Genomic DNA, 56738 nt, shown 5'->3' with positions numbered 1-56738 from the left:
ATGAGACTAAGCGCCACCGCGACCAGGACCATGACGAGATCCTGGACCATGATGATGGCGCGCCGCATCCTCGGTCGGAGTTCCGATACGGCTTCTACGTATGCGGTCATTGGGCAGTACTGACTCCAGGCGCGGTGATACTATCAGAACGGCCGCGGACAAAACACATCGCCCACCGCCACTTCAGATTGCAATCCCCAACCCCGTCACCCGTTACCGCCTTAGCGCGGAGAGGGCGGGAGGGCTAGAGGTTTTTTGGGCGATATTCGATTGTGCGGATGATTTGACTTGAAGCCGCAATAACTCAGGCTGGACTGCCAGTCGTTCAGAGAAACTGTCAGATACCCAACAGGGAAGGCTAATAAATGTCACGATGTGACGATCCGGCTTCACTAAGCCACAGCACACTGCCATAAGCTTGTCGCAATGGCCATGAAAGAGGTGCACGGCGGACGTGAGGGGCGAGAGACAAATCACCAGAACAATAGCGGTGGCACCACAACGATGATTTCGGCACTGAACGGCGCCTTCGACGACATATTCAGAGCCATGAAGCTGCGAAGGGTATGGATCGCCCTGGCCCATGAAGATATCGGAGACCAGCATCGGCGCACCACGCTCGGGCCGCTCTGGTTGCTGGTGAACTATCTCGCTTTCGCGGGAACATTCGTTTTCGTGTTCCAGCCGGCTGGCAAAGATGCGGCAGGTTACGCTGCTTACGTTGCCATCGGCCTTATGGTATGGTTTTACCTCATGGAGGTCATCTCCCTGAGCGTGCCGCTTTTTAAGCGCGAAGAGAGCTTCATCGAAGGCACGACGCTGCCATTGTTCGTCTATGTGATGCGGCTGACGATACAGTCGGCGATACGGGCCGGCTATGCAGTTGTCGGATGTGTCATCATCCTGCTGATTAGCGGGCCGTCGCTGACGCCTGCGTGGCTGTGGTCGCTTGCGGGACTGCTGTTGATCCTGTTGACTACACCAGCCCTCATCACGGTCTTTGCGTTTACCGGCGCATTCTTCCCGGACAGCGAATTCATCGTCGGCAATCTGATGCGCGTTGGAATGTTCTTTACACCTGTCTTCTGGGTTTATAACAGGCAAGACGCCATACAGACATATGCATATCTCTGGAATCCTTTCACTTACTTCCTGGACGTTGCGCGTACTCCGATCCTCATTGGCGAGTTTCCGAGCAACGCCTTCGCCGTCACCGGCATCACCGCCTTGGTCATGTGGGCGATCGCGTTGCTGCTGCTTGGCAAATATCGCCGCCAAGTCGTCTTTTTGATTTGAGTTTGTGATGGTTTCCATAAAGTTGGACAATGTCAGCCTGGTCTACAAGCTGCACGAAAAACTAACGCTTTCGGCGCCGGATCGGCGTTTGGGCCCGACAGGCGGCAGAATTGAAGGTTCTGGCCGAAAGCAGTTCGTTCAGGCGCTCGATGGCGTCGGTTTCGAACTGAAGGCAGGCGACCGGCTCGGCCTTGTCGGACCGAACGGAGCAGGGAAGACAACACTGCTGAAGGTCCTCTACGGCATCTACGAGCCTTCCGGAGGAAACATCACGATCGAAGGTAAGGTCGATGCCCTTTTCAACATCAACATCGGATTTCGCCGCGAAGCGACGGGCCGCCGGAATATCGTATTGCGAGGCTTGATCAACGGATGGTCGGAAGCGGAGATCGAAGAAAAGATGGAAGACATCATTGCCTTCAGCGAGCTCGGCGATTTCATCGACCTTCCATTCAAGGCTTACAGCCAGGGTATGGCGGCGCGGCTCGCTTTTTCGGTGGCGACAGCGCTTGAACCGGAAATCCTGCTGATGGACGAATGGATCGGGGCAGGTGATGCTTCTTTTCAGGAAAAGGCCAAGAGGCGCATGGACGAACTAGCCGAAAAGGCAGGCATCATCGTTCTGGCGAGCCACAGCGAAGGTCTTATTCAAAGCGTGTGTACGAAGCGGCTGACCCTCAAAGGCGGTCGAGTGGAGTCGCTGACGGCGATCCCGATCAGGTCTGCCGAAGCGGCATTGGCCAGCCCCTAGGCCCACAGCGTTCCCCAAAATGACGCCAGCCTGTTGCGACCGAGCCGGAATCTGAATAGTTGTGCATGCGGTTCTGGCTTCCGCTGTTTCCGCGATGCAAGTATTCTCGGTTGCTTTATATTAGAATCATCTGAATTTTCGAATGCTTTGCAGGCGAACACGCCGGAACGAAGAAGACACGCTGTCGAGTTGTCGATGATGAAGCCGAATGCCGTTCCGATGAATGATCTCAAGCGTCTGTACCAGCGCTATGAGGTTGAAATCGCGCGCGAAGTAGCAAGCACGCTGCGGTCCGGATGGTGGCTCAATGGCGCGGCAGGGAAGCGATTCGCAGCGAACTTTGCGACGTTTGCAGGAGCCTCGGATTGCATCCTCGTCGCAAACGGAACGGACGCCCTTGAACTCGCTTTACGCTCTATCGTCGGGCTTGGCGATGCGCATGGACGCGAGGTGATCGTGGCGGCGAATGCCGGGGGATACGCCAGTTGCGCGTGCTGGCACAACGACCTCATTCCACACTACGTCGATATCGAACCAGCTAGCCAACTTGCAAGCGTCCAGTCGGTGCTGGAAGCGGTGAGTACCGACACGGCTGCCATTGTCGTTACCCATCTTTACGGCGGCGTGGTCGATGTACCAGCTATCCGGGCAGGACTTGTCAATGCTGGCATGTCGCACATACCGCTCATCGAGGATTGCGCCCAGGCACATGGTGCTCGCATCAGGGGTGAAACGGCTGGATCACTTGGAGACATCGCCACTTTCAGCTTCTATCCGACCAAAAATCTCGGCGCGATGGGTGACGGCGGCGCAGTCCTCACCTCCAACCCAAAACTGGCGGAGCGCGTTCGTCAGCTTCATCAATATGGCTGGAGTTCCAAATATCATGTGGCCCTGCCGGGAGGGCGCAACTCTCGCATGGACGAGGTTCAGGCCGCGATTTTGGATGTGCTCCTTCCGGACTTGAACAGCCGCAACGAACAACGCCGCAGCATCGTCAGCCGATTTAGGGCCGTCACCGGACGCCGGCTCAAATTCCTCGACGGCGGCAACGGCGCCGTCGCACACCTCGCGGTCCTGCTGTGTGACGACCGGGACGCGTTCCGCGCCTTCATGAAGGAGCGCGGCGTCGATACCGATGTCCACTATCCGGTGCTCGATTGCGATCAGGTTGGTTGGGCTGCCCTGCCCATGAAAGGGACCGAAAATCTCGCAATCTCCAGGGCAAGCATCAGTCGTCTCTGTTCCGTCCCGTGCTACCCGGACATGACGAATGACGAGGTCGAGCAAGTGTGCGAGGCCCTGAGCGAATGGGAGGCAATGTGACTGCGCGCTCTCTTGTTTTTCCCATTTACCGCAATGAGCCGAACATCCCTTCCCTGTTGCAGGCCGTCGCCAATTTCGACGCTATGTATGAGGGCGACATCGAGTTTGTCTTCGTCATCGATGGATCGCCCGACCAGTCGGGCGGCCTGCTGGTCACGGCTTTGAAGGACGCCAGCTACAAGTACAAGATCATCTTCCACAGCCGGAATTTTGGCTCCTTCACGGCCATTCGGACGGGGCTCGAGCACGCGTCCGGAAAACATGTGGCCGCGATGGCTGCCGACCTGCAGGAGCCGCCCGAACTCATTGTCGAATTCTTTTCGATGCTTGAAAAGGACACGGCCGACGTCGTGTTTGGCCGCAGGACCGGCCGCGACGATCCCCTTCTGACACGTTTCCTGTCCCGAGCCTTCTGGAGCGTTTACCGCAGGCTGATCTTGCCAAGCATGCCGAGCGGCGGGGTCGATATATTTGCCTGCAACCGCCAGGCGCTCAATGCGATCCTGTCAATCGAGGAGCCAAACAGCTCGCTTGTGGTTCAGCTGTTCTGGGTCGGATTCAGACGGGAGTTCGTGCCTTACCGGCGGCGCGAGCGGGAGCATGGGAAGAGTGCCTGGGGCATTGGGCGCCGGCTCAGATATATGATGGACTCGATCTTCTCGTTTTCCGACTTTCCGATCGTTTTCATACTCTGGGTAGGCATTGCGGGCTGCGTGCTCAGTCTTGTGTTTGCGGCAATCACCGTCGTCGCCCGCTTGCTTGGCAAAATCGACCCGGCCGGATACACGACGCTGGTGCTGCTGATCGCGGGGTTTGGATCAGCGATCCTCGCGGTGCAAGGCATCCTTGGCTGTTATCTTTGGCGGGCGGTTGAAAATACCAAATCGCGCCCATTGCGGATAATAAGCCGCATTGTTGACGGGACGTCCGCATGAACGACAAACCATTTTTTGTCCATGACCGCGGGATCTGCGAAAGCACGCGCGTCGGCAATGGCACACGCATATGGGCGTTTGCCCATGTGCTCCCTGGGGCCGTGATCGGCGCGAACTGCAACATCTGCGATCATGTCTTCATCGAAAACGACGTGACCGTCGGCGATGACGTCACGATTAAAAGCGGCGTTCAGCTATGGGACGGCGTCCGGCTGGGCAATCGCGTGTTCGTTGGTCCGAATGCGACCTTCACCAACGACCGCTTCCCGCGTTCGAAACATTATCCGGCATCGTTTCTCCAGACGATCGTCGAGGACGGCGCGTCGATCGGCGCCAACGCAACGATCCTGCCGGGCATAACGATCGGCCGCCAGGCGATGATCGGCGCCGGCGCCGTAGTGACCAAAAACGTCCCGGCAAACGCCGTGGTGGTTGGAAATCCGGCCGTCATCGTCGGCTATCAGACCGGTCCGCAGGTCGAGCCTGTGATGACGCAAGCGACCCCCGGTGCTGCAGGCGACAGGATGGCGCTCGGCGTCGGCGGATGTGAGCTCTGGCGGTTGCCACACTTTAGTGATCTGCGCGGCGAACTGGCCCCGCTCGAGTTCGGACAGAACCTGCCCTTCAAGCCCATGCGGTCGTTTTTGGTCTACGGTGTACCTTCGGACAAGGTCAGGGGTGAGCATGCGCACCGCCAGTGCCACCAATTCCTGATTGCCACCCATGGCCGCCTGTCGGTGGTCGTCGATGACGGTCACGACAGAAAGGAAGTGTCGCTGGCAGATCCCTCGATCGGTCTTTACCTACCTCCTGGGGTATGGGGTATCCAGTACAAGTTCCAGCCCGATACCGCCCTGCTGGTCATGGCCTCGCATCCGTATGATGCAAGCGATTATATCAGGGACTATTCGGATTTCCTCGCTACGGTCAGGCCGGATGACCACTGACCGGATAGGCTCGGATGCGCTTCGTTTTCTTGCTGCGGGAGGACTGAACACCGCGCTGACGAGTGCCGTCTACTTTGCTGGCTTGACGATCCTGTCGTCGGGCATTTCCTACACCATTGCCTGGCTGATAGGCCTCGCATTCGTGATGGTGTTCTACCCGGACCGCGTCTTTCCTGGCGGGCGCACCGGCTTGACGGACCGGCTGGCAGTCGGCGGCTCGGTCGCCGCGGTGTTTGTGGCAGGCTTAGTAACCCTTCATCTTCTCGAACGAGCGCTGCAAAGCCGAGCGGCGGCGTTCTTTGCAACACTTGTCGTCACCACGATGCTCAATTTCCTGGTTTCTCGATGGATACTCCGCAGACGATACTGATACGCCCCTCTTCGATCCGGGCGGCTATCAATCTCTTTGCGATCTTTGTCGCAATGTACTTTTCCGAGCTGGCCTCCTTTTCGCTGTCCATTGACGAAGAGGTGGCCGCCTTCAGAACCGATTCTTCGATCTGGATTGCCCAGGGGCGTTGGGGGGCCTACCTGATCGAGAGGTTCCTTATCCCAAATCCTGTAATGCCATTGCTGGCTCCGGCGATCTTTGGCGCCGGTTGCGTTGCTGCTTACCTGCTCGTCATGGATACCATCGACAAGCATAGGCTTTCCATCGCCGAATATGCTTGTTTCACGACCTTCTGTGCTTTCCCGACATGGTTCTTCATCGTAGAGTTCTACTCCAACATCGCAGCGGTCGGGATCGGCCTTGCTGCTAGTGCCTTTGCAATTTGGTTGATCAGCAAGAACGGTAGCCCGGCAGATGGTCGCCGCTTCCTCGTTGCGGTCGTTGCCGGCGGTTTTGCGATCTCAATCTATCAGAGTTTCGCACCGGCAATCCTGGTTTTGGGCATTGCCGTCTGCGTTCTGCAGGCACGGGCCGGCATTGAAAGATCGCAGCCGAAAGACCTGATCCGCGTCGGTGGCCTGGTAGTGGGCTCCGCGATTTTCTACGCCGTCGGCAATGCAATTTTCAAATCGTTCATTTCCAAAAGAAGTGAGTATTTCGAGTCGCTTTTCCAGCCGGGTTTTTTCTTTCAACATCCAGTGGTGGTGACCGGCCGGGTACTGGAAGCGGTAGGAGAGGCGCTTGGTCTGGACCGTGGCGCTTATGGTGTCATTTTATGGGCAGTTCCGCTGCTGTTAATCCTCGGCGTCTGGACGCTTTTCAAGGAGTTGTCACGCACAAGATTGCTGCTGCTCGCAGCCGCTTTGGTCTGCTTGTTCATTCCTTTCGGCGTCCACGTTCTGGCGGCCGGCATCATGCCCCTTAGAAGTCTCGTAGGTCTGCCGATAGCGGTCTGGCTCTTCGTCTACCTTGCCGTGACAAGCAGCAATGCCAAGATAAGCATCGTGTCGGCGATCCTGCTTGGAGTGGTAATCTTCCAGATCCAGGTGATCCAAAATTATCGGCAGGCGTCCAGCTATCTTGTCGACAAGCACGACACACTCCTAGCCGCAGCTATCTACGAGAGGCTGACGGCGATGCCCGGCTTTGACGCCAGGCGCGCGTATGCTCTGTGCGTGTTCGGCGGGCTGCCGTTTGCCACCAACTATCCCAGGCCCCCCAGCTCAACCGTCGGATACTCATTCTTCGAGTGGGACGGCGGCAATGCTTGGCGCATCACCTACTATATGAAACTGCTCGGCTATTCTAACCTAAACGGCCCGACGGACCAGCAAGTCGATCAAACAATTGTCCGGCTTTCGACGATGCCTGTATGGCCCGCACTTGGCAGCCTGGAAATACAAGGCGACATTGTATTGATCCGGCTTGGCGAAGGCCCGAGTTACGCAAATCAACAGGCACTCACAAGGGTCGCCAACCGCTGAAGGACGCGGCAAGGCTCATGTGAAACTCCTTCGATGCTGTGCGAGTTGATTGCGCCGCTGAGATTGTTTTGATTCATAGGGCCGATGTCCTGCGCCGGGTTCTCCAATTGGGGAACGTGGCCCCATGACCGAGGTCTATATTCTGAGGAAGCCGAGATCGGACCTCCTCGGGAAATCTCATAGCGCTGCTTCGGGTAAGAACCGCGAGCGATCGAAATCAGCGGCAGCCGGGCCGAGATGCTGTGGTCGAACCCAGCGCGACTCGCGAGTTAACCATCAAGCCCAGTGTTAGGCACTGGATTCGTTGGAATATCACAATCTTCTAATGACATTGCGGTTTCGATGATCAATGCTGCGGACCTTCTGCTGAGGTCGATTCCATGACGATTATCCTTCATATCGGCGTCCACAAAACCGGCACGAGCGCGCTTCAGGCTTTTTTAGCTCGAAACGCCTCTTTGCTTTTGGAGCACGGCGTCTTTTACAAGCCGACAATCCCCGACTGGCCAAACCACAACCCTTTGGTAGCGGCATTCATGCCAGGATCGATCGACCATGGCCCGTCGCGGTTGGCAACGATGCTCGCAGAGGCGGCAGGCAAAACGCTGCTCATCAGCTCGGAAATGCTTTGCCAGCCGGAAGTAGATCTCGATCAGTTTCTATCAGGGCTCAAGGGTCACGACGTTCGCGTCATCGCCTATCTACGCCACCCAGGCGACATCGTAATCTCAGCTTTCAACGAGGTGGTCCGGCATTATGACACGCATTGGACCCGCCCGCTAAACGAGCAGCCCTTCGCCTATGACCCGTCGCAGTTGGACGTTCTCAAGCGCTGGTTGAAAATCCCACAGCTGGTGCTGGCTCCATATGATCGAGCGCAGTGGGTTGAGGGTTCGTTGTTTAGGGACTTTCTCACCATGATCGGCGTTCCCGGCGATGGGTTCGACTACAGCCAGGTTGGCGGGAACGAATCGCTGCCCTACACCCTGATCGAAGCCTTGAGGCATGTGAATGTTGCGCGCCCTTCCGCTGACCAGCACCGCCTGCTTGTCGAACTTTTCCGGACCATGCAAAGCGAGCCGGGAGAGTATCCGCTGACAGCGAAAAATGTGAGGTATTGCGTCGACCGGATGCGTCGCGCATTGCCTTTCTACCGGCCGCACTTTCGCCCCGGCTTTCAGGAAGATTTCCTTTTTGAACAACGGCATGAGCCAAAAGGCGGATGGTTCAGTTTGCAAAAATCGGCAATTGCGAGAGCGACGGGATTTCTTGCGAAAGCAGCCGCATTCCTTTTGCCGACACTTGATGCAGGTCTATTGTGAGCCCTAGATCGTGATGGCGTTTCGTTGAATCGCCCTCACGATCTAACTCTTTGTTGGAGCATGATCTTTCTCCGAAAACCGGTTCCCACTTTTCGGGATCATGCTCTAGACCTGCGGCTTTTCAGGCATTGCCAAGCCAAATTGCTCATAGAGGCGCTGCACATAGGCAGTTGCCGCACTTTGTGCCGACGCCCCAAGATGGAAACGCGCGATCGTCTCGGCTTGCACCTTGGCGATTTCCTGCAAGTGTCTGACGTCGAAACGGGTGACGCTTGATTGATGCCTGCGATGCGAATTGAGCGACTGCGGATGGAACGCGATCCCACCCTTCTCCAGCAGCCGCAGATATGCGACCCAGTCGCCGGCATCCCTATAGGAAGCGATCTCTTCGAGCCCCGCGCCGAGAGCCTCGAGCAATGTTTCTCGACGAAAGAGAACCGCGCTGACATTCGGAATGGTGTTTTTGAGGTATAGCGCCTCGCCTATCTCCTGGCGTCCGTCCACGACGTAGGGTTTAGCCCAGCGGGACCGGTCGATATCGGAGACATAATCGAGGTAATGTTCGCTCAAGATGCGCCCATCGCCATCCATCTGCCGCGACTGGCAGTAGCTCATGACTACATCGCGTCGTTCGAAGGCGGGCAGAAGTTTTTCCAGAAGGTCGGGATCGGCGAGATCATCCGCTTCGGCGATCCAAACGAAATCGCCGCGCGCAGCTTCAACGCCGCGCATCCATTGACGGAATACCGAGCCTGAATTCCGCTCGTTCCTGATCAATCTGGCTGGAATATCGCAGGTGGCCAAAAACTGCTCGATGGTTTTGACGCTGTCATCCGTCGAGGCATCGTCAAGCACAATCAACTCATAAGGTCTTACCGTCTGCCTCACGATCGAATCGAGGCGCCTGGTGAGATATCGATCGTAGTTGTAGTTCGGCACCACGACGGATATCCGCGGCAAAGGCCTTCCGGCATAGGCCAGCAGGTCATGGAGATAGTGGCTGAAGCCAAACTCCTGCCGGACAATTTCACGGCCGATCTTAGCCAGACGTCCAGCTTTTTCCGGATCGTCGAGAAGGCTGAAAACGGCACTGGCCATCGCATCAGTGTCGAACTTGGGAACAAGGATACCACAATCGCGCTTTAGCAGATCCTGGAAGCCGCCGGCACCTTCGAAAGCAACTACCGCAATTGCCGCATCGAACGCTTCAAGCACTACTGAAGGAAATGGATCTTCACGCGACGTCAAGGCATATATATCAGCCGAGAAATAGTACTCTCTGGGATCCTCCACCAAGCCGACAAAGACAAAACGATTCTCAAGCCCAGCATTCTTTATTCGCTGCATTTGAAATGCGTGCAGAGCATGATCGACATGACCTACCCAGACAGCAATCGCATCCGGATTAGCCCTTGTTACCTTGAGTCCGGCGTCAACGAAAAGATCCAGCCCTTTACGGTGATCCCCGTATCCGACCGTGAGAACTATGCGGGCGTCCTCACGCAGGCCGAGTCTCTTGCGCACCCGATCCCGCACCGCAACGCGATCCTCTTCCCGAAATGGCGTGCGAAAATAGGAGCCTTGCGGACGGGTCACCGCCCGCCCGGTTGACCTGCCTACGAAATTCTCAAATCCGGATCGAACAATTTCCGCGGGAAAGACCAAAACGTCGGCGTGTTTCGCGATCGCGGCAGCATGCCGCTTAAGCCCGACGGATTTCAAAACGCCCGGCATTTCGTGAACAAGCGAGACGGCGCAAAAGCCTGCTGCCTTCAGCAACGGAACGAGAAGCCCGGAGACCGTTGTATTGACCACCGCTATCTCGGCCCCGCCGCGTCGGATAGCCTTAAGGCGCTCCAACACCTTTGCCTTGGGTTCCGCCGCAAGGTCGATCAGATGTACATTGGCCACTTCCGCGAAGCGACGTAGCAGATTGCCGTGGCCCAGGACGATCAACTCGGACTTGAAGCCAAGCTCACCGAAACCTCGTGCCATGTTCATGGCAAGCATTTGCGCGCCGTGTGGATGTGCGTCGTGTGAGACTACAACGATGCTTTTCCCTTCATGACGTACTGCCTCCAATGCATCGCGGGTCGCCTGGAGGTACGCATAGCCAGTCTGCGCATCCGGTTCCAGATGCGCCCCTTCTGCCCATTCGTTCCAGGCATTGACGAAGACTAGTCTTTCACTTGGCTCGTCGATGTAATTGATGGTGTCCTTGGCGGCGTTTTCGAGCCACCGCCTGTAGAGATCCGGCGTATTGTTGATGAAAGCCGTTCCATTGTTCTTGCGACGAGCGGTATTGTCCCAACCTGGGCAGACGGAGCGAAACAGCTTATACTCGCGGAGAGGATATTGTTCGCTGCGCTTCGGAAAAATAGACCAGTCATAAACAGTCGTTCCGAAGTCGTCTGCCAGGGGCATGACTTGATCGGTCACGTTCGGAGGCGCGGAGTTGTTCGGCGGAAATTCGACAGCGGCATCGAAGCCGTATAGTCTCGGATCGTTCTTTTCGAACGATTGAGTGTAAGCGAGATAGATCTCGCCGAGGCCGTTCTCACGACACCATTGGCGCCAGCGCGAAGCCGTTTCACTGGCGTCCGGGAGCAAACTCGGTCGGTAAACCAAAAGCACCGGCTTACCGTCAATTCGGATATATCGGGGATCGCGCAGATAGGGCGCGACCTCTTTGATAAATGCAAGATCGTCCGCTGGCGAATGGTTCTGCGCTATGAGGATTTCGCTGTCGAGCCCGTCCCACCGACGGGACCAGTTCTCGTTGGCCCAGCATAAACAGAATGGAAGATCCAAATCCCTGTCATTGAGCCAGTTCTCCAACGGCTTTTCGAGTAGCCTTTTTCCTGCAAACCAATAGAAATAGAAGCAGAAGCCCTCAATTCCGTATAGCTTCGCCAATTCGATCTGGCGGCGTTGTACCGCTTTGTCTCTGAGATCGTAGTAACCAAGCTCGCCAGGCACATGGGGCTGACTATGCCCCAAAAACTGTGGCTGCGCGGGTTTGACATTGACCCATTCCGTAAAACCCGTACCCCACCACTCGTCGTTTTCCGGGATTGGATGGAACTGCGGAAGATAAAAAGCAATTACGCGCACCGGCTTATTCGCCAATGGCTCGGAATCCAGCAGCGGAACGTGTACGGGCTTCGGCACGCCTGAGCCGACAGCTGCGGTGCCGGCAATTGCCGGTAACCCACCAACATAAGAGTTGGAACTCCGCCAAGCCTTATAGGCAGTGGTATTTTTGAAAAAAAACGACAAGAAACGGAAAACAACGCCTTTGAACTTCTGCTTCGTGCCCGTCGGCACAGGAAGCTGATGCCAAGAGGCGTAGGCAACCCGGCTCAACCGCTTACGACACGACGCAGGAATACGCGCAACCGCGGCGATACCGTATCCGATAGCACGAACTGGCTGCGTCGTTCGCCAAGATGTGCTGCTATACACCGCGTCAAGGACGTCATGCAGCCGCTTTTCCTCGGCACGGGCGTGGTCGCGTTCCATCTCCAGCCCGGTTGCGTAGGCGCGAAGAGCGGCGTTCTCGCGCTCAAGCTCCTCGTATCTGCCTGTGCCCTCGTGAGCCTGCCGACGCAGTCCGTCGTACTCGGCCTGCAGTTGGTCGATCTGGACCGCGCGTTGATCAGCCAAGGATTTCAGATCCGCCAATTCCTTGGCAAAGGTTGTCTGATATTCCTGCAACCCGGTTTGCGCCCCGAGCCTTTCAATCTCGGCCATGCTTTGCTCGGCCTCTCGCACGAGCCGCGTGACCTCGACGTCACGCTCGCCGATTAAGCGATGAAGTTCAGCCTTCTCTCTAGCGAACTCTGCCTCGCGTTCACCCCAGTCGGCGTGTCTTTGCCGCTCCAGAGCGGTCAAAGTCTCAATTTCGGCAGCACGTTGCCGGGCCAGTTCAGCGCTGTCGTTTGCGACCGTTCGCAGGTCGGCCTGCGCTCGTGCCGAGATCCGCTGTCGTGCCTCGAGCTCGGGAAAGAACGCGTCACCGAAGATCGGCGATACAGCGTCGAATTCAGCCTTCACCCTATCGAGCGTGGCAAGCGCCTCAGCATCCTGCCCGTCGTTACGAAGCGCGGTCAAGGCGGCATGGGCGTCCTTGACCCAGTCGGCGATGCGTTCATCGGCCAGTAGTTGCGCACCGCCTGCGGTATGATGCTGATATTCTCGCGAGAGGTGAGCATCCACATGGGCCGCGATGTCGTCCACAGTCCGTGGTTGGCCGATGGCCAGCACCGCCGCTATGTTCTGGATTTCATGACGCCAGTCTAGCATAAGCGCTTCGTAGGAGAGGAAGACACGCGGCCTGCCGCGTGTGGCGGACTCAGCCTCCAACTCGTGGCGCAACCATAGAAGTGCCGCAAACCCCGGCGTAAAGCCGTCTCGCTTGGCGAGCGACGCAAGGACCGAAAGTGGGTTACGCCCAGTCAAGACATAGCGAACATCGATCTTCATCGACTTTAGGATGTCAGCGTAGAACGGCACAAAACGAGATATGCGCGGTTCCTTCAGCACGAAGAGCGGAGCTTCGCCGTATTCTTCCTCAAGGATGCGAGCGATCTCCGCGCGGTAGAATTGGGCACGAGGCTTGCCGAGGTTGGCCGCGTCGAAGACGCGCCAATCGTCCCAGCGACTACCGGCTTCCGCAAGCATCTGATCATTGAGAGCGTTCAATGCTGCCGGTTCCCAGTAACCAGTCGCATTGTTGCTGTCTTTTAAAATTAAGTTCTTCGGTAGCTCGGCGCCAAGCAGGCTGATCACCCTCGTCAGCGCGCTCGTGCCTGAGCGATGCATGCCCAGCACCATGATGCATGTGCGCTTCGCCGGCTTGGCCTTCGCGGACTTGGCCCTAGCGCGCGTCTTCGTCGCCGCTTGATCGGCCGACTGCGCGCTCGCATCGCGCAGTTGCTCCGGTGATGGATTTTCGTTCATGCACTCAATGCCTGTCTCGTCTCGCGCCCCCCCAGCTGCCGAACCACCCTCTCCGTGGCTTCCCGCCATTGCTGCGCCTGCCACCCAAACGCCTCTGCAAACTTGGCACTCGACAGCCGCGAATTTTGCGGGCGCCTGGCCTTGGTCGGATAATCCGCCGTCGCGATATCGCGCACTTTCGCGTGCGGGCCACCAAATGCTCGGCTTGTGTCGAGGATGTGACGGGCAAAGCCGCTCCAGTTGGTGTCGCCCTCGCCCGCCAGGTGATAGACGCCGAAGGCGGCGAAATTGCTGCCGTCGCCCAGCTTCGGCGCCGCATGCAGGATCGCGTCGGCGATGTCGAGCGCCGAGGTCGGATTGCCCCACTGGTCGGCGACGACCGATATCTCGTCGCGGTCGGCGGCCAGCCTCAGCATGGTCTTGACGAAGTTCCTTCCGAAGGGGCTGTAGACCCAGGCCGTGCGCAGGATGAGGTGGCGCGGGTTGGCCGTGGCGACCGCCTCTTCGCCGGCGAGCTTGGAGGCGCCGTAGACGCCGAGCGGCGCGGTCGGGTCGGTCTCGACATAGGCGCCGTCCTTGGCGCCGTCGAAGACATAGTCGGTCGACAGATGGATGACGGGAACGCCGAGCCTTGCCGCCGCTTCGGCCACCTTGCCGGCGCCGGTTGCGTTCACGGCGAAGGCCAGGTCCCTCTCGTCCTCGGCCTGGTCGACGGCGGTGTAGGCGGCGGCGGACACGACGATGTCGGGCCTTGCCGCTTCAAGGGCTGCAAATACCGTTTCGGGCCGCGCAAGGTCGAACGCCGGCCGGCCGACGGCGACGACCTCGACATCGTCGCGGCCCCGCGCCGCCTCGACCAGGCTTGCGGCGACCTGGCCTTCGCGTCCGGTGACGGCAAGCCTCACGTGGTCACCCTGCCCTCGGCCGCGTTCCCGGCCAGGCCATTTTCGGTCTTTGCGCTGCCGACCGGGGCGTTCTCGACCGGGCGCGCCGTAGCCCGGCCCAGCCGCGCGCCGTCGTAGCGCTGCTCGCGGATCGGCCCCCACCACCATTTGTTGTCGAGGTACCAGTCGACGGTCCGGGCCAGGCCGCTGTCGAAATCCTCCCGCGGCGCCCAGCCGAGGTCGCGCGCGATCTTGGAGGCGTCGATCGCATAGCGCCGGTCATGGCCGGGGCGGTCGGTGACGAAGGTGATCAGCTCGCGATGGCGCTTGCCGCCGGCGCGCGGGCGCCTGAGGTCGAGCAGGTCGCAGATCGCCTCGACGACGCCGAGATTGGTGCGCTCGGAATTGCCGCCGACATTGTAGCTCTCGCCCGGCCGCCCCTTGGTCGCTACCAGCTCCAGGGCGCGCGCGTGATCCTCGACGAAGAGCCAGTCGCGCACATTGGCGCCGGCGCCGTAGACGGGCAGCGGCTTCTCATCGAGCGCGTTGAGGATGACCAGCGGGATCAGCTTTTCCGGGAAATGGTAGGGGCCGTAATTGTTCGAGCAGTTGGAAAGCACCACCGGCAGGCCGTAGGTCTCGTGCCAGGCCCGCACCAGATGGTCGGAGGCTGCCTTGGAGGCCGAATAGGGCGAGGACGGCGCATAGGGCGTTTCCTCCACGAACATGCCGCCGTCGAAAGGCAGGTCGCCGAACACCTCGTCGGTCGAGACATGATGGAAGCGGAAGCCCGCCTTGCGCTCGTCGGACAGGCCGCGCCAATATTCCAGCGCCGCATTCAGGATGCGGTAGGTGCCGACGATGTTGGTCTCGATGAAGGCGCCTGGACCGTCGATCGAGCGGTCGACATGGCTCTCGGCGGCGAGGTTCATGACGATGTCGATATCGTCGCGGCGCAGGATCTCCAGCACCGCGCGCTCGTCGCAGATGTCGGCGTGCTCGAAGCGGTAATTATGCGCGTTCTCGATCGGCCGCAGCGAAGCGAGGTTGCCGGCATAGGTGAGCTTGTCGAGATTGGTGACGCGGTAGGCCGGATTGGCGCATAGATGCCGGCACACGGCCGAGCCGATGAAGCCGGCGCCGCCGGTGACCAGGAAATTCATGCCGCCGTCCCTCCTCACGCGAACACCTCCGCCGCGGTCAGCAGCGGCGCGTTGAGGTCCTTGTCCGAAAGCTGGAAGCCGCCCGCGATCTCTGGCCATGCGATGCCGATCGCCGGGTCGTCGAAGCGGATCGAGCGGTCATGTTCGGGCGAATAGGTGTCGGTCACCTTGTAGAGCACCTCGGTATGCGGCACGAGCGTGACGAAACCATGCGCGAAGCCTTTCGGCACCAGGACCTGGTTGCCCTTGTCGGCCGATATCTCCAGCGCTTCCCATTTGCCGAAAGTGGGCGAAGAACGGCGGATGTCGACCGCGACATCGAGCACGCTGCCGCGGATGACGCGCAGCAGCTTGGCTTGCGCGCGCGGCGGCAGCTGGTAATGCAGGCCGCGCAGCACGCCGGCCGCGGCGGAATAGGAATGGTTGTCCTGCACGAAATCGAGATCGATGCCGGCTTCGGCGAAGCGCTCGGCATTCCAGGTCTCGCTGAAAAAACCGCGCGCATCGCCATGCCGCTTCGGCACGATCTCCAGCACGCCGTCGAGGCCGAGCCGCCTGACCTCAAGCACCGCGTTCCTCCATCAGATCGGCCACCCGCCGGCGCAGATAGGCGGCATATTCGTTCTTGCCGAGCCGCGCGGCGCGATCCAGCACCTTGTCGGCGCTGATCCAGCGCTGCTCCAGCGCAATCTCCTCCGGACACGCGATCTTGATGCCCTGGCGATGCTCGATCGTGCGCACGAAAGACGATGCCTCGAGCAGGCTGTCATGCGTGCCGGTGTCCAGCCAGGCATAGCCGCGGCCGAGGCGGTGGACATGCAACTCGCCACGCTCGAGATAGACATTGTTGACCGCGGTGATCTCGAGCTCGCCGCGCGCCGAAGGGCGGATCGTCGAGGCGATATCGACTACCTTGTTGTCGTAGAAATAAAGACCGGTGACGGCCCAGTTGGACTTCGGCTTTTGCGGCTTCTCCTCGATCGTCAGAGCCTTGCCGGTGGCCTTGTCGAAGGAGACCACGCCATAGCGCTCGGGATCGTCGACATAATAGGCGAAGACCGATGCGCCGCCATCGCGCGTCGCCGCCTCGCGGCAGAGCTGCGACAGGCCACCGCCGAAATAGATGTTGTCGCCGAGAATCATCGACACGCTGTCCTTGCCGATGAAGTCGCGGCCGATGATGAAGGCCTCGGCAAGGCCGTTGGGCTGCGCCTGCACGGCATAGGACAATTCCAGCCCGAATTCGGAACCGTCGCCCAGCAACGCTTGGAAGACCGGCAAGTCGCGCGGAGTTGAAATGACCAGAATCTGGCGAATTCCCGCGAGCATCAGCACGCTCAGCGGGTAATAGATCATCGGCTTGTCGTAGATCGGCAGTATTTGCTTAGAAACCGCTAATGTTAGCGGATAAAGACGTGTTCCGCTGCCACCCGCAAGGATAATTCCTTTCAACAAGCTCTCCTTGAACTACCGCGGCCCCCGCCTCGACGCCAAGTTGCCCGTGCTTAGTTTTCGGGCGCTGGCTTGTCAATGTCGGCTTTGACTGCTTCCCGACGTTACTTCATCGCTTTCTATCATCCGACAGGAGGCGGTTTCGAGCGAAATCCGACAGCGCCATGAAAAAGGGCCGGCGGGCGCTTGTCGCCCGCCGGCCCTTTTCTCGTCGATTGTTCTCAGCCGCGCTTGAGCAATGTCCACACGGCCGGCACCAGGCTGGCGGCCAAAGCCACCTTGATCAGGTCGCCGACGATGAAGGGCAGGACGCCGAACTGCCAGGACTTTTCCGGCCCGATGAGCGTGGCCAGCCAGGCAAAGCCCATGGCCATCATGACAACCTCCGCTATCAGCATGGCGCCGAACAGCTTGAAAGGATCGCGGTCCCAGCCGCGGTCGGCGGCCCAGCCGGCGATCGCCGCCATGACCACGAAGCCGGCGAGATAGCCGCCCGTCGAGCCCAGCATATAGACAATGCCGATGCCCTTTTCCGGCGTGCCCTGGAAGACCGGCAGACCAAAAGCGCCCTCGGCAAGGTAGAGCAGGAGCGTCGCGACGGCAAGGCGCAGGCCGAATGCCGAGGCGATCAACAGCACGGCCAGCGTCTGCAGCGAGATGTCGACCGGGCCGAGCACCACCTTGGTCTTGGCCGAAAGCGTCAGCAGCAGGGTTCCGGCGAGCGCCAGGAAGAGCTGGGTCGCCAGCCGGGCAACACCCCGATCCGGCAGGGTGAGAGAAACAAGCGGGCGCATCGTGGTTGCAGTTGCCATGGTCTTCCCCATTCTGGCTGATTTGCCGGGTGGCTGATTAGCTGGCTCTTAAAGCGCATCGCGCAGAAACGCATTCATGCGACGCGCTTTAAAAACTGTCTTGATGCATGTCGTTCTCCCAAAAACCGCTGCGCAGTTTTGGGCGACATCCATTGATTTTCCTATATTGGCTTCCGTATCGGACGGCAATCACTTTGCCGCATCGCAACGGAGTCCGCAGGCATGGCCCTTGAATTCGACACCAGCTTCGATCCCGCCTACGGCCGGGCGGTTCCGGTTGCGCCGGATGTGCTGCGCATCACCGCAAGAAATCCGGGTCCTTTCACCTTCCACGGCACCAACAGCTATCTCGTCGGCAGCGACACGCTGGCGGTGATCGATCCGGGGCCGGAAGACGACACCCATCTCGAAACACTGCTCAAGGCGATCGGCGGCCGACCGGTCAGCCACATCTTCGTCAGCCACACCCATCGCGATCATTCGCCGCTCGCGGCGCGGCTGAAAGAGCGCACCGGCGCGCCAACGCTTGCCGAAGGCCCGCATCGGCCGGCGCGCCCCTTGCGCATCGGCGAGGTCAATCCGCTCGACGCCAGCGCCGATCTCGCCTTCGTTCCCGATGTCGTGCTGGCCGACAATGCGCTGACTGAGGGCAACGGCTGGGCCATCCGCACCGTGCTGACGCCCGGCCACACCGCCAACCACGCCGTGTTTGCCCTCGAGGGAACCGGAACGCTGTTTTCAGCCGACCATGTCATGGCCTGGTCGACCTCGATCGTCGCGCCGCCGGACGGCGCCATGGTCGACTATATGAGCTCCCTCGACAAGCTTTTGGCGCGCGACGATCGCTTGCTGTTACCTGGCCACGGCGGACCTGTGGCCACGCCCCAAAGCTTCATGCGCGGCCTGAAGACGCATCGCAAGATGCGCGAAAGGGCGATCCTGGAGCGCATCCGCGCCGGAGACCGGACGATCGCGGAAATGGTCGCGGCGATCTATCGCGACACCGACCCGCGGCTATACGGCGCCGCCGGTCTTTCGGTGCTTGCCCATCTCGAGGATCTGGTTGCACGCGGCCTCGTGGCCACAGAAGGCGATCCGGCGATCGACGGCATTTTCAGCCCCGCCGCGTGATCACTCAGCCGGCGCCGCGCCGACCTGCCCGGCGACTTGCTGGTCCAGCTCGCCAAGGAAATCGGTGATGCGGGCGGCGTTGTCGCCAAGGTCGTAGCGGCCGTAGCGCGAGGCCGAGCGCATGTCGACGATGACCTGCTCGCCGTCGTCGGTGATGCGGATGGCGACGTCGGCCGGTAGTCCGAGCACAAAGCCCCTGGCCAGCGCGTTGATCGTCGCCTCGCTTTGCCCGTTGATGTCGGGATAAGGCGCCGTCAACTGCCAGTCGCGGCGGTCGAGCACGGTTTCGACAGCGTCGACGACGGTTTCGAAAGGCAGATTGTAGCTGCGCCCGCTGACCAGCGGATAGGCCTCGGCCTGCAGGGCCTGTTCGCCCGGGGTCGGCGGCGACAGCTCGTTCATGTCGGCGGTGCGGTCGCTGGTGTCTAACGCGGGCGGATCGTCGAGATCGGTCGAGATGTCGCGCAGCGGCGGATAGATCGTCGCCCAGTAGACGGCGACGCCGTAGGGTGCCAGCACCAGCAGCGCCAGCAGCGCGCCGATGGAGAGATCGCGGCCGCCGCGATCGCCGAAGCTCCAGACCCTGGCCAGGCCGAGACCGGCCAGCAACAGGGCAAGCGCAGCCAGCAGCGCCACGAGCGCCAGGACCCACAGGAAAGGCGGCGTCTCGACGAGACCCAGCCTGTAAGCGGCAACGGCGGTGAGCAAAAGGACGAAAGAGAATGCCCCGATCCGCCGCGACCAGCCGGCCGCCTTCGACGTCTGCCGTTCAGGAATTGTAGCCATTGTCTGCCGCATTACCCCAGTCCGAACCGAGACTTAGAGGTTTTTGGCGCCGGCTTGAAGCCGAAAGATCGAACATTTTTCGTCAATCCGTCGGCAGGCGGTAATCCTTGAACTGGGCACGCAAACTGGTCTTCTGGATCTTGCCGGTGGCGGTGTGCGGAATTTCGCCGACGAAGGCGACGTCGTCGGGCATCCACCACTTCGCCACCTTGCCGCTCATGAAGGCGAGGATGTCTGTCTTGGTCGGCTCCTTGCCGGGCTTGCGCACGACGACGAGCAAAGGCCGCTCGCCCCATTTGGAATGCGGGATGCCGATGGCCGCTGCCTCCGCAACGTCCGGATGGCCGACGGCAAGGTTCTCGAGATCGATGGTCGATATCCACTCGCCGCCGGACTTGATGACGTCCTTGGCGCGATCGGTGATCTGCATATAGCCGCTGGCGTCGATATGGGCGACGTCGCCGGTGTCGAACCAATCATCGGCGTCGAACTGTTCGGCGCCGGCGCCGCCATAATAGGCTCGGGCCACCGCAGGGCCGCGCACCTTGAGATGTCCGAAGGTCTTGCCGTCCCAGGGCAGCGCGTTGTTGTCGTCGTCCGTCACTTTCATCTCGACGCCGAAGGGGGGAAAACCCTGCTTGCCCTGCACGTCGAGCCGCGCCTCGCCGGTCAGCGCCTCATATTGCGGCTTCAGCGTGCAGAGGGTGCCCAGCGGCGACATCTCGGTCATGCCCCAGGCATGCACCACCTGCACGCCGTAATTGTCCTGGAACTTGGCGGTTATGGCGCGCGGACAGGACGCCCCGCCGATGACGACCTTCTTCAGGTGAGGCAGCTTCTTGCCGGTCTCCTCAAGATATTGCAGCAGCATCATCCAGACGGTGGGCACGGCGGCGCTGAACGTCACCTTTTCGGTGTCGAGCAGTTCATAGATCGAGGCGCCGTCCATCTTGCAGCCCGGCATCACCAGCTTGGCGCCGATCATCGGACCGCTCTGGCCGAGCCCCCAGGCGTTGGCGTGAAACATCGGCACGACTGGCAGGATCACGTCCCGGGTGGACATGCCCATGGCGTCGGGCATGGCGGCCATCATGGCGTGAAGAACATTGGAGCGGTGGCTGTAGAGAACGCCCTTCGGGTCGCCCGTCGTGCCCGACGTGTAGCACATGCCGGCGGCGGTGTTCTCGTCGAACGTCTTCCAGGCGAAGGCGCCGTCGGCTTCGGCCAGCCATTCCTCGTAGGCCACGGCGTTCGGCAACGACGTTTGCGGCATATGCGCCAGGTCGGTCAGCACGATAACCCGTCGCAGCGATCGGACCGCGCCGGCGATCTTTTCCAGGATAGGCACGAAGGTCAGGTCGACGAAGATCGCCTTGTCCTCGGCATTGTTCATGATCCAGGCGATCTGCTCGGGAAAAAGCCTCGGGTTGAGCGTGTGATAGATCGCGCCGATGCCCATGATGCCGTACCAGGCCTCGATATGGCGGGCGGTGTTCCAGGCAAGGGTCGCGATGCGGTCGCCGAGCCTGAAGCCGTCACGCTCCAGCCGTTGCGCCACCTTGAGCGAACGGTGATGGATTTCGGCATAGCTGGTGCGCACGATCGGGCCTTCGATCGAACGCGACACGACCTCCCGGCTGCCGTGCTGGCGTTCCGCATGGTCGAGCAGCTTATGGCAAAGCAGCGGCCATTCCTGCATCAATCCAAGCATCAATTCCTCCCTTTGCGCATTCGCGTCATTTGTTTCACGCATTGTGAAACGAACCGGCGGTTTGTCCAGCCGCCATAAGTCGGAAGCCAGTGGATGGATCGAAGGACCGGGAAAACCGCCATAATCCGGCCATCGTCGCCGTTAAGCTTCGTTAACGGGCTGGGTGAGATTGGCGAATGGAGAGATTCGCATGGACGCGCAGCTCGACGAAAAAGCCCTCGAAAGCACGCTTGCCGAAAGTCTGGACGATCTGACGCCGGACATCAAAACCGTTTCCGAAGATGAATTTGCCGAAGTCGTCGGCGGTGCGCTGGAGGCCGTCGGCGGAACGCTGCTGTTCAAGATGCGCGTTGAAAACGGCGCCGAGGGCGAGCATGTCGCCGCGGCCTGCATCGGCAACGCCGACAATCGTCAGTTCCTGCTGCTCACGCTGCCGACCACCGGCGGCGCGCTGAAGGTCGAGACGGCGGCGAGAAGCACCAATCCGGTCGCGGGCATTGCCGCCGCCTATGCCGGCCTCATGGACGCCTTCAAGACGGCCGCCTGACGACCGGAAGCAGACGTTCAATGAATGGTGATGACGCCAAGCGTGACGCGCGCTTGCGCGACCCGCCTGCCCGACACATGTAAGTCTCCCCTGAGAACGTTTCACCGTTTCGCGGAAACAACGAAACGCTCTCTCTTTGTTTGACGCAATTCCGGACGGAAAACCGCTTCGCACTTTTTCTAGAATTGCTCCAGGAGACCATTCATGGACAAGCTTGCCAATCCAGCCCCCGGCTTCCAGCGCAACCCGGACAAGGTGATCACCGTCGAACCTTATCGCGGCACCGTCACGGTCCGCGCCGACGATAGGATCATCGCCACATCGACTGCGGCAAAGGTTCTCTCGGAGCCACCTTACCCGGCCGTCTTCTACATCCCGTTCGACGATATCGATTTCGGCAAGCTCACCCCGACCGACCATTCGACACATTGCCCATACAAGGGCGATGCCAGCTACTGGAGCGTCCAGCCGGCCGGCGAAGCCGGCGAGAACGCGATGTGGGCTTATGAGCATCCGTTCGACGAAATGGTCGAGATCCGCAATCACGGCGCGTTCTACACGAACAAGGTGACGGTCGCAGCCACGCCGGACTGAGCCGTAAAGGGAGGGGCGCTAGGTCGATCTCGGAAGGAGGTGGCCGCCAAAATTCAGCGGTCGCCACCCTCGCGCCGCGCTCTCAATCGGTGGTGCCGTCATTGCCAACGCCCTCGGCATCGTCGAGGCGTACAAAGGTCATGCCCTTCTGCTTCAAGGCCAGTAAGCCCTGAACCACGCCCTCGCCGGCGGCATGGGTCGGCTGGTTGATGTGGGCGATGATGACGTCGCCGTCCTTGGCGGCGCCGATGCGGCGCGCCGTTTCCTTCGCGCCGAGCAGCGAACCGCCGTCGCCATTGACCGAGAAGCCTGCGATCTTGAAGCCCAGCCTGCGGATCATGGCGATCGCCGAGGGACTGTATTCGGCGGTGGCGCCGCGGAACCATTTTGCCGCAGGGCCGCCCGCGCCGGCCAGGGCGGCGGCGCCGGATTCAACCTCGGCCTGCACGGCGTCCGGGCTGCCGGCGCTGCGGATGCCGAAGATTTTCCGCGGCGTATCGACCGCCGGAACGTGGCGGCCGCCGTGATTTTCCAGCTCGAACAGGTCGGGATGCGCCCGCATGATCTCGACGGCCTCGGCATTGCGCTTCAGCCAGATGCCGGTAACGAAGATCGTCGCCGGTATCCTGTTGTCGACAAGCGCCGAAAGTATCCTTGTGTCAGTCGTTCCGCCGCAGGCATCGAGCGTCAAGGCGACGCGACCGCCGCCTTCAACGCCCTGCGGCTTCAGATGCAGCGTCGGTTCGAGCAGCGTCGCGGCATTGCCCGCCGACGCCGCGAACAGCGCCATCGCGCAAAGGGAGTTTCGAAGCAGACCCATCATTCATTCCACATCGGCAGGCTCGGCATCATCCTTCGCGCCGCGCCAAAAACTTGTCTCTAGAAGACCGGCATCTAGGCGAAAATCGGGACGGCAAACAGCGTAAAAACAGCAATCGCGAAAATTTGCTTTCGCCTATACAGCTGCTTCCAGAGGCATCTCGGTTCGGGCCAGCAACTGGAGCGCTGCCTCGACGACGGCGTCGACCTCCAGACGCCAGACGCAGCATGCCTTGTTGGGGTCGGGCCGTTCGCACAGGTCGCCACCGACGCAGTCACAAGGCATGGACGGGCATACCGCGACGCTCGGCGCGCCGACTGGCCCCCAGTGGATCGGGCTCTGCAGGCCGAACAGGCCGACGACGGGAGTGCCGACTGCGGCAGCCATGTGCATGGGGCCGCTGTCGTTGCCGAGAAACAGCCGCGCCTGCTTGAACAGCGCCGGCAACGTTTCGAGCGGGAGCGCTCCGACCAGGTTGACGATCGGCGTCTTCGCAGTCGCCAGAATCTTCTCGGCCACCTCGTTCTCGTCCGGGCCGCCGACCAGGGCGACGTCGAGACCGGTTTCGGCCGCTATCCGATCGATTGCGGCGGCAAAGCGCTCGGGCTGCCAGCGGCGCCCAGGGAAGCTTGCCCCGGCATGCACCGCGACAAAGGCGTTCGGCCGAAGGTGCAGCTTGTCCAGCAGCGCCAAGGCTTTCGTCGTCTCGAACGGCAGCGGCCGGAAGGCGGGAGCCCGCGCGCGCAAGTCCACGCCAAGTGCCTCCAGCGGCGAAAGATAACGATAGAGAAAGTGCTGCTCGCCATACCCGAACGGCTTGGCCTTCACATTGGCAGGTTGGCGCGCAAACCAACCCAGGGGCCTTTCGGACGGGTGATATCCCACGCGAACCCGTGCGCCGACCAGCCCCAAGATGAACCGCGACGTCTTGGTGTCGGTGATGTCGATGGCCATGTCGAAATGGTAGCGGCGCAACTTAAAGAGCGTGAGAACGAGTTCCTGCAGGCGTAGCAGCGGCGTGCCGCGCATATGGGAACGGCGGAAGGTCACAACCTCCGAGGCGATGCCGTTGGCGGTGAGGAGACCGCCGAAGCGGGCGTCGCAGAGGAAGACGATGCGGGCGTCGGAATATTCGAGCTGCAGGTTCTTCGCCAGCGCGGAGGCAAGAACGAGATCGCCAATGTGCTTCGTCTGCAAGATCAGGATCGAGCGGACTGCAAAGGGAGCCCGCAACATCGGTGTCTGAGCTCCGGACAGACCGGAGTTCGCGAAGCTGGGTTGAGATGTCGACATGTGGAACCATCACGCGCATTTTCACGTGATCTTATACAAGACGACACGGTCGCGGACCATCGGACTCTCGCGCGCGGATAGAGCGTTTCACCGTTTCTCGGAAACCGCGGAGAATGCGCTATTTCGTCGTCTTTGACGCAATTCCGGACGGAAGGCTAAGGCGAAGTCCCAGGACCTGACCGTTTCACACTTTTTCTGGCTTGCGCAAAGCGGGGGACGCGGCCGGCGGGCGGTCCGCAATTCCAGCAAATGTCAGACCGCGGCTTCCAGGACCATCTCGGTGCGCGCCAGGAGTTCCAGCGCCGCGTCCACCACCGGATCGACTTCCAGGCGCCAGACGCAGCATGCCTTGCTCGGGTCGGTCCGGCGGCACAGGTCGCCCCCGACGCAGTCGCAAGGCATCGATGGCCGCAACGAAATGCTGGGCACGCCGACCGGCGCCCAAAGGACCGGGTTGGTCAGGCCGAACAGGCCGACGACCGGCGTTCCGGCCGCTGCTGCCATATGCATCGGTCCGCTTTCGTTGCCGAGAAACAGCCGCGCCTCCCTGAGCAGCGCCAGCAGCATTTCCAGCCGCAGCGTGCCCGCCAGGTTGACGACGGGCGTCTTCGCCGCGGCCATGATCCTGTCGGTCGCCTCAACCTCGTCCGGACCGCCGACCAGGACCACGCGCAGACCGGTTTCGCGGACGATTCTGTCGATTGTCTCGGCAAAGCGTTCCGGCTGCCACCGCCGCCCCGCGAAGCTTGCTCCGGCATGGACCGCAACAAAAGCGTTTGGCTGGATCTGGTGCCTGGCGAGCAAGGCCAAGACGCGCGCCGTCTCGAAGGACAGCGGCCGGATGGCCGGCGCCCTGACGCGCAGATCGATGCCCAGCGCCTCCAGCGGAGACAAATAACGGTAGAGATAGTGCTTCTTGCCGAATCCGAACGGCTTCATCCTGACGTTGGCGGGTTGACGCTCGTGCCAGCGCAAAGGCCGCTCCGTCGGAAAATAGCCGACCCTGACCGGAGCGTTGACCAGTCCGGAAATGATCCGCGACGTCTTGGAATCTGTGATGTCGACGGTCATGTCGAAACGGTGCCGCCGCAACGTGCGCACCATCCGGAAGAGCTCGCGCCCTCGCTCGAGCGGCGAGCCACGCATCTTGGCCCGGCTGAAGGGGACGACCTCGGAAGCTATGCCATGGGCAGTCAGGAAGCCGGCGAAATGGGCTTCGCAGAGAAACACGATCCTGACGCCCGGATATTGAAGCTGCAGGTTCTTCGCCAACGCCGAGGCAAGCACGATGTCGCCAATGAACTTGGTCTGCAGGATTAGGATCGATCGGTAAACGGATGGGGAAATCTGCAACATGGGTTTTCCGACACAAATAAATTCGGTGTCGAAAAGTCGCTTGGAACGGTGTCGAGATTCAGGGCCGTCACGCGCACGTTCGCGTGACATTGCATACAAAACCGTAAGGTGTCGGGATGTCAGGCGCGTTTTGTCGCGCCCTTCGCTGCCGCCACGGCCGCCTGCGCGGCGGCCAGCCTGGCGATCGGCACGCGGTAGGGCGAGCACGACACATAGTCGAGGCCGACTTCCTCACAGAAGCGGATCGAGGCCGGGTCGCCGCCATGCTCGCCGCAGATGCCGAGCTTGATGCCCGGCCGCGTCGCCTTGCCCTTTTCGGCCGCGATCCGCACCAGCTCGCCGACGCCGTCAATGTCGAGCGACACGAACGGATCCTGTTCGATGATGCCCTTCTGCCGGTAGGTTTCCAGGAAGGACGCCGCATCGTCGCGCGAGATGCCGAACGTGGTCTGCGTCAGATCATTGGTGCCGAAGGAGAAGAATTCGGCCGCTTCGGCAATGACATGCGCGCGGATCGCCGCGCGCGGCAATTCGATCATCGTGCCGGTCAGATAATCGATCTTGGTGCCGGTCTCCTGCATGACGCTTTGCGCGACCGCATCGATGCGCGCCTTGACGTATTGCAGCTCCTTCACCAGGCCGACCAGCGGCACCATGATCTCCGGCACGACCAGCGCGCCGGCCTTGTGGCCGGCCTCGACCGCCGCCTCGAAGATGGCGCGCGCCTGCATCTCGGCGATCTCGGGATAGGAGACGGCGAGCCGGCAGCCGCGATGGCCGAGCATCGGGTTGAATTCGTGCAGCGCTTCCGTGCGCTGCCTGAGCTTGTCGGCCGACACGTTCATGGCGGAGGCGACCTCGGCGAGCTCGGCCTCGGTCTTCGGCAGGAATTCGTGCAGCGGCGGGTCGAGCAGGCGGATCGTCACCGGCAGGCCGGCCATGATCTCGAACAGCTCGAGAAAGTCCGAGCGCTGCATGGGCAAGAGCTTGTCCAGGGCCGCACGCCTGTCCTTCTCGGTGTCGGCCAGGATCATCTCGCGCATGGCGACGATACGGTCGCCATCAAAGAACATGTGCTCGGTGCGGCAAAGCCCGATGCCCTCGGCGCCGAAAGAGCGCGCCATGCGGGCGTCGAGCGGCGTTTCGGCGTTGGTGCGCACCTTCATGCGGCGCGTGGCGTCGGCCCATTCCATGATAGCGGCGAAATCGCCCGACAGCTCCGGCTGCAGCATGGCGACCGCCCCTTTGAGCACCTGGCCGTTGCCGCCATCGATGGTGATGATGTCGCCTTTGCGGAAAGTCTGGCCCATCGAGAGCAGCGTGCCGGCCTTGTAGTCGACACGCAGCGAGCCGGCGCCGGACACGCAGGGCTTGCCCATGCCGCGTGCCACCACCGCGGCGTGGCTGGTCATGCCGCCGCGCGTGGTGAGGATGCCTTCGGCGGCATGCATGCCGTGGATGTCCTCCGGGCTGGTTTCGATGCGCACCAGGATTACCTTGCGGCCTTGCGCCCTGGCGTCCTCGGCATCGCTGGAGGAAAAAACGATCTCGCCGGTGGCGGCGCCGGGCGACGCCGGCAGGCCCGTGCCTATGACATCGCGCGCGGCATTCGGGTCGATGGTCGGATGGAGCAGTTGATCGAGCGAGGCCGGATCGATGCGGGCGACCGCCTCCTCCCTGGTGATCAGCCCATCCTTCGCCATCTCGACAGCAATCTTCAGCGCAGCCTTGGCGGTGCGCTTGCCGGAGCGGGTCTGCAACATCCACAATTTGCCGCGCTCGATGGTGAATTCGAGATCCTGCATGTCGCGGTAGTGCTTTTCCAGCCGGTCGGAGATGTCGACGAAAGCCTGGAAGGCGTCAGGCATAAGCTTCTGCAGCGACGGCTTGTCGGAGCCGGCGGCGATGCGCGCCGCCTCGGTGATGTTCTGTGGCGTGCGGATGCCGGCCACCACATCCTCGCCCTGGGCATTGACCAGGAATTCGCCGTAGAGCTGCCTCTCGCCGGTCGAAGGATTGCGCGTGAAGGCGACGCCGGTGGCCGACGTGTCGCCCATATTTCCGAATACCATGGCCTGGACGTTGACGGCGGTGCCCCAGCTTTCCGGGATGTCGTGCAGGCGCCGATAGGTGATGGCGCGGTTGTTCATCCAGCTCGAGAACACCGCGCCGATCGCGCCCCAGAGCTGTTCCTGCGGATCTTGCGGGAACGGCTTGCCGAGCTCTTCCTCGACCTTGGCCTTGTAGAGCGAAATCACGCCTTGCCATTCCTGGGCCGTCAGGCCGGTGTCGAGCTCATGGCCGAGGCTGGCTTTCTGGTCCTCGAGGATCTCCTCGAACACTTCGTGGTCCAGGCCCATGACGACGTCGGAATACATCTGGATGAAGCGGCGGTAGCTGTCATAGGCGAAACGCGCATCGCCGGAATCGGCGGCCAAAGCCTCGACCGTCTCGTCATTGAGGCCGAGATTGAGCACCGTATCCATCATGCCGGGCATCGAAGCGCGAGCACCGGAGCGCACGGAGACCAGAAGCAGCTTCGACGGGTCGCCGAAGCGGCGGCCGGTAATCCGGCCGATATGGTCGAGAGCGGAGACGACATCCGTCTCGAGCCCGCTGGGATAGGTGCGGCCGTTGGCGTAATAGGCGTTGCAGACCTCCGTGGTGATGGTGAAACCGGGCGGCACCGGCAGCCCAAGGCTGCACATCTCGGCCAGATTGGCACCCTTGCCGCCGAGAAGATTGCGGTCGCCGGCGCGGCCCTCGGCGGCGCCGTCGCCGAAGGTGTAAACCCACTTGGTCATGCTTGCCCTCCAGTTCGTGGGAGATAGAAACATCCGGATGATGGCCGTTTCCCGCCTTCCCCGCTCCGAGCGATAGGATGCTGCACTGCGAAAGGCAAGGCACCGGCAAGCAACCACTGCGGCTACAATCGATTAAGCAAAAGCTGCGTCAAAAAGACTTGCTGGAGGGAAACGACCGATATAGAACATAACGGGAACGCAGTGGAGTAGCGTGATGAAACTCAATGGAAAACTCGACTATCTTGAACTGCCGGCGACGGGCGGCACGCTGGACAGCGTCAAATCTTTCTACAGCGCCGCCTTTTCATGGTCGTTCACCGACTACGGCCCGACCTATTCCGCCTTTGCCGAAGGGCTCGACGGCGGCTTCCAGGCGGATGCCGGCGAGGCGCCGGCCAAGCCGCTTCCGGTGCTTTATTCCGAGAGCCTCGAGGAAACGCTGGATGCGGTGGAGAGCGCCGGCGGCACCATCGTCAAGCCGATTTTCGCCTTTCCCGGCGGCAGGCGATTCCATTTCACCGATCCGGCCGGCAACGAACTGGCCGTTTGGGGACATTAGAGCGCTTCACCGTTTTACTGAAACGGTAAACCGCTCTAACTCTTTGATTTTACGCAATTCCGGACGGAAAGCCGCTCACACTTTTCCTGGAATTGCTCCAGGAAAGACGCGGATTTCGAGTTGTTTTTGCTGTTGACAGCCGGGGGGCAGCCGGGCTCATTCCATTGAGCGGCGGCAATCTTCCAACAGCAAAGCAGACTGATGAAATTCGGCTCAAGCGGCGTTCGGGGTTTGGCTTCCGAATTGGTTGGAAGGCCAAGCGGACTTTATACCGAGGGTTTCGCCCGGCGCTTGCGGTCGACCGGATTTCAGCAAGGCAAGGTCTTCGTCGGGCGCGATTTGCGCGACAGCAGTCCAACGATTGCCGAAGACTGCATGGCGGCATTGGCCGCGGCCGGCTTCCAGCCGGTCGATTGCGGTCCCATCCCCACGCCCGCGCTCGCCTTTTATGCCCGCCTGGACGGCGCCGCGGCGCTTATGGTGACCGGGTCGCATATTCCCGCCGACCGCAACGGCATCAAATTCTATGGGCCGAGGGGCGAGATCGACAAGGCGGACGAGGCCGCCATCACCCGTCACGTCGCGGAACTGTCGGATCGATATCCCTGGCCTCCGGCCCATGCGGACCGGCAAGCCGGCCATGAACAGGCGCTCGCGGCCTTTCGAGATCGTGTCGATGGCATTCTGCCCCCTCGCGCCCTTTCCGGAATGCGTCTCGGCGTCTACCAGCACAGCACGGTTGCGGCGGAGCTGCTGGTCGAGGTCCTGCGGTCCTACGGCGCCGAGGTGATCCCCGTCGGGAAAACGGAAACCTTCGTGCCCATCGATACGGAAGCCGTCGGCCGGGGAACGATGGTGAGGGTGAAAGACTGGGTGCGCGAATTCGAATTCGACGCCGTGCTCTCTGCCGACGCCGATGCCGATCGCCCGCTTGTCATCGACGACAGTGGCGAACTGTTCCGCGGCGACCTGATCGGGCTGGCCACGGCGCTGTTCCTCAAGGCCGACATTGTGGTGACGCCGATCACCTCCAATTCAGGCATCTCCGAGGCTTTCGGATTCGGCGTCAGGAGAACGAAGGTCGGATCCCCTTTCGTCATAGCGGAAATGGACGCCGCGCGGCAGGCAGGCGGCATTGTCGTCGGCTTCGAAGCCAATGGCGGGGTTCTTCTGGGGTCGGACTGCGTGGTGAACGGCAAGGCTTTGTCGGCGCTGCCGACACGGGATTCGTTTTTGCCGATCCTGGCGGTGCTGGGCACGATGGCATCGACCGGAAAATCGCTTTCCGGCCTGCGCGAAACCTGGAGCCTTCCGGTCTGCGCCAGCGAACGGCTCGAGAACTTCCCCGTCGAGAAATCGCGCGGCTTGATGCGAAAGCTCGCGTACCGCGATGGCTTGCGGCACTTCCTTGCCCCCTTCGGCAGCGTCTTGGACGTCGATGAGACCGACGGTCTCAGGGCACGGATGACCAGTGGCGAGATCATCCATCTGCGGCCTTCCGGCAACGCTCCCGAATTTCGGTGCTATGCCGAGGCCGCCAGCCATGACAGGGCGAGCAAGATTGTGGCAATGGCGCTGGAACGAGCGCGCGACACCACACTGGCAGATGAATCAGAAGCCGTATAACGAAGACGGAGCCGGCGATCGCCGCAGGCTTGGGGCGCGGCCCGCTCTACAATAACGGGGACTTGTGCCCCACGTCTCGCTCGAGCCCTGAGAGCATCGATGACAAGAACGGCGTTGATAACCGGCATTACGGGGCAGGATGGCGCCTATCTGGCCCAGCTCCTGCTTTCGAAGGGTTACCGAGTCCACGGGCTGGCGCGGCGGTCGAGCACAGCCGACGTCAACACCATGCGCCTGAAATGGCTGGGAATCGAAAACGATGTGCGGATCGTGGACGGCAACCTGACGGACCTGTCGGGTCTTAGTCGAACCATGCGCGACGTAAGGCCAGACGAGGTCTACAACCTGGCCGCACAGTCTTTCGTCAGATCCTCGTGGCAGCAGCCGATCCTGACAGGCAACGTCACCGGTATCGGCGTCACCAATGTTCTCGAGGCGCTGCGTCTCGAGATCCCCGAGGCGCGTTTCTACCAGGCGTCGTCGTCGGAGATGTACGGCCTTATCCAGGAGCCGGTGCAGTCGGAGACCACGCCTTTCCATCCCCGCTCTCCCTATGCGGTGGCGAAGGTCTATGGTCACTGGATCACCGTCAATTATCGCGAGAGCTTCGGCCTGCACGCTTCGAGCGGCATCCTGTTCAATCACGAATCGCCGCTTCGCGGCATCGAATTCGTGACACGCAAAGTCACGGACGCCGTCGCGCGCATCAAGAAGGGCCTGGCAAGGGAACTGCGCCTGGGCAACATCGACGCCAAGCGCGACTGGGGCCACTCCAAGGACTATGTCCGCGCCATGTGGCTGATGCTGCAGCAGGATCAGCCAGATGACTATGTGGTCGCCACCGGCAGGACGACGACGGTGCGCGATATGTGCAGAATCGCGTTTGAACATGTCGGGCTGGAGATGGATGACCATCTTGTCATCGATCCCGACCTGTTCAGGCCGGCGGAAGTCGAAATCCTTCGCGGCAATCCGGCCAAGGCAAAGGCGAAGCTCGGATGGGAAGCGACGATCTCCCTGGAGGATATGATCCGCGAAATGGTGGACGCCGATCTGGCGCGCCACTCGGCTGCCAGGAATTGAAAGGAAGCTCTTGCATCAACAGGTCGATGACTTGACGCACAGTCTTCCGCCACGCATCCGCATGCGGACAATTCGTCGTGGTCCGTGAGGCCGGCATGCGCGTTTTGATAACCGGCGCCAACGGTTTCGTCGGGCCCTATGTGGGCGACGCGCTGCGCAGGATTTGCGGCGGCGAAATTGTCATTGCCGCGACCTCCAAGGATGGTGGACCGCATCCCGCTTTCGGCCAGGTCGAAGAACTGGACGTGACCGATCCGGCCGCCGTCCATGATGCCATTGCCCGTCACCAGCCCACCCATGTCATTCACATGGCGGCGGTCGCGGCCCTGGGTGCCGCCCAGGCCGATCCCCGCAACACATGGCGCATTCATGTGGACGGCGCGCTCAACGTGGCCCATGCCATCCTCGACAAGGCACCGGACTGCTGGCTGGTTCATGTCGGATCGGGCCTGGTCTATGGCGAAAGCGCCAAGACCGGACGCCCGCTCGACGAAGGCACGCTGCTTGCTCCGATCGACGACTACGCCGTGACCAAGGCCGCGGCCGACCTCGCGCTCGGCGCGCTTTCGCGCCAGGGGTTGAAGTGTGTCCGAATGCGCCCCTTCAACCATACGGGCCCGGGCCAGACCGAGGCATTTGCCGTGCCGGCCTTCGCCATGCAGATCGCCCGGATCGAAGCAGGCCTGGCTCCGCCGGTGATCCGCGTCGGCAACCTTGATGCGAGGCGCGATTTCCTGGATGCGCGTGACATCGCCAACGCCTATGCGCGCGCGGTTCTGAAGAGCCGCGATCTTGCGCCGAACGCCATTTTCAATCTTGCGTCCGGCCTATCCTGGCGGATGGGAGACATCCTCGATCGGCTGCTGGCCCGCAGCAGCGTCAAGATCGTCACGGAGCAGGATCCGCTGCGGCTGCGGCCGAGCGATCTGCCATGCATCGTCGGCAATGCCACCCGCGCCCGGACCCTGCTCGGCTGGGCGCCCGAGCATCCCTTCGAGGATACGCTTGCGGCCGTCCTGGAGGATTGCCGCGCGCGCGTGGCCCAGGCCTAGGCAAGGATGCATCGCCTGCTTCCCTGAACGCGGAGCTGAGCCGCTCCCGCGCCCGCACCGCCCGAAGCTGCCGCGCGACGCGTGCGGCTTACGATCCACCGCCGGGCGATCGGCGACGAACTGGCCGGAAATGGCGGCCCCGCCTCACTGCCGATTTTAGTTGATCTCCCGGCATTGAGCTTTGCGCCGCCTCGTCCTATAAGGCCGCGCGCAGCGCGGCATGCCCGCCTGCTGGGGCGTCGCCAAGTGGTAAGGCATCGGTTTTTGGTACCGACATTCCCAGGTTCGAATCCTGGCGCCCCAGCCAAACTGGACTCGGTCCGTTCCGGACACATAGGTTACGGTTTATACCGGAGACATGGGTAACACTTTTGGCCCGAAGGGGTTGTGGAGTGGTTCGAGCCTGAATGTCTCATCATCAAAGTACCCCAAATCATAGTCCATGAAGCTGGCAAGCCAGATATGGTCTTCGATCTGTTTGATGCCGACGGTCTGGCCGGCAAAGACGAGGCTAAGGTTGATCTTCTTGCGATTGTAGCAGATGCGACCGCAGGTGGTGACGGTGACGGCCTTATCGTGAAACGGATAGTCGAGCTCTGGCAAGCCAGTGTAGGGGCGCGTTGAGGGCGTGTAGCGCTCTGCCGGGCAGTCCATGCCGAGCGCCCTCGCGGACGTATTTGCGGCGGCAATCACCGTATCCGCCCCGGCCTTTGTTGGTATGCCCCGTGCAGTGATAGTAGACGTATTTGCCCTTCTTGATCTCCGCCACGACGGCGCAGCCGCATTCGATGCAGCTCATCAGGCCGGTGAAGGCGAACTCGTTTCCTATCGGGTGGGCTGGGACCGAATTGCGGCCCGTCAGAACGCCCTGGACCCGCTCCCATAGCTCGATCGATACGAGCGGTTCGTGTTTGCCCTGGTGCAATTTGCCGTTCCACTGGAATAGTCCCGTATAGAGCCGGTTGCGCAGGATCATATGCACGGCGCTGACCGGAACCGGATTGCCGCTCTTGGGATAGATCAGCCCATCGCCATGGGCGGCCTTGGCCAGGGTTTGAGTGAATACTGGCCGGTTGCGTAGCGCTCGAACAGCTGTGTGACGACTGGAGCCAGTTCAGGATGCGGCTCGATTACCTTTTTGCCATCCTTGCCCGTGGTGTTGACATAGTCCAGCGGTGCCCTAGTCGGCCAGATGCCCTGCTCCGCTTTCTCCATCTGCCCCTTGCGGGCCTCTTCCGACAGGTTGTCGATATAGTTCTTGGCCATCAAGACTTTGATGCCGTGCATGAATTTTTCAGATGAGCGCGAGTCTCGCGATAGCGTCACACCTTCCTTGGCAAGGTGGATTTCTACATCCAGTTCATCGAGAGTCACCCAGTCCTCAGGTTGCGATAGAGCCGGTCGGTCTTCTCGACGAGGATGCTTCGAATGCCGGGATGCTTTCGCAGATATTTGACCATCTCGGTGAAGTTTGTCCGGCCACTGGTCTTGGCCGTCTCGACGTCGATAAACTCCTGGACAATGTCGAACCGCTGCTGCAGGGCGTAGTCCCGCAGCAGCTTGCATTGCGCCGAGATGGAGAAGCCTTCCTTCTCCTGCTCCTTGGAAGAGACGCGCGCGTATAGCAGCGCCTTTACAAGGCCTGCGGGCTTGGCGATGCATCCAACGCGCTGGTTCATCTGCGACGCCTCCCTGTTCATCGCACGGCCGCAAACGCGAAGGCCGTCAAAGTAATCATGAATCGCCAGCTATTGCCCCGGTCAATCCGTTCCCATTCGGCAAGGATGCGGAAGAAGCCGCCGATACTGTCGACGATTTGCCATGCATCTTCGCTTGAGACCGACCTCCCCATGCGAGCCTCAAACAAGCGAGCCGTTCGTTCCAGGAAGGCCTCGTCAACAACGCGCCGCCGCGAAAACAGATCGGCCTCTGCATCGCGTCTGACACCGCGTTTCGCAGGACGGCGCGCCGCTTTCACCGTTTTTGTCCCGAGCATATCTGCATCGGGATAAAGATGGGGGAAATCGCCTCAGCGCCGAATGGCCGTTATGTGCGCCTGCGTATCCTTTTCTACTCTGTATCGGACAACAACGGCCGGTTCCTGACAAGCGGGAGATCAGCCGCGTTCTTTCCGAGACCGATCAGATCGGCGGCTATGGCTTGATACCGTCGACAATCCGCCTGAGCGATGGATCGGTCGGGCCGCTCAAGTGGCACGCTCCCGGCGACTGCCTTCAAATCACGCAGGACCGATTCGATGTGTGGCCAGGGAAAATCTGTCGGGTCGTCGTCGCGATCCGCGCCGACAATTATCTCCAGCTTGGCGACAACGCCGAGAAGTGAGTGTGCAGGCGTACGGGGAAGTCTATCCTGGATCTTCAAAGCCGCTGTCGCAGCCTCAACTTCCGCCTGGTAGGCGATCGAATAGCCGGCCTTCACGTCCATCGGCGGCGCACAGCCGGCTCTGAGACTACGGGTTTCCAACCATTGCTGGAGCCGGCAAAGAACCCGCGAGACATGCTGGGCCCGCAACTAGTCTCGTAGCAGCGCAAAAGTGGGATCTGCGCATCTGTTTGCCGCCCGCTCGTTGCTTCGCTGCTGCGTGACGGAAAGCAAAGCCGTGGTATTGTCGGAATCCCGTCGGCTGGACGGCAAATGATACCTGGCGAATGACCTACGCGGACACGGCCGTCACATCTTGACACACCGCCCTTACGGGAACCTGCAGAGGACCGTAAAGACGGGAACTGAGAATCCAGGTAAGACGGAAAGCCAAGCCTGTTCAGAAAGCGCCATCCACTTTCCGAAGCGCAATTTGACTTTTCAACGATACGGGCGCGTTTCTGACTGTTAGTCAAATCTGCCTGTCTCGAAGACCAACGATTGCGGGACATCGTGAGATTACCGCCTGGAAGGACCTTTCGAACGCGAAATTAGTGGTTGGCCAAAGTATATCCAATATTCCTGTGGATAACTTCCTTATGACGAGATTGCGTCGTATCACATAAGTGTGAACTGAGTATCGATAAGCAACTTGCTCGGGGGTGATCATGAAGCGGTTGCTTGTTGGCGCGGCTGTTCTTGCCGCTGGCGTTGTCGGCGCGGATATTTCTGCAGTCTCTTATATTAGCCGAAGTGAAGGCATAATGGCGCGTGCGCAGCAGGCGCAAAGCTCTTCGGGCAATACATATACGCCGGCAAATGGTCTTGGCAATGGCGGAGCAGGCTTCGGCTCAGGCGCGCAGCCCACTCCAGGAACGACGGATCAGCCGCAGGCCAGCGGTTCCGGCACCCCAGAAGTCACCGGCAGCCCGGATGCGGCGTCCAAGGTCGGCGCCAAGCCGGATGATGCCAAAAATGCTGATGGCTCGATCGCCACGGATGGCAGCAAGGCCGCCGACAGCAAGACGACCGGAACAAAGACGATTGGAACGAAGACAACCGGCGAAGCGGCCAAGACCGGCGATGCGGAGGCTGCACCTGGGGAGCCGGCGGCGCAGACGATGGCGGCCACGGCCGCCACGACGACAACAACCACGAGCGGCGATCCTGAAGCGATCGGCACGCCGAAGGTCGATCTGCCGAAGGCCGCAGGCAACGGCAATCTCGGCTATTCGGTCGCCTTCGACGTGCCGGTCTTTCATGGAATCGAGCCGCAGGTCGCGCTCAACTACAATTCCTCGCGCAAGACCAAGCTTAGCGGCCTCTATCAGGGCTGGCTGGGTTACGCCTGGGGCTTGGACGGCATCGACGTCATCGAGCGCGCCCACGCCCGGCTATGGCATGCCGGCCTATGATGCCAATGACATTTTTCTGCTCGATAGCCAGGCGATGGTCGCCTGTGTGGCCGGCATGGTCTCGCCGTCATGCTCGACCGGCGGCACCCATGCGACCGAGAATGAAAGCTATCGCCGCATTGCGCTGAACAGCACCACCAATGAATGGAAGGTGACCGACAGGGACGGCACGGTTTCGACCTTCCGCTCGGTCGGAGCGGTCGCCAACCTCAATCCGACAGCCGGCACGCCGGCCTATGATCTTGCTTTCAGCTACCGGTGGCTGCTGACCTCTGCCACCGACACCAACGGCAACACGGTCACCTACAGCTATACCTGCCCGGCAGCCCGACCTGCTATCCGGCGAGCATTACCTATAACGGCGCCAGCATCAGCTTCTACTACGAGACCCGTCCGGACCTGATCCTGATGGGCAATGGCCGCGACATCGCACGCTGACCTGGGACGAGGCCAATCGGCTCAAGACCGTCACGCTCGCTTCCAACACCGTCAACCTCAGCTACGGTCCTGACGGCGCACGAGCGAAGAAGGCCTCGACCTTTGCCACCACCCTCTATCCCGACGCTGCGATAGAGATCGATCCGGCCATCCCTGGCTCGGAGGTCTACACCCGCTATCCGCATCCGGACATCAAGGTGGTCGGCGCCACAAAATACTTCCTGCACCGCGATCCCCTGGCCTCGGTGCGCATGGTCACCGACAGCTCAGGCGCCATCACTGAAGCCACCAACTACGCCACATACGGCGAGCGGCTCAACTCAGGCTTCCAGACGCAGAAGAGCTATATCGGCGAGCGCTTCGATCCGGAAACCGGACTGCTCTACCTCAATGCACGGTATATGGATCCGGTGCTCGGACGCTTCATCTCTCCTGACGACTGGGACACGACGCTGCCCGGCGTAGGAACGAACCGATATGCGTATGCCCAGAACGACCCAGTCAACAAGGCCGACAACAATGGCCATTCGCCTCGCGGACGACAGCGCAGCGGGATTGGTAAATAGCGCTAAGGAGGGCGGTGATTCGCGATCTGACGCGTCGTCTGACCCAAGCACAAGCGATCAAGATGTTGCGAATTCATTCCCTGGCGCGTTTGCCGACAAGAAAGACTGCGACTGCGATAAGGTAAGTCAACTCGCCATACCTCAAGGCCCGGTTGACGTGGGCCCGGCTGGACTTGAACCGCTTGTAGCGGGACATAAAACTCGTGTCGACTCGCTGAAGGCTCTTGGCGAGAGGCTTGCCAAAGATCTCGGCCTAACGAAAGATGATGAAGAGGATGCCGGTAAATTTGTCTATCGCGCTTTAGCACCTGGCGAGGATCCCTCAGTAGGGTTGTTCGCGAGGGATCGTATGGCTAACGTATTTCCCTCGAAACACGTTATGCTAGGCACGAATATGCAGAGCTCTAATTGGATTTCGACTACTAAAAGCCCTGCTGTCGCGATCGGCAAGTATGCAAAGGGGGATGTCTCAAATGTTGTTCGTATCGACTTGTCCAAAGTCAAGACACGGGTTGTAGACGTATCGAATGGCGAATTTCCAAAAGATGATCCTGGACGAAATTTTCCGTCGGCGAAAAATTTCGCACGAGCCGATCAAGAAGTTTTGATCGACGGTCATGTTCCCGCTCAGGCTATATCGAGGATAGGTGAATGATCAGCTCGCACGAAATCGAAAACGAGTTGTTCTCGGTTGAAGTTGGCTTTTTTGTGAAACTTCACCAGAGAGAGTTTGACGATGTTGCTGCGAACCGAGCCTTGGCGGCAGTGAGAAAAATAGAATTTGGAAAAGATCATAAAGAAAACTATAGAATTATCATGCTGATTTGGCCAATCAGTCAACTTTTTGATGTAGCAATGGGATACGGCGTCTCGGGTAATATTGAGCATTACAAGAAGTTGTTTGATGAAGAGTTGTTTAAGATTTTTGGGAGTCTTTCGGCATTAGTGGAATAATAGACCGTCGTACTATGGTCATATTTCATTTAATACTCAGATAATTAGCGTATAGATTGACTACATCGCGGATATCATTGGCACCCTTGAACGCTGCGGCAACACTGCATCAATTTTGTTGGTGCTCTCACCGATGCCGAAGGAGGGACGAAAAATTGGGAATTGCGGTGACAGTGCACTAATTTTCCATCATAGTCCCGATTGAAGCCCGTCCGCCCTGGATTGAACATATGGCTCGGCTTGCCCGCATCGTCGTTCCCGGTCTGCCACACCACGTCACGCAGCGCGGCAATGGACGCGCCAAGGTGTTTTTCACACCTGAAGACTATGCGCTCTATCGGAACCTTCTGGTCGAGCATTGCCGGCCTGCCGATGTCGGCATCTGGGCATGGTGCCTGATGCCGAACCATGTGCATCTGATCCTGACGCCCACCGATGCCGATGGCCTGCGGCGCGCGCTCGCTAAGGTGCATCGCATCTATGCGGGAACCATCCATGCGCGGCAAAAGAAGACCGGGCATTTCTGGCAAGGCCGGTTCGGCGCCGTCGCGATGGACGAGGATCACCTTCTGTCGGCGGTACGATACGTCGGGCTCAATCCCGTCCGTGCGCGGCTGGTGGAGCGGGCGGTCGACTGGCCCTGGTCAAGCGCTCGGGCGCATCTGACGGGCGAACCAGACGGCGTCACGGATCTGGAGCCGATCAAGGACCGGTTGCCATCAATGGCCGGCCTGTTCGATCTTGTCGAAATGGATGCCGCGGCTTTCGACGCTTTGCGCAAAGCCGAGAGCGTCGGCAGGCCGGTGGGCAGCGACGCGTTTCTGGGCCGGATCGCCGCGCAGATCGGGAAAGCGGTGAAGCCGGGCAAGCGCGGCAGGCGACCGAAGCAAAATAGTGCACTGTCACCGTAATTCCTTAATCGCGCCGGTTTTGACGCAACGGGCAAATACGCTGAGAAGGCTTATTGATGGATCTAGAATACTCTAAAAAGTTGCTAAGGATCCTGATTCACAACTCATCTCAAATCCTGAATGCAGGGTTTGGAGTTGATAGAGCTGAATCTTCATTCTTTGATGTGATTGACCTCCTTAGGGAGGTCCCACCCCTCAGGGAAGATTTCCTTTTGATGGTGAAGGATACCCTCAAAAACCGTGATCCGTCGGGGCTGGACGAAGGAAGCGTCCCAAGAGAGCTGGTTGAACTGGCGGCTCATGAGTTACGCTGGCAAGAATTTAGAGCGCTTGCTAACGAAAGAGTTAAAAGTATTTTTGGGGGAGACGTTGCGCTGGCTCGCAGCGATATAGCCCATACTATTGCTGAAGCATATCAAGAAAGTTGGGAGGGCCGTCAATTCTATCGACGATACAATGAACATGAGTGATGGGCCTATAGAGTCCACTACAGTCTCGTTCTTGGCCGCAAGGCGCTTGGAGCAGTGCCGACTCGTTTCTTGGGCAGCCGCTCGTGCTCGCGGCGATCGCGCTTAAGCCTGAAAAGGTCTCACGAACCATAAACCTGTGACTAATTCCGCCCACCCCTTTTGTTCCACACGCGTTCCCAACACCCTCTATAAACTGCAAATGGCACGCCCGGCCGAGAATCAGCCGGGGCGCGCGGGGTGGGGCGTCATGGTGACGTATAAGGCACAGCTTCTGGATGGCTTCGACTGGTGGCGTGATGAGCTTCGCGCTGTCTGGATGAGCCTTGCCCGTAAGCCAACACAGCCGAAACCTTTCGACTGCACCATCACCATGGCCGATGACGGCATCCGCGTGCTGGCGACGGGCGGGCCGGAATTCCAGTCGCCGCCGCTGCCGCTCGATGCGACCTCGGACGAAATCGCCGCACTCCTGCGCTCCGGCCGCAGGCACCCTTCCGTCGCGATCCGGATCGACAGCGCGCTTCTGCTGAAGCGGCGGCTTGGTGCGCGACGGCTGCCGGTGCGGCAGGCGCGCGACATGGCTGAGCTCGACCTGATGGGCTCGACGCCGATCGACCCGTCGCACGTCTATATCGTCTTTGCCGACGAGGCCGAAGGCGGCTCGTCCTATTTCGTCGTCAAGAAGAAAACCCTGGCGCCGGCGCTAGAAGCGATCCGGGCGGTCGGCGGCACTCTCGCCTCGCTGACCATCGCCGATGCCGAACGGATCCTGCGGCCGGACCCACTCAGCCTGGCGGCGATCTGGCCCGCCAGGGCGCGCGACCGGTTTACGCGCCGCGTCTGGCCCGCTGCCGTCGCAATCGTCCTCCTTGCCCTTGCCGCGACCTACGGCCATGCGCAGTGGCGAAGCTGGCAGGCCGGCAGCGTGCTCGACGATGAGATCGCCAGCGCCCAGGTCGAGGCCAGGAAGGCGCGGGCCTCGCTGCAGAAGCGCCAGGCCGAGCTCGAGCAGACCGAAAAGCTGCGCGCCGAGAAGAAGAACACTGTGCCTGTGGTGCGCATCCTGGCCGAGCTGACGCGGCTCTTGCCCGACAGCGCCTGGGTGAGCGATCTTTCCTCGAAGGGCGACCAGCTGACGATCACCGGCTTCGCCACCTCCGCCGCCGACCTAATCCAGCCCATCGACGCCTCGCCGCTGTTTTCCGCGCCGGAATTCTCTTCGCCGGTGACCAGGGTTCCGGGCCAGACCGGCGAGCACTTCACCATCACGGCCAAGGTGGAGGAGCCCTGAACCAATGCTGAGCGCGATCCTCAACAGCCGGCTTCTGGTCCGCCGCTCCCTGGCCCTGGCGATCGCCGCCTTCGGCGTGCTGGTGACCGGCTGGCTGATCTTTGCCGCGCTGGGCAGCGTCGCTTCGGCAAACGCCGGCATCCACCAGAAACGCGAGACGCTGGGCCAGATCGAGGCCGTGGTGGCGTTGGCCAAGACGATGGAGGCCTCCGCCCCGCCGGCCGCCGCCGCCGGCAATGGCGAGTTCCTGTCCGGCGAGAGCGAGGCGGTCATCCGCGGCACCCTGCAGACGAGGCTGAACGCGATCGCCGCCTCGAACAAGGTGGTGGTGCTGTCGGCCGGCAACGCGCCGGCGCTTAACGAGGACGGCGTCGCCTATCTCGGCCTGCGCGCCAATGTTTCGGGCACGCTGGAAGGCGTGCACGGCTTCATGCTCGGCCTCGAGACCACGCTGCCGGTGCTGTTCGTCCGCGAAGCCACCTTGCGGGTCACCAACGTCGCCCCTTCCGAAGCGCCCAATGTCGAGCCGGAGATCTTTGCCGAAGTGCTGTTTTATGGCGCGCTGCCGCCGGGCATGGCCACGGCCGCGGCAGGGGCCGCGCCATGATCCGGCCCGTGGCAGCGCTCGGTCTCGGTCTTGCCGCCGTCGCGCTGGCGCTGACCAATGTCGTGCTCTACGAAACGCCGGTCGACATCTCGCCGACCGCGCCATCGGCGCAGCGCAACATACGCGAAGCGCAGGCCGGCGCCACGGGTCTGCCGGCCGCGGCCGATAGCACCGGTTTTGCCGAGACCTTCGCGCGCCCATTGTTCACGCCGACGCGGCGCAAATTCGTCCCCGTCGCCGAAGGGGCGCCGGCGCCTGCCCAAGTGGCCTCGGATCCCACCCCGCCGGCCCAGCCGGTAGCAAGTGCTGCGCCTCTTCCCGCGCCCGCCCTGCTCGGCATCAGCATCAATGGCGCCCGCGCCCGTGTCCTGCTCAAATCGGCAGGAGCCGATACGGCCAACTGGTATGGCAATGGCGAGACCATCGACGGCTGGACGGTGTCCGGTGTCGAGAAGGATGCGGCGATCCTGGAGCGGGGCGGAAAATCGGCCCGGATCTTGCTCTACCCGCCAGCGCCGCCGACAGTTCCCGCCGGAGGCGGCGATGGCTGATCGCTCCGCGGACAAGAATGCGGGCTTCGCGCTGGTCGCCGTGCTCGTCTTCATGCTGATCGTCTCGGCGATCGTCGCTCCCTTCGCGCTGACCGCGCGCAGCCGGCTCATGATCGCCGGCAACGAGACGGAGCAGCAGCGGCTCGCGATGGTCGCCGACGGCCTGGTCAATGTCGTGGCCGGCGAGTTGTTCGACGGCTCAGCGACGTCGAAATTGTCGCAAGATGCCCAGCCCGCGCGCTGCCATGCCGGACATTTCAGCTTCGAGCTCAGCGTCCAGGACCATCGCGGCCTGATCGATCTCAACGCCGCCAACGACAAGTTGCTGGCGCAAGGCCTTGCGTCATTCGGCTTCGATCCGCGGATGGCAGGCGAGATCGCCAAGGCCATCGTCACCTTCAGAAGCCCGCCCAATGCCTTTGCCGCCGGCACGCAGCCACGCTCCTCGCTCGGCCCAAGTCAGAACAAGTTCGCGGCCTTCGAATCCGTATCGGAACTGCAGGAATTTTCCGCGCTCGCCTCGATCCCGTTGGGCGATCTCTATGCAGTCTTCACCGTCGATCTCAAACAGGGAGCGATCGTTTTGGCCAAGGCGCCGAACAGGCTGCGCAATTTCGTCAACACGGCACCGCAGGCCGAGCAGCCGGCCGATCCGGACAGGAACGGCGGCAGCCTCTACACGGTCGAGGTCACCGCCCGGCGCGACGGCTCGGGCATTGCCGGCCAGGCCGGATTCGTGGTCGAGAGATCGGCGCTGGCCACCACGGGCTTCATCCGGATATCGCGCATGCCTGCCGCCGAAATCGACGGCCCTACCGCATTGGCGCCCACCATCAGCTGCGACGGACTTTTCGGCACGACCGTGGCGCAGATCTTGGCCCGCTGGAGCTAGACCATGAACGCCGCGCTTCAGACTTCTCGTATCGAAGCCTTCCTCGCCTTCCTGGAGAGCGAAAAAATCCTCACCGCGCACAGCGTCCAGCGCGCCCTGGGTGCGGCGAGCACATCGGGGCATCCGTTCGACACGGTGATGACCGAACTCGGCCTGATCGGCGAGCAGGAGCTTGCCAGCAGCCTCTGCCGTTTCCTCGACGTGCCGATGCTTGCCGAGTTGCCGGAGGAGCTGAGCCCGCAGATGCTGGCCAGCGTGCCGCTCTCCTATCTCAAGGAAGACGCCGTGCTGCCGCTGGAGATGGACGACCGCCAGCTGGTCGTGGCGGTGGCAGATCCTTTTTCGTCGGCGACCATCGATGCGCTGGCCTTTCACTGGGAAAGGACGCCGTCGCTGCGCGTCCTGCCGCGGCGCATGATCGGCGAGTGCATCGACCGGCTGGAGCGCTTGGCGGCGGAAGCGGTATCGCTCGAAGTCGGCAGCGCCGGGCCGGCGGATTTCGGCTCGGACGATCTCGAGCGCCTGAAGGATTTCGCGCGCGAGGCGCCGATCGTGCGCTTCGTCGCCGACACCATCCACCGCGCCGTCGATGCCAAAGCAACCGACATCCATATCGAGCCCCTCGAAGACCACGTGCGCATCCGCTTCCGCAATGACGGCATGCTGTCGGTCGTCGACACGGCACCCTCGGCGATGCTGTCCGGCGTCTCGACGCGCATCAAGATCCTGGCGCGGCTCAACATCGCCGATCGGCGGCTGCCGCAGGACGGGCGCATGCGGATTGCCGTGCGCGGGCGCGATGTCGATCTGCGCGTCTCGGTCATCCCGTCGATCCATGGCGAGGCCATCGTGCTGCGCATCCTCGACCGCGCCGGCGTCGAGCTGCGCCTGGAAAAGCTCGGCTTCGACGAAGCCGCGCAGACCAAGATCCGGCAGATGTCGCGCGCCGCCAACGGCATCGTGCTGGTCACCGGCCCGACCGGCAGCGGCAAGACCACCACGCTTTACTCGGTCCTGGCAGAATGCTCCCGGCCCGACGTCAAGGTGTTCACCGTCGAGGACCCGGTCGAATACCGGATGGCCGGCATCACGCAGCTGCAGGTCAATCCGGCCATCGACCTCGATTTCGCCACGGCGCTGCGCTCGATCCTGCGCCAGGATCCCGACATCATCCTGCTCGGCGAAATTCGCGACCGCGAGACGGCGCAGATTGCCATCCAGGCGGCGCTGACCGGCCATCTGGTGTTTTCGACCTTGCACACCAACAGCGCGGCCGGGGCGCTGACGCGCCTGCGCGACATGGGCGTCGACGGCTACCTGCTCGGCGCCACCATCCGCGGCGTCATCGCGCAGCGCCTGCTGCGGCGCGTCTGTCCGGCCTGCCAAGGCGCCGGCAACGTCGCGTCCTGCAAGAGCTGCAACGGCTCGGGTTACAGCGGGCGCACCGTGACCTACGAGATGCTGCAGGTGTCACCGCGCATCGCGGCGCTCATCGACGAGGGCGCGAGCGAGCTCGAGATCGCCAAGGCGGCGTCGGAAGCCGATCTGACGACTATGGCCGCTCACGCTGCCACACTGGTCGAACGCCAAGTCACCACACTCGAGGAAGTGCGGCGCGTCATCGACCTCGGCGGAGGCGGCTGATGCCATCATTCGCCTATCGCGCCTATCTCGCCGATGGGACCAGGGAGAACGGCGTCGTCGAGGCCCCGACCAAGCAGGGTGCCGCGCGCAAGCTCGCCCAGCAAGGCCGCCGCTCCTATCATCTGGTGCCGGCAAGCGAGGAGAAGGCGCAGATCAGGCTGCCCGGCAGGGCCAGCCTGACGCTGACGCGGCGCGTCGATCTCAGCCGGCTCTTTGCCGAGCTTTCTGTGCTGCTCAACGCCGGATTCACCATCGACCGCGCCTTGAACGCGGTCATTTCCGGCGAAGGCAATGTCGCCAGGCGTCAGCAATTGCAGGCGGTCCTGGACCTGACCACCGGCGGGCGCTCCATCGCCGACGCGTTCCTGACCCTGCCCGGCATCACGCCAGAGGTCGCCGCCTTGCTTGCCAGCGGCGAGCGCAGCGGCAAGATGGCCTATATCTGCCAGCGGCTGGCCGACGCGTTCGAAGCCAGAGCGAAACGCCGGACCTCGATCATCGAAGCCCTGACTTATCCGGCCTTCCTTCTTCTGGTGATGTGTGGCGCCATGGTCGTACTGGCGACGGTATTGGTGCCCGCGTTGGAGCCGATCTTCGAGGGGTCTTCCGCCCGCAAGCCTTTCACGATGCGCATGCTCTCCTCCTTCGGCCACGTCTTCAACGACTATCCGTTCGTCTTCCCGCTCGCTGCCCTCTTGGCACTGCTCTTCTATCTCGTTCTGTCGAAGTCCCCGGCGACAAAAAGCGTCTTCTCGCGTTGGCTTCTCAAAACACCGGTGATCGGTCCGCTGGTGACCAACGCGGTGCTTGCCCGCTATCTCGAAACCTTGTCGCTGCTGCTCGGCAATGGCGTGACGATGAGCGAGGCGCTGCGCCTGGCGACCAATGTTTCGCAACAGGCATCGTTGAAAGCGAGCTTTGCGGCAGTGGAAGAGGAAGTGGCGAACGGCGCGCGGCTTCACAACGCCGTCGCCAATGCGAAGCTGTTCGACAACGCCACGCTGTCGCTAATCTCACTCGGCGATGATGCCAACGCGCTGTCCCTCGTACTCGACCGCGCCGGCAAGATGCTGCAGTCGGCGGTGACGCGTCGAATCGACACGCTGCTGAAGCTCCTGACACCGGCTATGACGATCTCGCTCGGCTTCCTTGTCGGCAGCCTGGTCGTCTCGGTGATGACGACGATCCTCAGCATCAACGACTTGGCGCTGCAATGAGAACATTTGCTGCCGTACCAAGACACAAGCGAGGCCCCGAACATCAAGGTGAAGTCGGCTTCACCTTGATCGAGCTGCTCGTCGTGCTGGCCATCATCGCCGTCGTCGCGGCAATCGCGGCACCCGGCATTGTCCAGAGATACCGGTCGGAAAGCCTCGAAAGCCTTTCCAGCGAGATCGTTGGTCGGATTCGCATGTCGCGCACGGTGGCGATCGCCACGACCAGACCGCAGCAGGTCGTCATCGATGTCGGCGACCGCACGATCCGCTTCGGCGACCAGCCGGTGCTTGGTTTGCCCGAGGACATGAAAATGAGCGTGACCACGGGTCGCGAGACGGTGACGGACCGCCAGACAGCCCTTACGTTTCTTCCTGACGGCAGTTCGTCAGGCGTGGAGATCGATCTGCAGCGTGGCGCCCAGACGGCGCATATCGAAGTGAACTGGCTGACCGGGCTTACCAGCCGGACGATAAAGCCATGACGCCCGGCAGCGAAGACGGTTTCTCGATCCTCGAAATGATCGTCGCCATGAGCATCCTTGCGCTCGTCCTTGGCATCGCCAGCCAGACAATCGTGCTCGCCAGCCGCAGCTTCGTGACGGCGCGGGAACAAGTGGAAGCAGCACGAAAGGTTCGGGAAATCATGGCGCAGTATGACTCGGATGCTGGAATCGGGGGAACGGCTGGGCTCGACGCCATTGGGCAATCCGGCTGGACGGTCAAGACTCAGCCGATTGGTGACGGCAAGGCAAAGCTCGACGCCATCATCATTGAAAAGAGCGGTGCCGGGGCGGGAACATTTCTCACCTTCATGCCCGCCAGACGGCAGGGCTCATAGTGAGCGGTTCTGTTCCTCGTGTGCCCTCCTTCTTCATCGGGGCTTCCTCCCGTCGAAGGAAGTGGCGTCACCAAAGGAAGGCGCCCGGCACGCAAACATACCCGGCCGCGAAGTGTCGATCGATCGAGGGATTCGCGCTGATCGACATACTGGTGGGGCTCGCCCTTATAGGCGTGGTATCCGCACTGATCGTCACCTTTCTCGGGCAAGCGCGAACGATGGTGCGGATCCAGAACGCCACCCAGATGCAGATGGAGGTGGACGCCGCGACACGGTTTCTCGAAATCGCGCTCAGCAATGCCGAGGCCCTGCCCCTCATGCAGTCGACACCCGACGACGTAATCTATTTCAGCGGCGGACCCGATCGGCTGCAATTCAACGGCATCATTGCGATCGGCTTCGGCTCGTCCGCCCTCAGGCAAATCGCCATCCAGCGCACCGAAAATAACAGCCTGGCCATCATTCAGATACCGAGACGGGGCGGCGCTGCTGGTGCCGACGATACGATGGGAAACCAGAGGGTGCCCTTGATCGCTGGCGTGACCGGCCTTCATTTCGAATATCTCGACGGCGCCCAGCGATCGTGGTCGGCCGACTGGAAGCTCAACCGACGCCTTCCGGCCGCCATCCGCTTCAGGATATCCGTTGCCAAGGGCGGCGCGGCCTATTCGTCTGACGGCTTCGCGCGGTTAAACCTGGCAAGCCTACCCGCAGAGCGACATTACTGACGCGGTCGTTTCTTGACCAATCTAGCTGTTTGATCCCAGGCTTTGATGGGGCATCCTTATCCTCCGAATCAAAGGATGCGCTATGGGCCAGGTTCTTCATGGAAGCGCCACGACGACAGAGGCGGTCCGTCGAGCGATACAGCATAGTCAAGAGAGCTTGAGGGTCTTGGCCAAGCGCTACGGGATCAACCAGAAGACGGTCGGCAAATGGAAGAATCGGACCTCGGTCGCTGATCTGCCGACCGGCCCAAAAGAGCCGAGGTCGACGGTTCTTTCCGTCGAGGAAGAGGCGGTCATCGTCGCCTTTCGGCGCTATACGTTGCTGCCGCTCGATGACTGCCTCTATGCTTTGCAGCCGACGATCCCGCATCTGACGCGCTCGTCATTGCATCGCTGCCTACAGCGCCACGGCATCAGCCGGCTGCCGGATGTCGAAGGTGACAAGCCTTCGAAGAAGAAGTTCAAAAGCTATCCGATCGGTTACTTCCACATCGATATCGCCGAGGTGCGGACCGAACAGGGCAAGCTGCACATGTTCGTCGCCATCGACCGCACTTCGAAGTTCGCCTTCGTCGAATTGCACGAGAAGGCCACCACCGCCGTCTCGAGAGACTTCCTGCTGCGGCTGATCGCAGCCGTCCCCTACAAGATCCACACCGTGCTCACCGACAACGGCATCCAGTTCACCACGCCCGGCGCCGGAGGGTCGGCCGTGCCGCTGATCAAGGAGGCGATCGCCAACGGCGAGCGCTTCTGGGCTCATGCCTTCGAATACGCCTGCGCCACGAACGACATCGAGCATCGCACCACCAAGGCCAAGCACCCATGGACCAACGGTCAGGTCGAGAGAATGAACCGGACCATCAAGGAGGCCACCGTCAAGCGCTTTCACTACGAAAGCCACGACCAGCTCCGCCAGCATCTCGCCGACTTCGTTGCGGCCTACAACTTCGGCCGCAGGCTCAAGACCCTCAAAGGCCTCACGCCCTACGAATCCATCTGCAAGGCATGGGCCTCCCAGCCCGAACACTTCCGGCTCAATCCGCTCCAGCAAATGCCGGGACTAAACATCTAGCCCTTCCCGGCCCGGATCAGAAGGCCAGCATCAATTGCTGACATCCTGGTCTTCGCCGGTTCCGTCGGGCTTGCCATCACGCCCGAAGGTTCGGATCACCACGCCGCTGGCATCGGCGTTCGGCTCATAGACATAGGGCTTGCCCCAGGGATCGTTGAGCCCGCTCGTCGTCTTGAGATATGGACCATTCCAGTGTGTTTCGCCGGCCGGCGCCGTCACCAGCGCCTTCAGGCCTTCGTCGTTCGAGGGATATTTGGCGTTGTCGACATAGTAGAGCTCGAGCGCGCTCTCGATGTTCTTGATCTGCGCCTTGGCGGCGCTGGTGCGCGCAGAACCCAGATAGCGTAGCACCTGCGGTGCCACCAGCGTGGCGATCAGCGCGATGATGGCCAGCACGACCAGAAGCTCGACCAGGGTGAAGCCGGCCTCGCCTTTGTCGGCGTGCGTGTCCCCGGTTTTGCCTTGCTTGCGTCCGGCCAAGCCGGTGAGATGGAAAATTCGCATCACAGTAGTCCCAAATTCAGCCCGACAAATTGTTCCAGCGCCCAACTGCAGCCGAGCCCGAGCGCGATGAACGGCCCGAACGGTACGCGCGCCCGCGCCGCCGCAGGCCCCGTGGTAACCACCTGCCCGCCGACAAACAGCAGTGCCCCAGCACTGGCGATAAACAGCAGCACCGGCAACAGCAGCGGGTTGATCCACAGCGCCGCCGCGGCCAGCATCTTCACGTCGCCAAGGCCGAGGCCGATCCTGCGGGTGAGCAGGAAATGGCCGCGCCGCAGCGCCCAAAAAACCGCCAGCGTCGATGCAGCGATGAAGACCTGCATCGGCGCATCGGCGCGCTGCGTGACCAATTGAAAACAAAACCCGCTCACGGCAAGCGCCGCATTGAGCGCGTCAGGAATAATCTGCCGGCCCAAGTCGATCAGGGCAATGGCAACGAGGATAGCCGTCAGGATCAGGCCGGCAATGAGATGGATCGCGACGTCCATTGGCATGGTCAGTAGGCCAGTCTCTTCACATCCTGTTGCAGCTTGGTGCCGCCGCGCCGCTGCTGGATCGGCGTTTGCAGATTGATCTTGCCGCGGAACTCTTCCGTCACCTCACGTGCCTCGTTGATATCACGGACGACATGCGGCTGGATGAAGATGATCAGTTCGGTCCGCTTGATGCCGTCATCCTTTTGTTTGAACGCGTTGCCGATAAGTGGGATGTCGCCGAGGATCGGCACCTGGCTGCGACCGATGCTGTTTTTTTCTTGAATGAGACCGCCCAATGCCAGGGTCTCGCCATCGTTCACCATCACGCGCGTCTGGACCTTGCGCTGCTGGATGGTCGGCGAATCAATGCCCGAACTCTTCGTTGGGGTGGCGTCGCTGACCTCCTGCTGGATGTCGAGCATGACGCGGCCTGCATTGTTGATGCGCGGCGTCACCGTCAGGATGACTCCGGTGTCCTTCATCTGCACCGAGTTGATGATCGGCGCGGTGCCGTTGCCGGTATCCTGCGATTGCTGGGTCAGGATCGGCACCTGGTCGCCGACCTGCAGGATCGCTTTCTGATTGTTGAGCGCCATGATCGTGGGCGCCGAAATGACATTGACGTCGGTTATCGAGGAGAGCGCGTTGAGGGTCACCTGGATGTTGCCGGTTGCATAGCTCCAGCTAAAACCGCCCATGAAGGCCGAGGCGGCACCCTTGGCAAGGTCGGACACCGAGACCTTGGTGCCGCCATTTTCGAAGAACCAGCGCAGGCCGTATTTCAGGTCGTCGTCGAGCGTCACTTCGGCGATCACCGCTTCCAGCATGACCTGCGTCGGCAGCACGTCGACCTTGGCCAGGATCTGCTGGATGCGCTCATAGTCGCGTGCCGTGGTCTGAATCAGCAGCGCATTGTTCTCGACATCGGCGACGACCGTGGCGTGGGCTGGCCCCTCACCCTCCTGCTGAGGCAGCGAAGGCGACGGCCCGGTGAGCGGCGCCGGCGTGACACCGTCCGACTGCATGGCGATCGGCGTCATGTCGGGTGAGACATTCGAACCGGAGGACCCTCCTTCCGTCTTAACCGACGTGCCAAGCACCGTACTCAAAACAGAAGCCAGTTCCTTGGCCGGCCGGTTCTGGATCTGGTAGACGAAGAGCTGTTGCTCATTGGTTTCCGCCAACCTGTCCAGCTTGCCGATCCAGGTCGCGGCGCGAGTCAGATAGGCGGGACGCGAGGTGATCACCAGCACGGAGTTCAGGCGATCGTTGGGGATGAACTGGATCACCTTGGCGCCGGGGCCGTCCTTGGTGCCGAAGATGGAGTCGAGCTCCGTGGCCACGGCCTCCGGCTTCGAGGCCTTCAGCGGATGCAGCGCCACCGACATGCCGCGCATCCAGTCGACATCGAACACCGCGACCGCCTCGCGGATCGCCGCGAGATCGGTGTTGTTGCCGGCGACGGTGATCAGGTTGCGTGTGGAATCCACTCGCAGCACGGAGCCTTGCCGGGTGATCGGCTCGAGAATGGTCTTCATTTCGTCGGCGGCGATGAACTGCAGCTGGATGACCTGGACCTTGACACCCGGGCCCGACGGCGAAACGGACGGCACGCTGACCGCCGGCGTGCTCGACAAGGTCTCCGAAAGCGGTACGATCTGGTAGGTACCGGCGCGCTTGACAATGCCGGCGCCGTTCACGGCCAGCGCCGATTCCAGGATGTCCGACAGCGCCTCCCTGGAGACCGGCTTCGAGGTCTGCAGCGTCACCGTGCCCTGGACGCGCGGATCGACGACGTAGTTGACCTGCAGCGCGTCGCCCAGCACCGCCTTGGCTGCCTGCGCCACCGGCGCGTTGACGAGGTTGAGCTCATATTGCCCGCTGCCGTCGCCGGTCACCTGGGCGACCGGCGCGGAGGAACCGACGAAGTCGCCCGAGCCCTGATACTGCGCGCCATTGAAGCGCTGCGCCCGCTCCGCGGCCGAGCCGATGGTCGCGGGGCCGGTATAGCCGGCGCGCAAAGACGAATTCTTGGCATGCAGGCTCTCGACTGTCTCGGTGAAGAAGTCCCCGCCCGACGGCGACTGGCAACCGCCAATCGCCAGCAGCATGAAAAACACGACGCGACTGACTGGCTTGACTGACATCCACCCGATTCCCCTGAAATTTTACTTTAGGGCTTCTTGCGAGTGTGTGGGGGGATTGATGGAGATGTTGGGAGTCTATCCACAGGGTTGGTGTGGGAGCGGATTTTCTGCTGAGGTAAGGAGATTAGCCATGGCATTCGCGGCCCGGCATACATGGCTTGCAGTGATAGACGGAGCGCATAATCGTCAGGCGTGAGCACACATTGCCCCGCCCTACGCTGCGGCAACCCCACAACAGCAAGACGAGTTACGACTATCTGCAATAAGAGATACACTTCCGAACAGAGGCACCTAAATCCTGCGATTGTCCATTTGAGCTTAAGGTAATATCCAGCTCTTCACCTCCAACCTCTCCTCCTTTTTTCAGGCGGGCATATGGAGTTAATTTGTATCTATCTTCCAATTCTTTCACAACTGACATCTGTAAGCACTTACGGAATAACGCTTTATAAGATTTAATTCCATATTTTGAAACGGACTCTATGAGCAAATCAGGGTTGACATCCTCATCCAGAACGTTGCTAGTATGCAACTCAACAATTCGGCCTACAGCTATGCCGATTTCTAAGTCGTTGGTAGACGCTAATTCTCCGACCGCGATTGCCGGCCCCACAAACATCTCCCACCCAGCAATGGTAGTAACCATCGGGACGCCCAAGATAAATCCGTCAATAATAAACAAAAAGCACTTTTTCATTAAGGAACCACCGTAGTCTTTACGTCAACACCAGATGTCTTTCCTGAGGCTTTTGCGGCATCAATAGCGGCTTGCTGAGCCTTATTTGGAGTTCCCGGAATAGCAATATCTAGTTCTCTCTTCTTTATTGAACCACTTGTAATTGCTATAGGCTTTCCTTCTCGCGTTAATCCGGTTGCGCCGTTGAAATTAGCTACCTCTCTCACGTAGCTTTTTAGAGTAGCCTCCAACTTCTTTGGGTCCTGGTATGTACGTGCGCGCAAATTTACAGACTTGATGCTGCGAGCAACACCTGTTGCTGGGTTCCAGCTATCTATAGCTCGAAAGTTTGAGGCAAGATTAGCGCCCAACATTTTTTCTATTGTGAAGCCACGAACAACCGGTTGCTCCAGAGCCCACACACTGGCTTTCGAAACTAGCTTGCCGACCGTTGCTCCCGCAAGCTTATTTAAGGCTTCGCCAGGAATGGCTCCGATTGCCATATTGGCCATAGCAGTCGTTTCACTTGTTTGTGTGACATCGTCCTCCGTCTCCGGAGTATTGGCTTCTGTGGTGCCACTAAGATACGATACCGCTGCCCCTACCACGATCCCGATACAAACAGGACAGAGCCCATTTTGATCGCTCCGATTGACCGGGTCATTCCCTGCGTAAGCGTATCGGTTTGTACCTACACTCGGTACTATCGGATCGATTGGATCTGGCGATATGAATCGCACCGTATGAACAATAGTGCGCTTGGTTTGCCGCTGTGACTTTAGGGCGAACCCAGCCGATGCATAGGCACTGGCCGCGCCAGAAATCACGAGCGAAATCGTAAGCAATACAGCCAACACACGCTGCAGAATTTTGACTCTCGTCGACTTCCCCATAAATCCCCCACAGCGGTCAAAATTGTTCGATCTAATTCAGTTTCGGCTCGCGCCAGCCGAGCGCCTCGGCCTTCGCGAACGCCTGCTTGTTGGCTTGGTAAAGCTCATTCGCGTAAGCCACCTTGTCCGGCGGAATGTCGCTCTGCTTCGGATATTTCTTGATGATCTCCGCATCGAGCAGTCGGTAGTATGCTGTGCCTTTCTTCACCAGCGTGTAGGCGTTGGCCGGATAGGCATCAATCAGCACATCGGCCACCGCGATGGCGTCCTCGTAGCGGCCTGTTTCCAGCAGGTGGTCGAGCACCGGCGTTGCCAGCACGGAGAGCGCCTCCCGACGCGACAGCGTCTTGAGATAAACGCCGTTGGCGATCGCTTCGTCGGTCATCGGCAATTTTTCGCGATACCAGATATCGCGCGTGAAGCCGGCGCCGCTGGTCGTCTCGAGGTTCCAGGTCTTGCCGGTGGCATCGTCGGTGAACTTGACGAACACGTGCAGCGGCGCGGTCGACAGCGTCAGGTTTATGCCAAGCCGCTGCCCGAGAATGACGAACAGCGCAGGCATCGAGACGCAATTGCCCTTCCGGGTCGCAAGATAGTTAGTCAGCGATTGCGAACGGGGTTTTTGCCCAAAAGGGTCGGAGAGGTCGTATTCGAACGGCCTGCCATTGTTCCACCAGCCGCCCTCATAGAGGAAGGTGCGCAGCGCCTTCATCTTCTCCATGCCGATCGCGGCCGCATCGGGCGGCGGCGTGGCGAGCATCTTGTTGACGATGCCCACCATCCGGTCGATCTCGGCAAGCGCGCCAGCATCATCGATGGCGGGATCGACGAACTTGTCGATCGCCAGCTTGGCTCGCCCGAAATCCATCCCGGCTTCCGGCGCATTGACAAGCCCCCGGACGAAAGCCGCCGGATTCGATGAGCCGATATCTCCGGCCGCCGCCGAGTGGACGCTAACCAGCAGCAACAGCCCGGCAATAATCGCCGACCAGACCGCCGGTGGAAATGCAATGCTTCGGGACTTGGAGGGCGCGCTCATGGATTGCGCTCCTTCGTCTCACCTGGATCGGCCGGCACGAACCTCCCCAGCACCGGATCCATGTAGCGTGCATTGAGGTAGAGCAGCCCGGTCTCTGGATCGAAGCGCTCGCCGATGTAGGACTTCTGCGTCTGGAAGCCGGAGTTGAGGCGTTCGCCGTAGGAGGCGTAGTTGGTGGCTTCGGTGATGGCGCCTGAGTTGTCGGTGACCATGCGCACCGAGGCCAGGTGATCGCGATGCAGGAAGAACTTTGCTGCGCCCACCACTTTGACGTCGGGATGCGGATAGCGGGTGTAGACCTCCGCGCCCGGGATGGCCGGATCGATCTCGACCGAGGCGTCCGGATAGAGGGTGGTGGCGAAGGTCGAGGCTTTCTTCACCCGTGCGCCGTCAGGGCCGTAGCTCAGGTTGACGGTGTTGGAGGCAAGGCTGACGGTCTTCAGCCGGTTGGCCTCGTCCCAGGTCAGCGTGCGGCTGCCGTCGGAGGTCAGATTGCCGTTGGCATCGTAGGCCATGGCGTTGGCGCCAACAGATGTCGGCGCATGCGGCCGCGGCGATGTCGCTGCCGGATAGGTGTAGGTGCCGGCGACACGGCTGCGCGAGGTGAGATTGTCGTTGGCGGCGTAGGCGAAGGTCTCGTCGAGCGTGTTGTCGCCAAGATTGTCCGACGAGGTCAGCCGGTCGGCATTGTCATAGCCATAGGTCCAGCTGTCCGCTGATGTGAGCCCCGTCGTGCCAGTGATGCGGCCGAGATTGTCGCGGGCGTATTGATCGTCGAGGAGGATGGTTGCGCCTCTCGAGGTGGTGACGCGTGTCACCCAGCGCCGGGGCGGCGAGTAGGTGAAGGCGGTCTTGACCCCATTGGCATAAGTGATCTCCTTGGTCTGCCCATCGGCCTCATAGAGCGTCGAGGTGATGAAGCCGGAAGCGGAGGCAAGCTTATTGGCGGCCGTGTATTGCAGGGGCGCGGCAGAAGTTCCGAAGTCGAGCTCGACCGGCAGATATTGCGTGGCGATCGGCTGTCCGGAGGCATCGCGGGTGGTGATGGTGGTGTGGGTGAGCGTGCCGATGGTGGCATCCTGGCGCGCCACCTTGCCGAAGCCGTCATACTTGTAAGCCTGCGTCGCCGCTGGATTGGTCGAGGTGGTGAGCTGGCCGATGTTTTGGAAGCCGGCAGCCGCCTGGTCATAAGTGTTCTGGGTCAGCGTCACCGCACTGCCGCCTGAGGCCGTTGCCGTCTTCAGTGTCAGCCGGTCCATCTGATCGTAGGCAAGGTTGGTGACGGTACCCCTGGCGTCGGTCTGGCTGACGAGCCGGTTGGCGGCATCGTAGACGTAAGACCAGGTGCCGAGATCCGGATCGGTTGCCGACAGCCGATTGCCGAGCATGTCGTAAGTGTAGGACCAGCTGGAGCCGCCGGGGTCAGTGACGCCGGTCAATTTGCCAAGCACGTCGTAACCACGGCTCTCAAGCAAGGTGAGGCCGCCAAGGTCACGGGCAATGGCCGCGATGTCACCGTGGGTCGTCCACGTGGTTTTTGTCTGATGGCCGAGTTCGTCGGTCAGCGTAACCGCGTTGAGACGGGGATTGGGTGTGCCCGTCGCCGTTGCCAGCTCGTTGAGATAGGTCCGCTGGCTGCTGTCGGGGTTGACCGTCCTCACCAGTCGGTCGTTCCAATCATAGAAATTGGTGGTCCATTGCGCGGCATCGCCGACGAACCTTGGGAAGGCGGTGCGCAGCACATTGGAGCGCTGATCGTAGTCGGTGTCGGCAATGCGCCTTGGACCAGCCGCCGTCTCTCCGGGCGTCTCGACCCGGTAGACCCGGCCGAGCCCGTCATAATAGGAGCGGGTGAAGTCTTCGCCGGCGCCATTCGGCAGCGGGGTGTATTTGACCAGCGCCTGACTTGCCGGATTGCCCTCGTTCTCGAACCGCGT

Annotated in this window: 57 protein-coding genes, 1 tRNA gene and 1 pseudogene (1 of these 59 running past the window's edge); 33 read left to right on the top strand and 26 right to left on the bottom strand. The window is 61.0% G+C overall.

Translation table 11 applies throughout. The features are described 5' to 3' along the window. Window positions 1-110, bottom strand: partial view of a nucleoside-diphosphate sugar epimerase/dehydratase gene (locus tag FJ423_RS28410; protein WP_181174932.1) — the 5' portion only. It extends 1924 nt beyond the left edge of the window; the window shows 110 of its 2034 coding nt (coding positions 1-110); the start codon lies at window positions 108-110; its stop codon lies beyond the left edge, outside the window. Window positions 111-426: 316 nt separating this feature from the next. On the opposite strand from FJ423_RS28410, the gene FJ423_RS28405 reads away from it, so the two are divergent. The 8 genes from FJ423_RS28405 to FJ423_RS28370 all read left to right on the top strand — a co-directional run bounded on the left by FJ423_RS28405 (window position 427) and on the right by FJ423_RS28370 (window position 8452). After that, a complete protein-coding gene (locus FJ423_RS28405; protein ID WP_246680339.1) occupies window positions 427-1296 on the top strand; it encodes an ABC transporter permease in 870 nt (289 codons plus the stop codon). Between the two features lie 7 nt (window positions 1297-1303). Further along, window positions 1304-2047, top strand: coding sequence for an ABC transporter ATP-binding protein (locus tag FJ423_RS28400; RefSeq protein WP_140846223.1), 744 nt, complete (start codon window positions 1304-1306; stop codon window positions 2045-2047). A 195-nt stretch (window positions 2048-2242) separates the two neighbouring features. Next, the gene (locus FJ423_RS28395; RefSeq protein WP_140846222.1) at window positions 2243-3373 is read left to right on the top strand and encodes a DegT/DnrJ/EryC1/StrS family aminotransferase; all 1131 of its coding nucleotides are present in this window, start codon (window positions 2243-2245) and stop codon (window positions 3371-3373) included. After that, entirely contained in the window at window positions 3358-4308 is a 951-nt protein-coding gene (locus FJ423_RS28390; protein ID WP_140846221.1) for a glycosyltransferase family 2 protein, read from the top strand. Before FJ423_RS28395 ends, FJ423_RS28390 begins: the two co-directional genes overlap by 16 nt. After that, window positions 4305-5255: a WxcM-like domain-containing protein gene (locus FJ423_RS28385; RefSeq protein ID WP_140846220.1), complete on the top strand. Its 951-nt coding sequence runs from the start codon at window positions 4305-4307 to the stop codon at window positions 5253-5255. Before FJ423_RS28390 ends, FJ423_RS28385 begins: the two co-directional genes overlap by 4 nt. After that, complete coding sequence (locus FJ423_RS28380; protein ID WP_140846219.1) at window positions 5245-5625, top strand: GtrA family protein; 381 nt, start codon at window positions 5245-5247, stop codon at window positions 5623-5625. The genes FJ423_RS28385 and FJ423_RS28380 overlap by 11 nt, the downstream gene beginning before the upstream one ends. Further along, window positions 5601-7130 carry a glucosyltransferase domain-containing protein gene (locus FJ423_RS28375; protein WP_140846218.1) on the top strand — a complete coding sequence of 510 codons (1530 nt, stop codon included), beginning with the start codon at window positions 5601-5603 and terminating at the stop codon, window positions 7128-7130. The genes FJ423_RS28380 and FJ423_RS28375 overlap by 25 nt, the downstream gene beginning before the upstream one ends. 380 nt (window positions 7131-7510) lie before the next feature. Beyond that, the gene (locus FJ423_RS28370; RefSeq protein ID WP_140846217.1) at window positions 7511-8452 is read left to right on the top strand and encodes a hypothetical protein; all 942 of its coding nucleotides are present in this window, start codon (window positions 7511-7513) and stop codon (window positions 8450-8452) included. 105 nt (window positions 8453-8557) lie between these two features. Here the strand turns inward: FJ423_RS28370 and FJ423_RS28365 are convergent, their stop codons facing one another. From FJ423_RS28365 to FJ423_RS28340, 6 genes are all read right to left on the bottom strand, one after another. Further along, a complete protein-coding gene (locus FJ423_RS28365) occupies window positions 8558-13414 on the bottom strand; it encodes a glycoside hydrolase family 99-like domain-containing protein (RefSeq protein ID WP_181174931.1) in 4857 nt (1618 codons plus the stop codon). After that, a complete protein-coding gene (gene rfbD, locus FJ423_RS28360; RefSeq protein WP_140846215.1) occupies window positions 13411-14319 on the bottom strand; it encodes a dTDP-4-dehydrorhamnose reductase in 909 nt (302 codons plus the stop codon). Before rfbD ends, FJ423_RS28365 begins: the two co-directional genes overlap by 4 nt. Next, window positions 14316-15461, bottom strand: coding sequence for a dTDP-glucose 4,6-dehydratase (gene rfbB / locus FJ423_RS28355; RefSeq protein WP_246680342.1), 1146 nt, complete (start codon window positions 15459-15461; stop codon window positions 14316-14318). The genes rfbD and rfbB overlap by 4 nt, the downstream gene beginning before the upstream one ends. 14 nt (window positions 15462-15475) lie before the next feature. Next, window positions 15476-16030 carry a dTDP-4-dehydrorhamnose 3,5-epimerase gene (gene rfbC / locus FJ423_RS28350; RefSeq protein ID WP_140846214.1) on the bottom strand — a complete coding sequence of 185 codons (555 nt, stop codon included), beginning with the start codon at window positions 16028-16030 and terminating at the stop codon, window positions 15476-15478. After that, window positions 16023-16913 (bottom strand): glucose-1-phosphate thymidylyltransferase RfbA, encoded by an 891-nt coding sequence (gene rfbA, locus FJ423_RS28345; protein ID WP_095767160.1) that lies wholly within the window; start codon window positions 16911-16913, stop codon window positions 16023-16025. The genes rfbC and rfbA overlap by 8 nt, the downstream gene beginning before the upstream one ends. Before the next feature lie 221 nt (window positions 16914-17134). Next, entirely contained in the window at window positions 17135-17725 is a 591-nt protein-coding gene (locus FJ423_RS28340) for a biotin transporter BioY (RefSeq protein WP_140846213.1), read from the bottom strand. A 222-nt stretch (window positions 17726-17947) separates the two neighbouring features. Between FJ423_RS28340 and FJ423_RS28335 the strand changes: the two genes are divergently transcribed. Next, window positions 17948-18856 (top strand): MBL fold metallo-hydrolase, encoded by a 909-nt coding sequence (locus FJ423_RS28335; RefSeq protein ID WP_140846212.1) that lies wholly within the window; start codon window positions 17948-17950, stop codon window positions 18854-18856. On the opposite strand, the gene FJ423_RS28330 is transcribed toward FJ423_RS28335, so the two are convergent. Together FJ423_RS28330 and FJ423_RS28325 are read right to left on the bottom strand one after the other, a co-directional pair. Next, entirely contained in the window at window positions 18857-19642 is a 786-nt protein-coding gene (locus FJ423_RS28330; protein ID WP_140846211.1) for a DUF1499 domain-containing protein, read from the bottom strand. It lies immediately after the preceding gene. An 82-nt stretch (window positions 19643-19724) separates the two neighbouring features. Continuing rightward, complete coding sequence (locus tag FJ423_RS28325) at window positions 19725-21353, bottom strand: fatty-acid--CoA ligase (RefSeq protein WP_140846210.1); 1629 nt, start codon at window positions 21351-21353, stop codon at window positions 19725-19727. A gap of 190 nt (window positions 21354-21543) precedes the next feature. Between FJ423_RS28325 and FJ423_RS28320 the strand changes: the two genes are divergently transcribed. After that, complete coding sequence (locus FJ423_RS28320; RefSeq protein WP_095766801.1) at window positions 21544-21900, top strand: hypothetical protein; 357 nt, start codon at window positions 21544-21546, stop codon at window positions 21898-21900. 204 nt (window positions 21901-22104) lie between these two features. Beyond that, entirely contained in the window at window positions 22105-22494 is a 390-nt protein-coding gene (locus FJ423_RS28315; RefSeq protein WP_140846209.1) for a DUF427 domain-containing protein, read from the top strand. 82 nt (window positions 22495-22576) lie between these two features. Here FJ423_RS28315 and FJ423_RS28310 read toward each other — a convergent pair whose 3' ends face one another. The 4 genes from FJ423_RS28310 to ppdK form a co-directional block, all read right to left on the bottom strand. Further along, window positions 22577-23314 carry a polysaccharide deacetylase family protein gene (locus FJ423_RS28310; protein ID WP_095766799.1) on the bottom strand — a complete coding sequence of 246 codons (738 nt, stop codon included), beginning with the start codon at window positions 23312-23314 and terminating at the stop codon, window positions 22577-22579. A 135-nt stretch (window positions 23315-23449) separates the two neighbouring features. Then, a complete protein-coding gene (locus tag FJ423_RS28305) occupies window positions 23450-24550 on the bottom strand; it encodes a glycosyltransferase family 9 protein (RefSeq protein ID WP_140846208.1) in 1101 nt (366 codons plus the stop codon). A gap of 309 nt (window positions 24551-24859) precedes the next feature. Then, the gene (locus FJ423_RS28300) at window positions 24860-25963 is read right to left on the bottom strand and encodes a glycosyltransferase family 9 protein (RefSeq protein ID WP_140846207.1); all 1104 of its coding nucleotides are present in this window, start codon (window positions 25961-25963) and stop codon (window positions 24860-24862) included. A 119-nt stretch (window positions 25964-26082) separates the two neighbouring features. Beyond that, window positions 26083-28767: a pyruvate, phosphate dikinase gene (ppdK, locus tag FJ423_RS28295; RefSeq protein WP_140846206.1), complete on the bottom strand. Its 2685-nt coding sequence runs from the start codon at window positions 28765-28767 to the stop codon at window positions 26083-26085. Between the two features lie 214 nt (window positions 28768-28981). On the opposite strand from ppdK, the gene FJ423_RS28290 reads away from it, so the two are divergent. From FJ423_RS28290 to FJ423_RS28270, 5 genes are all read left to right on the top strand, one after another. After that, on the top strand, window positions 28982-29326 hold the full coding sequence (locus FJ423_RS28290) for a VOC family protein (RefSeq protein ID WP_095766795.1): 345 nt from the start codon (window positions 28982-28984) through the stop codon (window positions 29324-29326). Window positions 29327-29527: 201 nt separating this feature from the next. Beyond that, the gene (locus FJ423_RS28285) at window positions 29528-30952 is read left to right on the top strand and encodes a phosphomannomutase (protein WP_140846205.1); all 1425 of its coding nucleotides are present in this window, start codon (window positions 29528-29530) and stop codon (window positions 30950-30952) included. Between the two features lie 99 nt (window positions 30953-31051). Then, window positions 31052-32035, top strand: a complete 984-nt coding sequence (gmd, locus tag FJ423_RS28280; protein ID WP_140846204.1) for a GDP-mannose 4,6-dehydratase — start codon at window positions 31052-31054, stop codon at window positions 32033-32035. A gap of 95 nt (window positions 32036-32130) precedes the next feature. Then, window positions 32131-33087, top strand: coding sequence for an NAD-dependent epimerase/dehydratase family protein (locus FJ423_RS28275; RefSeq protein WP_140846203.1), 957 nt, complete (start codon window positions 32131-32133; stop codon window positions 33085-33087). Between the two features lie 232 nt (window positions 33088-33319). Further along, window positions 33320-33394 (top strand) — tRNA-Gln (locus FJ423_RS28270). Between the two features lie 38 nt (window positions 33395-33432). Here the strand turns inward: FJ423_RS28270 and FJ423_RS28265 are convergent. The 6 genes and pseudogenes from FJ423_RS28265 to FJ423_RS28250 form a co-directional block, all read right to left on the bottom strand. Beyond that, window positions 33433-33753 (bottom strand): annotated as a pseudogene (locus FJ423_RS28265) (integrase); the annotation flags it as partial. Next, window positions 33659-34108, bottom strand: a complete 450-nt coding sequence (locus tag FJ423_RS34410; RefSeq protein WP_246680341.1) for a recombinase family protein — start codon at window positions 34106-34108, stop codon at window positions 33659-33661. The pseudogene FJ423_RS28265 and the gene FJ423_RS34410, both read right to left, overlap by 95 nt. Then, window positions 34108-34461: a hypothetical protein gene (locus FJ423_RS34405; protein ID WP_246680338.1), complete on the bottom strand. Its 354-nt coding sequence runs from the start codon at window positions 34459-34461 to the stop codon at window positions 34108-34110. The genes FJ423_RS34410 and FJ423_RS34405 overlap by 1 nt, the downstream gene beginning before the upstream one ends. Beyond that, window positions 34458-34766 carry a recombinase family protein gene (locus tag FJ423_RS34400; protein ID WP_246680337.1) on the bottom strand — a complete coding sequence of 103 codons (309 nt, stop codon included), beginning with the start codon at window positions 34764-34766 and terminating at the stop codon, window positions 34458-34460. The genes FJ423_RS34405 and FJ423_RS34400 overlap by 4 nt, the downstream gene beginning before the upstream one ends. A 17-nt stretch (window positions 34767-34783) precedes the next feature. Continuing rightward, entirely contained in the window at window positions 34784-35083 is a 300-nt protein-coding gene (locus FJ423_RS28255) for a hypothetical protein (protein WP_140846201.1), read from the bottom strand. A gap of 74 nt (window positions 35084-35157) precedes the next feature. Next, entirely contained in the window at window positions 35158-35532 is a 375-nt protein-coding gene (locus FJ423_RS28250) for a hypothetical protein (protein ID WP_246680336.1), read from the bottom strand. 701 nt (window positions 35533-36233) lie between these two features. Between FJ423_RS28250 and FJ423_RS33765 the strand changes: the two genes are divergently transcribed. The 17 genes from FJ423_RS33765 to FJ423_RS28175 all read left to right on the top strand — a co-directional run bounded on the left by FJ423_RS33765 (window position 36234) and on the right by FJ423_RS28175 (window position 49066). After that, complete coding sequence (locus FJ423_RS33765; RefSeq protein WP_181174930.1) at window positions 36234-36884, top strand: hypothetical protein; 651 nt, start codon at window positions 36234-36236, stop codon at window positions 36882-36884. Then, entirely contained in the window at window positions 36871-37287 is a 417-nt protein-coding gene (locus tag FJ423_RS33760; protein WP_181174929.1) for a hypothetical protein, read from the top strand. The genes FJ423_RS33765 and FJ423_RS33760 overlap by 14 nt, the downstream gene beginning before the upstream one ends. Before the next feature lie 232 nt (window positions 37288-37519). After that, window positions 37520-37888 carry an RHS repeat-associated core domain-containing protein gene (locus FJ423_RS33755; protein WP_181174928.1) on the top strand — a complete coding sequence of 123 codons (369 nt, stop codon included), beginning with the start codon at window positions 37520-37522 and terminating at the stop codon, window positions 37886-37888. Next, window positions 37842-38543, top strand: a complete 702-nt coding sequence (locus FJ423_RS28240) for a hypothetical protein (protein ID WP_140846200.1) — start codon at window positions 37842-37844, stop codon at window positions 38541-38543. The genes FJ423_RS33755 and FJ423_RS28240 overlap by 47 nt, the downstream gene beginning before the upstream one ends. Next, window positions 38540-38842: a hypothetical protein gene (locus FJ423_RS28235; RefSeq protein WP_140846199.1), complete on the top strand. Its 303-nt coding sequence runs from the start codon at window positions 38540-38542 to the stop codon at window positions 38840-38842. The genes FJ423_RS28240 and FJ423_RS28235 overlap by 4 nt, the downstream gene beginning before the upstream one ends. Before the next feature lie 230 nt (window positions 38843-39072). Continuing rightward, complete coding sequence (locus FJ423_RS28230; RefSeq protein WP_140846198.1) at window positions 39073-39753, top strand: transposase; 681 nt, start codon at window positions 39073-39075, stop codon at window positions 39751-39753. Window positions 39754-39809: 56 nt separating this feature from the next. Further along, complete coding sequence (locus tag FJ423_RS28225) at window positions 39810-40223, top strand: hypothetical protein (protein ID WP_140846197.1); 414 nt, start codon at window positions 39810-39812, stop codon at window positions 40221-40223. Between the two features lie 247 nt (window positions 40224-40470). After that, entirely contained in the window at window positions 40471-41514 is a 1044-nt protein-coding gene (locus FJ423_RS28220; RefSeq protein ID WP_140846196.1) for a PilN domain-containing protein, read from the top strand. 4 nt (window positions 41515-41518) lie between these two features. Next, window positions 41519-42121: a type II secretion system protein GspM gene (gspM, locus tag FJ423_RS28215; RefSeq protein WP_140846195.1), complete on the top strand. Its 603-nt coding sequence runs from the start codon at window positions 41519-41521 to the stop codon at window positions 42119-42121. Further along, the gene (locus FJ423_RS28210; RefSeq protein ID WP_140846194.1) at window positions 42118-42672 is read left to right on the top strand and encodes a hypothetical protein; all 555 of its coding nucleotides are present in this window, start codon (window positions 42118-42120) and stop codon (window positions 42670-42672) included. The genes gspM and FJ423_RS28210 overlap by 4 nt, the downstream gene beginning before the upstream one ends. Beyond that, the gene (locus FJ423_RS28205) at window positions 42665-43564 is read left to right on the top strand and encodes a general secretion pathway protein GspK (RefSeq protein ID WP_140846193.1); all 900 of its coding nucleotides are present in this window, start codon (window positions 42665-42667) and stop codon (window positions 43562-43564) included. Before FJ423_RS28210 ends, FJ423_RS28205 begins: the two co-directional genes overlap by 8 nt. Window positions 43565-43567: 3 nt before the next feature. Next, complete coding sequence (locus FJ423_RS28200; protein WP_140846192.1) at window positions 43568-45208, top strand: GspE/PulE family protein; 1641 nt, start codon at window positions 43568-43570, stop codon at window positions 45206-45208. Then, window positions 45208-46425, top strand: coding sequence for a type II secretion system F family protein (locus FJ423_RS28195; protein ID WP_140846191.1), 1218 nt, complete (start codon window positions 45208-45210; stop codon window positions 46423-46425). Before FJ423_RS28200 ends, FJ423_RS28195 begins: the two co-directional genes overlap by 1 nt. After that, complete coding sequence (locus FJ423_RS28190) at window positions 46422-46907, top strand: GspH/FimT family pseudopilin (RefSeq protein WP_140846190.1); 486 nt, start codon at window positions 46422-46424, stop codon at window positions 46905-46907. Before FJ423_RS28195 ends, FJ423_RS28190 begins: the two co-directional genes overlap by 4 nt. Beyond that, on the top strand, window positions 46904-47263 hold the full coding sequence (locus FJ423_RS28185) for a prepilin-type N-terminal cleavage/methylation domain-containing protein (protein WP_140846189.1): 360 nt from the start codon (window positions 46904-46906) through the stop codon (window positions 47261-47263). Before FJ423_RS28190 ends, FJ423_RS28185 begins: the two co-directional genes overlap by 4 nt. Then, window positions 47263-47991, top strand: coding sequence for a general secretion pathway protein GspJ (locus tag FJ423_RS28180; protein ID WP_246680334.1), 729 nt, complete (start codon window positions 47263-47265; stop codon window positions 47989-47991). Before FJ423_RS28185 ends, FJ423_RS28180 begins: the two co-directional genes overlap by 1 nt. An 82-nt stretch (window positions 47992-48073) precedes the next feature. Then, window positions 48074-49066: an IS481 family transposase gene (locus tag FJ423_RS28175; protein WP_140846188.1), complete on the top strand. Its 993-nt coding sequence runs from the start codon at window positions 48074-48076 to the stop codon at window positions 49064-49066. A gap of 30 nt (window positions 49067-49096) precedes the next feature. Here FJ423_RS28175 and gspG read toward each other — a convergent pair whose 3' ends face one another. The 7 genes from gspG to FJ423_RS28140 form a co-directional block, all read right to left on the bottom strand. Beyond that, window positions 49097-49570: a type II secretion system major pseudopilin GspG gene (gene gspG, locus FJ423_RS28170; protein WP_140846187.1), complete on the bottom strand. Its 474-nt coding sequence runs from the start codon at window positions 49568-49570 to the stop codon at window positions 49097-49099. Further along, window positions 49570-50058, bottom strand: coding sequence for an A24 family peptidase (locus FJ423_RS28165; protein WP_246680333.1), 489 nt, complete (start codon window positions 50056-50058; stop codon window positions 49570-49572). Before FJ423_RS28165 ends, gspG begins: the two co-directional genes overlap by 1 nt. Window positions 50059-50066: 8 nt before the next feature. Next, window positions 50067-52193 (bottom strand): type II secretion system secretin GspD, encoded by a 2127-nt coding sequence (gene gspD / locus FJ423_RS28160; RefSeq protein ID WP_140846185.1) that lies wholly within the window; start codon window positions 52191-52193, stop codon window positions 50067-50069. A gap of 253 nt (window positions 52194-52446) precedes the next feature. Continuing rightward, the gene (locus FJ423_RS28155) at window positions 52447-52890 is read right to left on the bottom strand and encodes a hypothetical protein (RefSeq protein ID WP_140846184.1); all 444 of its coding nucleotides are present in this window, start codon (window positions 52888-52890) and stop codon (window positions 52447-52449) included. Beyond that, window positions 52890-53381, bottom strand: coding sequence for a hypothetical protein (locus FJ423_RS33750; RefSeq protein WP_181174927.1), 492 nt, complete (start codon window positions 53379-53381; stop codon window positions 52890-52892). The genes FJ423_RS28155 and FJ423_RS33750 overlap by 1 nt, the downstream gene beginning before the upstream one ends. 412 nt (window positions 53382-53793) lie before the next feature. Further along, window positions 53794-54801 (bottom strand): transglutaminase family protein, encoded by a 1008-nt coding sequence (locus FJ423_RS28145; RefSeq protein ID WP_140846183.1) that lies wholly within the window; start codon window positions 54799-54801, stop codon window positions 53794-53796. Beyond that, window positions 54798-56738, bottom strand: a 1941-nt coding sequence (locus tag FJ423_RS28140) for an RHS repeat-associated core domain-containing protein (RefSeq protein ID WP_140846182.1), incomplete at its 5' end; no start/stop codon positions are given. The genes FJ423_RS28140 and FJ423_RS28145, both read right to left, overlap by 4 nt.

The organism is Mesorhizobium sp. B2-8-9 (assembly GCF_006439475.1).
In the GTDB taxonomy this organism is placed as follows: domain Bacteria; phylum Pseudomonadota; class Alphaproteobacteria; order Rhizobiales; family Rhizobiaceae; genus Mesorhizobium.
The sequence above is the reverse complement of the archived record's forward strand: the minus strand, read 5'-3'. Positions and strand labels throughout refer to the sequence as shown.

Coding starts and splice junctions, on each gene's coding strand:
- FJ423_RS28405 (WP_246680339.1), top strand. CDS start 427: ATGGCCATGAAAGAGGTGCACGGCGGACGTGAGGGGCGAGAGACAAAT.
- FJ423_RS28400 (WP_140846223.1), top strand. CDS start 1,304: ATGGTTTCCATAAAGTTGGACAATGTCAGCCTGGTCTACAAGCTGCAC.
- FJ423_RS28395 (WP_140846222.1), top strand. CDS start 2,243: ATGATGAAGCCGAATGCCGTTCCGATGAATGATCTCAAGCGTCTGTAC.
- FJ423_RS28390 (WP_140846221.1), top strand. CDS start 3,358: ATGGGAGGCAATGTGACTGCGCGCTCTCTTGTTTTTCCCATTTACCGC.
- FJ423_RS28385 (WP_140846220.1), top strand. CDS start 4,305: ATGAACGACAAACCATTTTTTGTCCATGACCGCGGGATCTGCGAAAGC.
- FJ423_RS28380 (WP_140846219.1), top strand. CDS start 5,245: ATGACCACTGACCGGATAGGCTCGGATGCGCTTCGTTTTCTTGCTGCG.
- FJ423_RS28375 (WP_140846218.1), top strand. CDS start 5,601: ATGGATACTCCGCAGACGATACTGATACGCCCCTCTTCGATCCGGGCG.
- FJ423_RS28370 (WP_140846217.1), top strand. CDS start 7,511: ATGACGATTATCCTTCATATCGGCGTCCACAAAACCGGCACGAGCGCG.
- FJ423_RS28365 (WP_181174931.1), bottom strand. CDS start 13,414: ATGAACGAAAATCCATCACCGGAGCAACTGCGCGATGCGAGCGCGCAG.
- rfbB (WP_246680342.1), bottom strand. CDS start 15,461: ATGAATTTCCTGGTCACCGGCGGCGCCGGCTTCATCGGCTCGGCCGTG.
- FJ423_RS28340 (WP_140846213.1), bottom strand. CDS start 17,725: ATGGCAACTGCAACCACGATGCGCCCGCTTGTTTCTCTCACCCTGCCG.
- FJ423_RS28335 (WP_140846212.1), top strand. CDS start 17,948: ATGGCCCTTGAATTCGACACCAGCTTCGATCCCGCCTACGGCCGGGCG.
- FJ423_RS28330 (WP_140846211.1), bottom strand. CDS start 19,642: ATGGCTACAATTCCTGAACGGCAGACGTCGAAGGCGGCCGGCTGGTCG.
- FJ423_RS28325 (WP_140846210.1), bottom strand. CDS start 21,353: ATGCTTGGATTGATGCAGGAATGGCCGCTGCTTTGCCATAAGCTGCTC.
- FJ423_RS28320 (WP_095766801.1), top strand. CDS start 21,544: ATGGACGCGCAGCTCGACGAAAAAGCCCTCGAAAGCACGCTTGCCGAA.
- FJ423_RS28315 (WP_140846209.1), top strand. CDS start 22,105: ATGGACAAGCTTGCCAATCCAGCCCCCGGCTTCCAGCGCAACCCGGAC.
- FJ423_RS28310 (WP_095766799.1), bottom strand. CDS start 23,314: ATGGGTCTGCTTCGAAACTCCCTTTGCGCGATGGCGCTGTTCGCGGCG.
- FJ423_RS28305 (WP_140846208.1), bottom strand. CDS start 24,550: ATGTTGCGGGCTCCCTTTGCAGTCCGCTCGATCCTGATCTTGCAGACG.
- FJ423_RS28300 (WP_140846207.1), bottom strand. CDS start 25,963: ATGTTGCAGATTTCCCCATCCGTTTACCGATCGATCCTAATCCTGCAG.
- ppdK (WP_140846206.1), bottom strand. CDS start 28,767: ATGACCAAGTGGGTTTACACCTTCGGCGACGGCGCCGCCGAGGGCCGC.
- FJ423_RS28290 (WP_095766795.1), top strand. CDS start 28,982: ATGAAACTCAATGGAAAACTCGACTATCTTGAACTGCCGGCGACGGGC.
- FJ423_RS28285 (WP_140846205.1), top strand. CDS start 29,528: ATGAAATTCGGCTCAAGCGGCGTTCGGGGTTTGGCTTCCGAATTGGTT.
- gmd (WP_140846204.1), top strand. CDS start 31,052: ATGACAAGAACGGCGTTGATAACCGGCATTACGGGGCAGGATGGCGCC.
- FJ423_RS28275 (WP_140846203.1), top strand. CDS start 32,131: ATGCGCGTTTTGATAACCGGCGCCAACGGTTTCGTCGGGCCCTATGTG.
- FJ423_RS34400 (WP_246680337.1), bottom strand. CDS start 34,766: ATGAACCAGCGCGTTGGATGCATCGCCAAGCCCGCAGGCCTTGTAAAG.
- FJ423_RS28255 (WP_140846201.1), bottom strand. CDS start 35,083: ATGCTCGGGACAAAAACGGTGAAAGCGGCGCGCCGTCCTGCGAAACGC.
- FJ423_RS28250 (WP_246680336.1), bottom strand. CDS start 35,532: ATGGACGTGAAGGCCGGCTATTCGATCGCCTACCAGGCGGAAGTTGAG.
- FJ423_RS33765 (WP_181174930.1), top strand. CDS start 36,234: ATGGCGCGTGCGCAGCAGGCGCAAAGCTCTTCGGGCAATACATATACG.
- FJ423_RS33760 (WP_181174929.1), top strand. CDS start 36,871: ATGCCGGCCTATGATGCCAATGACATTTTTCTGCTCGATAGCCAGGCG.
- FJ423_RS28240 (WP_140846200.1), top strand. CDS start 37,842: ATGGCCATTCGCCTCGCGGACGACAGCGCAGCGGGATTGGTAAATAGC.
- FJ423_RS28235 (WP_140846199.1), top strand. CDS start 38,540: ATGATCAGCTCGCACGAAATCGAAAACGAGTTGTTCTCGGTTGAAGTT.
- FJ423_RS28230 (WP_140846198.1), top strand. CDS start 39,073: ATGGCTCGGCTTGCCCGCATCGTCGTTCCCGGTCTGCCACACCACGTC.
- FJ423_RS28225 (WP_140846197.1), top strand. CDS start 39,810: ATGGATCTAGAATACTCTAAAAAGTTGCTAAGGATCCTGATTCACAAC.
- FJ423_RS28220 (WP_140846196.1), top strand. CDS start 40,471: ATGGTGACGTATAAGGCACAGCTTCTGGATGGCTTCGACTGGTGGCGT.
- gspM (WP_140846195.1), top strand. CDS start 41,519: ATGCTGAGCGCGATCCTCAACAGCCGGCTTCTGGTCCGCCGCTCCCTG.
- FJ423_RS28210 (WP_140846194.1), top strand. CDS start 42,118: ATGATCCGGCCCGTGGCAGCGCTCGGTCTCGGTCTTGCCGCCGTCGCG.
- FJ423_RS28205 (WP_140846193.1), top strand. CDS start 42,665: ATGGCTGATCGCTCCGCGGACAAGAATGCGGGCTTCGCGCTGGTCGCC.
- FJ423_RS28200 (WP_140846192.1), top strand. CDS start 43,568: ATGAACGCCGCGCTTCAGACTTCTCGTATCGAAGCCTTCCTCGCCTTC.
- FJ423_RS28195 (WP_140846191.1), top strand. CDS start 45,208: ATGCCATCATTCGCCTATCGCGCCTATCTCGCCGATGGGACCAGGGAG.
- FJ423_RS28190 (WP_140846190.1), top strand. CDS start 46,422: ATGAGAACATTTGCTGCCGTACCAAGACACAAGCGAGGCCCCGAACAT.
- FJ423_RS28185 (WP_140846189.1), top strand. CDS start 46,904: ATGACGCCCGGCAGCGAAGACGGTTTCTCGATCCTCGAAATGATCGTC.
- FJ423_RS28175 (WP_140846188.1), top strand. CDS start 48,074: ATGGGCCAGGTTCTTCATGGAAGCGCCACGACGACAGAGGCGGTCCGT.
- gspG (WP_140846187.1), bottom strand. CDS start 49,570: ATGCGAATTTTCCATCTCACCGGCTTGGCCGGACGCAAGCAAGGCAAA.
- FJ423_RS28165 (WP_246680333.1), bottom strand. CDS start 50,058: ATGGACGTCGCGATCCATCTCATTGCCGGCCTGATCCTGACGGCTATC.
- gspD (WP_140846185.1), bottom strand. CDS start 52,193: ATGTCAGTCAAGCCAGTCAGTCGCGTCGTGTTTTTCATGCTGCTGGCG.
- FJ423_RS28155 (WP_140846184.1), bottom strand. CDS start 52,890: ATGAAAAAGTGCTTTTTGTTTATTATTGACGGATTTATCTTGGGCGTC.
- FJ423_RS33750 (WP_181174927.1), bottom strand. CDS start 53,381: ATGGCCAATATGGCAATCGGAGCCATTCCTGGCGAAGCCTTAAATAAG.
- FJ423_RS28145 (WP_140846183.1), bottom strand. CDS start 54,801: ATGAGCGCGCCCTCCAAGTCCCGAAGCATTGCATTTCCACCGGCGGTC.